The following is a 55,826-nucleotide window of genomic DNA, read 5'->3' on the forward strand; positions in this document are numbered from 1 at the left end:
GGCGCTGGGTCAGATCCGCGACGACATGGTGAACCGCCGCATCCAGACCGTCGGCGTCACCCCCGAACCGCCGGATTTCGAGGCCCTGGCCAAGGCGTTCCGCTGGTCCTATGCCAGACCCGACCGCGCGGAGAACATCGCCGACGCCCTGAAGGCCGGTTTCGCCGCCAACGGCCCGACATTGGTCGAGGTCCAGGACGGCATTCCAGGTCTTTAAGGGGGACCGAATCGGGATTCTCCTTGCAATCCCGGGTCCGCTGAAACATATAGCGCCGCAGGAAGGTCGGCGGTGGACGGGCGCCTCGCCAACCCGGTCAGGTCCGGAAGGAAGCAGCCGTAACGAGATTTTCGCTCGGGTCACTTAACGCCGACCTTCCGCCTTCCTAAAAATCCCTTGTATCAGGTCGGAACGGTTTCGATGAAACCGGGTCGGGCGCGCACACGCTCCATCAGGCTGCTCAGGGCCGGGCGTTGTTTCACCAGTCGCGCGCCGACGGGCAGCATTTGCAAATAATGCAGGATCGGCCACAGCGCGAAATCGGCGGGACAGGGCGTGTCCCCCAGGAAGAAATTCCGATCCTGCAACGCGGCGTCGATCACATCCAGACCCTTTGCGGTCCGTTCCGTCGCGGCGGTGACAGCGGTTTCTTCCGGCGGGGTGCCGGTCATTTTGCCGATGACGATGGGGAGGACGAGGGCGCGGATGGCCGCCGGATCGACATAGGCCATGATGACGCTCAACCACTGATCCGCCAGACCTTCCTCATAGGGCGTATCGGGCAGCAATCGCGGCCCGTCGAAGACCCGGTCGATATAGCGCATGATCGCCGTTACCTCGAACAGGCGTTTTCCATCGTGTTCGAGGATCGGGATTTTTCGCAACGGGTGCAGGTCCAGATCGGGCGATTTCGACATTTCGAACAATTCGGTGCAACCGGTCAGGCCGACGGTATGCGGCACCCCCTTTTCCGCCAGCAGCAGCCGGACGGACCAGACCATCGAACTTTGCGGCAGGCCGTATAGGTGCAGGGACATGGGTTAATCCTCCTTGTGTCGATGAAACTTGGCGGCAGGGTGGGTCGCCTATAAAATATGTTCAACAACATATTTTGGAGATATCGCCATGCCCTATCCCGCCGGCCACAAGGACAAGATCCGGGCGCAGATCGTCACTGCGGCCCGGCAGGAAATGAACCGAACCGGCTATCAGGCGGCCAGCATTGACGCGATCATGGCGGCGGCGGGACTGACGCGCGGCGGTTTCTACGCCCATTTTTCAAGCAAGGAAGACCTGCTGGTCGAAATCATGAAGAACATGCAGCAGGAACCGCTGCCGCTCTTCGCCGGCCGGATGAAGGCGGCGGCGGTGAGTCCGGATGATTCGTGCGGTGCGGAAACGTTTATCGACGCCTATCTGTCCCCCGAACATCGGGACCGCGTGGATCAGGGCTGTTCCGTGCCGCCGCTATCGCCGGAAATCGAACGGTCGGGCGACAAGGTGCGCGGTGCGTTTGACGACTATGCGCGGGATGTCGCCCGGAAACTGACGGACCTGAAAGGCACGCCGACCGGGGAGGACGGCATCGACGACGCCACGATTGGAATGCTGGCCTTGTGTATCGGCGGGATCATTCTATCCCGCGCGGTGAAGGATGAAGGCCTGTCGGACCGGATATTGGGGGCCTGTCGGGACGCGGCGAAAACGCTTTAGGTCGACGGCGGAGATTCGTTACCAACCCGAACGATTTTGACAGGAGGAACCGTCTTCCCTGTTGTGCCGGTCAGGTCGGCTTGCGATGATAGAACCATGAGCACAGAGAACGATCCGCCCTTCGATCTGGACGACGAGCCGCCGCCCGTGCAGGACGGCCCCGGCCTGGGATTCGACGAGCCCCCTCAACCGGCCGCCAAACCGGCGACGGCCCCTGTGACGGTGGCAGAAACTAAAGTCCCGGACGACAAGGCCTATCGTGTCCTGGCGCGGAAATACCGCCCGTCGGATTTCAGCAGCCTGATCGGTCAGGAAGCCCTGGTTCGCACCCTGTCGAACGCCATCGCGGCGGGTCGCATCGCGCAGGCCTTCATGCTGACCGGCGTGCGCGGGGTCGGGAAAACGACGACGGCGCGGATCGTGGCCAAGGCGCTGAACTGCGTCGGGCCGGACGGAAACGGCGGACCGACCGTGCATCCCTGCGGCGTTTGCGCCAATTGCACCGCCATCGCCGCCGACCGGCATGTCGATGTCATTGAAATGGACGCCGCCAGCCGAACCGGCGTCGACGATATCCGCGAACTGATCGACGGTGTGCGCTATCGCCCGGTATCGGCGCGGTACAAAGTCTACGTGCTCGACGAAGTGCACATGCTGTCCAAGAACGCCTTCAACGCGCTGTTGAAGACGCTGGAAGAGCCGCCGGAACATGTGAAATTCATCTTCGCGACGACGGAAATCCGCAAGGTGCCGGTTACCGTCCTGTCGCGGTGCCAGCGATTCGATCTGCGTCGGGTTCCGGTCGATCAATTGGCCGCGCATTTCAAATCCGTCGCCCAGCAGGAAGGCGTCGGGATCGACGAAGAAGCCGTGGGCATGATCGCCCGCGCCGCGGACGGGTCCGTGCGCGACGGTTTGTCGATCTTGGATCAGGCCATCGCGCTCAGCGCCGATACGGTCTCGGCGGAACAGGTCCGCGACATGTTGGGTCTCGCCGACCGCACGCGGGTCTATGACCTGTTCGACGCGGTGATGAAGGGCGACGCGGCCACGGCGCTGGACCTGTTGGACGACATGTACCGGACCGGGGCCGACCCGGCGGTGGTGTTGGAAGACCTTCTGGAAATCACCCATGTCCTGACCCGCGCCAATCTGGTGCCGGATGCGTTGGACCGGCCGACGACGGCCGAATTGGAACGCACGCGCGGCAAGGAAATGGCCGCCAATCTGTCCGTCCCGGTGTTGAGCCGCGTTTGGCAGATGCTGCTGAAAGGACTGGGCGAGGTCCGCGCCGCGCCGTCCCCGATTCAGGCGGCGGAAATGGCGATCATCCGCCTGTTGCATGTCGCCGATATGCCGACGCCGGGCGATCTGGTCGCGAAGTTGAAGGACTTGCAGCCGGGGGCCGCCGCTGGCGGGAATGCGCCCGGTGGTGGAAGTGGCGGTAGTGGCGGTGGCGGTAGTGGTGGCGGCGCACGGGCGTCCGGCATGCCCGGTCCGACGCTGATTCGCGGCGGGGCCGCCATGGCCGTGGCCGCGTCGCCGGATGTTTCGCCCATGGTGGCACAAGCGCGTGCCGACCTGCCGAAGACCATGGCCGAACTGGTGAAAATGTTCGAAGCCAAGCGCGAGGGAATCCTGGCCAGCGCCCTGAAACGTGACGTGCATCTGGTGCGGCTGGAGCCGGGCCGCCTGGAATTCCGGCCGGGCCGTCATGCGCCGCCGGACCTGACGGGCCGGGTCGGCAAGATGCTGGGCGATTGGACCGGCATGCGCTGGGTGGTCAGCGTGTCCCAGGAACCGGGCGAACCGACGGTCCTGGAACAGGAAACCCGTGCCGCCCAGGACCGCAAGAGCAAGGCCGAACAGGACCCGTTGGTCATGTCCGTCATGAAGGCCTTTCCCAATGCGCAGATCACGCGCGTGACCGGTGTCGAGCCGACCCTTCCCGAGGCCCCCGCGGGCATGCCGGAAGAGGCGTTGGATGACTATGCGGCACCCGAAGACTATATCGACCCAGAAGACGACCTATAAGGACCGATCCCGATGAAGAATCTCGCCGGTATGATGAAACAGGCGCAGGAAATGCAGTCGCGCATGCAGGAAATGCAGGCGCAGATGGAAACGCTGGAAATCGACGGCACGTCCGGCGGCGGCATGGTCAATGTGACCGTGACCGGCAAGGGCGAATTGCGCCGCCTGTCCATCGATCCCAGCCTGATCGACCCGAACGATAAGGAAGTCCTGGAAGACCTGATCGTCGCGGCGGTGAACGATGCGAAGGGCAAGGCGGACGACCGCATGCGGGAAAAGACCCAGGAATTGATGGGCGGACTGCAACTGCCGCCGGGCATGAAGCTGCCCTTCTAACCGACATGCAGGAAATCGAGCGATTGGTGCAGCTTTTGGCGCGGCTGCCGGGGCTCGGTCCCCGGTCGGCGCGGCGTGCCGTGCTGATGCTGATCAAGCGCAAGGAAAGCCTGATGCAGCCGCTGGCCATGGCCCTGGCGGAAGCGGCGGATAAAATCCGCACCTGCACGACCTGCGGCAATCTGGATACGTCGGATACCTGCGCGATTTGCCGCGATCCGACGCGCGACCAAACCGCGATTTGTGTCGTGGAACAGGTGGGCGACCTGTGGGCGTTGGAACGCACCGGGGTGTTTCGGGGCCGGTATCACGTCCTGGGCGGCGTCCTGTCCGCCATCGACGGGGTGGGGCCGGAAGACCTCAATATTGCCGCATTGCTGGCCCGGGTCGGCCCCGATCACCCGGTACAAGAAGTGATCCTCGCGACCAACCTGACGGTGGATGGGCAGACGACGGCCCATTACGTGACCGAAAGGCTGGAACCGTCGGGGGTGAAGGTCAGCCGTCTGGCGCATGGCGTGCCGGTCGGCGGCGAATTGGACTATCTGGACGACGGAACCTTGGCGACGGCCCTGAAATCGCGCCAATTGGTTTAGGAATTATTTCGGGGGTGTGGGGAATGGCCAAGAAGAAACTGATGTTCCTGGGACAGTTGGGCGCGCCGGGCAGATACGACCCGCAAGTTTTTGCGAACCAGCCGGGCGGCGATAATGAAGTCCATTGGTTCGAACTGATGTTGGACGGGTTGGGGCTGCTGGACGTCATCGACTACGAAGGCCGCCGCATCTGCCGCGGCGATCCCTTGCCGGACCCGGACGAGGCCGACGTCTTCGTCGTCGGCGGCAGTTGGCATTCCGTTTATGACGGGCTGGATTGGCAGCACGATCTGGAAAAATTCCTGGCGACCCTCTGGGCCGACCCAAACCCGAAGCCGGTTTTCGGTATCTGCGGCGGCCATCAGATGATTGCCAAGATGCGCGGCGTGCCGGTCGACTATCTGGACGAAGTCCATGCCGGGACGTTCCCCGTTTCCCTGACCGATGCGGGGCGGGAAAGCCCGCTCTTCGACGGGGTCGTGCCGCGTTTCAATTTCGGCAACGAACAGCATGTCGCCGCAGTGCCGGACGGCGCGACGGTGATTGCGACGACCGCTACCATGCCGAATTGCGGGTTGGATTACGGACGGGGCTGGATGTCCGTGCAATTCCATCCCGAAGCCACCGACCGATGCATGGCCGAATCTTGGGGGCCGAAGGCCGCGTCGGTATCGGACAACTATCACCCGACACCGGATGCACCGCGTCTTTTCGTCAATTTCCTCAAAGCGAACGGGATCCTGTAAGCAATGATGAAGAAGCCCCTCTACTCACTTCTCCTCTCCGCCGGGGTTTCCCTGGCGGCTATGGATGCTGCCGTCGCCGACTCTGTCGCCGCCGGACCGATGACGGAAAGCGCCATCGCCATCTACAATGACGGCATTTCCGTCGTCGGCGAGAAACGCACCGCGTCGCTGATTGAGGGCGGATCGGTTCTGCTGTCCGATCTGCCGGATGCGCTGGATACCGGCAGCCTGCTGGTCGATATCGCGGGCAAACCGGCCTACAGCCTGACCCTGCATCAGGACAACTTGTCCCAGGACAGTTTGCTGCAACGGTCTGTCGGCAAGGAAATCGTCTGGCTGGTACCGGCGGGCGACGGCGCGGAACGCGAAATCCGCGGCACCTTGATGGGGACTGTCGGCGGTATCCTGATCAAGACCGGCGGTCGTTATGAAATCCTGCCGCCGAATGGACGGCTGGCGCTCGACCGCCTGCCGGACGGCATGGTGGGCGGGTTGGAAATCCTGGCGGAAACCGATGCGCCGTCGGGCACGCAACCGGTTGCCGTGCGCTATCTGACAGCCGGACTGGGCTGGTCGGCGGATTATACCGCCGAATTGCTGCCCGACGGGTCGGGCCTGACCTTGAGCGGCCATTATCTTTTGGACAATCGCACCGGCACCAATTTCCGCAATGCCGCGATCCGTCTTGTCGCGGGCGATACGACCCGGATGATGAAGGGCGGCGGGCCGCAGGAAATGGCGGTACGCAGCTTGAACGCCATGCCGATGGCGGATTCCGCCGCCGTCGCCCCGCCGCAGGAAGCGACGCTGGGCGATGTGCATGTCTATGACCTGGGCGCGCGGATCGACCTGCCGTCGAACCGTCAGATTCGCCGCAGCCTGATCGACCCCGTCACGGTGCCGGTGGAAAAACTCTACCGCCTGACCGGCAGCGGCCTTGTGCGGCCCGGCCAGAGCATGGGGCCCGTGGACGGGTTGCGTCCGGCCGTCAGCCTGAAAATCGACAATGCCGAGGACGGCCCGCTGGGCATGCCCCTGCCGGCTGGAATCGTGCGGGTCTTCGGCGGGTTGGCCGCCGATGACGATGCATCCCCGGATGTTCTGCTGGGCGAGGACAGTCTGCAACACCTCCCGGTCGGGGGCGAGGCCGTGCTGTCCCTGGGGCGGGCGTTCGATATCACCGCGACGCGCCGTGTCACCGATTACGAAATCACCGGGACCGCGCCGAATCGCTGGCAGGCCCCGTATCGCGTGACGCACGAAATTGTGCTGAGAAACGGTCGGGAAGAGGCGGTCACGCTGGAGCTGACCGAAAGTCTGGGCGGCGCGGAATGGTCCCTGGTCGATACGTCGCACAAGGTCGCGTCGAAGGATGCGGGCGGCCTGACCTGGGAAATCGACATTCCGGCACGCGGCGAAACCACGCTGACCTATATTGCAAAAGTGCAGCCGTAAGGCGGCGTGGAAAACCGGGGAGGGGGCAACTCGCTCTTTCACTCTCCCACCGGCTTGGATAGTCTCGGCGCATGACGGAAATGGGGGAAAAGCAGGCGCAAGTGACGCCGATGATGGCTCAGTATTTGAGCATCAAGGAAGCGCATCCGGATTGCCTTCTTTTCTACCGCATGGGCGACTTCTACGAGCTGTTCTTCGACGATGCGAAGCAGGCCGCCGCCGCCCTGGACATCGCGCTGACAAAGCGCGGTCAGCATCTGGGGGAGGAAATCCCCATGTGCGGCGTCCCCGTCCATGCCGCCGAAACCTATCTGTCGCGCCTGATCCGCAAGGGCCACCGTGTCGCCGTTTGCGAACAGACGGAAGACCCGGCGGAAGCAAAGAAGCGCGGCGCGAAATCCGTCGTCCGGCGCGACGTCGTGCGCGTGGTGACGCCGGGAACCCTGACCGAAGACACCTTGCTGGACGCCCGGTCCGCGAATTATCTGGCGGCTTTGGCCCGCACCGGGGCGGACGGCTATGCGATCGCGTGGTGCGATATTTCGACGGGTCAATTGCTGTGCCAGCCCGTGGCGGAAGCGGGGCTTGCCAGCGCCCTGTCCCGCATCGCGCCGGGGGAATTGATCCTGGGTCAGAAATTGATCGAGGAAGGGTCGGCCCTTTACGAACTGTTCCGGGAATGGCGGGATCGTCTGACTCCGCTGCCGGAATCGCGGTTCGATTCGACCAATGCGGAACGGCGGCTCAAAGATGTCTTCGGTGTCGCGGCGCTGGATGCCTTCGGGGATTTCGACCGGGCGGAACTGGCGGCCTTGGGCGCGCTGGTCGACTATCTTGACCTGACGCAGGTCGGCAAGATGCCGCGGCTGGAAGCGCCGCAGCGTCTGGCGACCGGGGCCTTGATGGAAATCGATCCGGCGACGCGCCGCAATCTGGAAATCACCCGCACCCTGACCGGCGACCGTTCGGGCAGCCTGCTGGCCGCCGTCGATCGCACGGTGACGGGCCCCGGCGCGCGGCTGTTGGCGCAACGCCTGTCCGCGCCGCAGACCGATCCGGCGGTAATCGGGGCGCGGCACGACGCGGTGTCCTTCTATGCCGGGAATTCGGGGCTGCGCGGCGACCTGCGCGATATCCTGAAAGGCGCGCCGGATTTGGAACGCGCCCTGGGCCGCCTGACCGTCGGACGCGGCGGGCCGCGCGACCTGCTGGCCCTGCGCGACGGATTGGCGCTGGGCAATCGGATCAAGGCGCTGCACGGGGCGGCGGACGACGTGCCTGCCTTGCTGGTCGAGGCGCTGAGCGATCTGGGCAACCACGATATCCTGATCGATCGCTATCGCCGCGCCTTGAAGGATGAGGTGCCGATGCTGGCCCGCGACGGCGGGTTCGTCGCCAAGGGCTATGCCCCGCATCTGGACGAACAAGTGACCCTGCGCGAACAGGGGCGCCGCCTGATCCTGGAACTGGAATCCCGCTACAAGCAGGATACTGGCGTCGACGGGTTGAAGATCAAGCACAACAATGTGCTGGGCTGGTTCATCGAGGTGACGGCCAAACATTCGGAAAAGATCGGCGAACCCTTCATCCACCGGCAGAGCATGTCGAACGCCGTGCGCTATACGACGGTGGAACTGAACGAACTGGCCCGCAACATCGCCGAGGCCGGGGACCGCGCGCTCGCCATCGAACAGGAAATCTTTGACGATCTGGTGGGCGAGGCCCTGGCCCGCGCGCGCGAAATCGGTCTGGCCGCCCGCGCCCTGGCGGAACTGGATTTGCAGTCCGCGGCGGGCGACCTGGCCGTGGCGCGCGACTATTCCCGGCCGAAGGTCGATGCCTCCCTGTCCTTCGCCATTCAGGGCGGCCGCCATCCGGTGGTGGAGGCGGCGCTGGCGTCGCAAGGCGACGGGCAGGGCTTCGTTGCCAATGACTGCGACTTGGGCCGGGCGCAGCGTCTATGGCTGGTGACCGGGCCGAACATGGCCGGTAAATCGACGTTTTTGCGCCAAAACGCCCTGATCGCGATCCTGGCTCAGGCCGGTCTGTTCGTGCCCGCCGCGAACGCCCATATCGGCGCGGTGGATCGGTTGTTCAGCCGGGTCGGCGCGGCGGACGATCTGGCGCGGGGCCGGTCGACCTTCATGGTCGAAATGGTCGAAACCGCCACGATTCTGAATCAGGCGTCGGAACGATCCCTGGTCATTCTGGATGAAATCGGGCGCGGCACGGCGACCTTCGACGGATTGTCCATTGCCTGGGCTTGTGTCGAACATTTGCACGAGGCGGCGAAGGCCCGCGCCCTGTTCGCCACGCATTATCACGAACTGACCGCCCTGTCGGAACGGCTCGACGCGCTCAGCCCCCATTGCATGCGGGTGAAGGAATGGGATGGGGAGGTCGTCTTCCTGCATGAGGTCGGCCCCGGCGCCGCCGACCGGTCCTACGGCATCCATGTCGCGAAGCTGGCGGGTCTGCCCCCGGCCGTGGTGTCGCGCGCGGAAGAAGTCCTGCACGCGCTGGAAAAAGGCGAACAGTCCGGCGCGGTCACGCGGTTGGTAGACGACCTGCCGCTGTTCCGTGCGGCGTCGCAACCCGCACAGCCCGCTGTTGTCGATACCGGCCCCAGCGCGGCGGAAGAGGCACTGGCCGATCTGAATCCCGACGACCTGACCCCGCGCGAGGCATTGGACGCGCTGTATCGGTTGAAGGCGCTGCTGTGACCGACAATTCCGAAAAGCCCGATCCGAAGAAAGCGGCCTGGAAAGGCTACGCCGACTATCGCCGGGAAATGGAACAGCGCCGGACGGAAGCGTTCTCGAAACGCCTGACATTGGGGACGATGGTCCGGATCGCGGCGATCCTGCTCGCCCTCTTGCTCATCGCCGATGCGATGAAGCTGCTGGACTAGAACCAGTCCCGCCACGCAGTCCAGTCGGCAATGACTTCCGCCAGTCTTTGGTGGCCCGCCTGGGTCGGGTGGACGCCGTCGCCGGCCTCCATATCCGCATTCCAGCCCGCATCTTCCGCCAATGGGGCGTGCAGGTCCAGGAAGGGTACGCCGATGTCCGCCGCCGCCGCGCGGTAGGCGTCGTTCAAGGCCGCCGTACGGGCCCGGTCGAAGGTGAAGCGGATGCCCTCCCCAGGGGCGATCATCGGCGGTTGTTTGCGCACCGGGGTCGGGCCGATCCAGAGGGTCGGTTTCCAACCCGCCGCCTCTGCCACCATCGTCTTCGCCGTTTCCAGGGACAGGGCGGGATCGACCCGCGTGCCCGTCCCGTTGAAATCCGCGCAGTCGTTCAAGCCGACCATGAAGACCAGCTTGCCCGCGACATGGTCGGGCAGGCGCGGCGCCGCTTCGGCCCGCCATCGCTTTTCGAGGTCCAGGGAGGTTTCCGCCCGGACACCCAGATTGTAGCAACTGACATCGTGCCCGCGATCCATTTCCAGGGCGCTGAGGTAGGACGGCCATCCCCGGCAGGCCGCATCGCCTGTCCCAAGGGTGACGCTGTCGCCGATGAAGCAGATGCGCAGAACGGTCACGGTGCTTTTCCTTAACACATAGTCTTCAACCGGGCCAACAGCGTGTCGCGGTCGGCCAGAAAATCGCCGTCGATCCAATCGCGCTCGAGCCGCGTCAGGGCCGCTCCCAGCGCCGGTCCGGGGATCAGGCCCAGCGCAATCGCATCCTTCCCCGATATCGGAAACAACGGCGGTGTCCACCCCTGCGCGACGGAACTCAGCCGGGCCCAGCCGTCCCCGGCCCGACGCTCCCCGTCACGGGCGGTGCCGAGGATCGCCCGGTCCCGCGCGCGGTCGGCCCCCAGGTGATAGACGGTGGCGCGGGCGGCCTTTTCGTCGCCGGGCGGCGTGGCGTTGTCCGTCAGGAAGGACAGGCGCGCGGCGTCCTTGTTCGACAGGCGCAAGCGGGTCGCAACGGCCTGCCCGTCCGCGCCGGTCGGCAGCAAGGCCGCGAGCCGCAGGATCGGATCGGCGGTCCGGTCGATCAGCCGCTCCAGCACCGCGGTTTCTTTCGCTTCCGGCAGCCAGTGGTCCAGGAACCCGTCCGTGAGCATGACGGTCAGCGCCGCGATCGGGTCCGGCAGACCGATCAGGCGCAGCAGTTCCCCGGCGACCCGTTCGGCGGAGAGTTCGGGTAACAAATCCCGCCGTGCGCGGCAGGCATCCAACCCGACGCGGTCGAAGGCGGGGCAATTGATCTGCGCGTGAAACCGGAAGAATCGCAGGATGCGCAAAACGTCTTCTCGAATGCGCGTATCGGCATCGCCGATGAAGCGCAGATGCCGCATTTCCAAATCGGCCAGCCCGCCATGGAAGTCCGTGATCGTGCCGTCGGCATCGGCATAGAGCGCGTTGACGGTGAAATCCCGGCGCAGCGAATCTTCCCGCCAATCGGTGGTATAGGCGACAACCGCGCGGCGTCCGTCGGTTTCGACATCGCGGCGTAAACTGGTGACCTCAAAGGGGCGGTGATCGGGCAGGGCGGTGATCGTGCCGTGATCGATGCCGGTCGGAATGAACCGGATTCCCGCCTTGGTCAGGGCCTCTATCACCGCGGGCGGGGTCAGATCGGTGGCGAGGTCGATATCCTTCACCTTCCTCCCCAACAAGGCGTCGCGCACGCAGCCGCCGACGAAGCGCACCGTCCCTCTCGCGTCGGTCAGGGCGGCCTGAACGCGGATTGTATCGGATGCCAGCATCCAATCCGGGGGCGTCAAGCGGTTCACGCCCTTATTCCTGGCTGGGGGCGTCACTGGGGATGTCACCGGGAGCAACGGGTTCGAAATGGCCCGGTACCACGACCCCGTCGATGACGGTCGGCGCGACCCAGCGGCCTTGGGTCAACGGTTCGCGCGCGAAGAACAGATAGGTCAGGGACAGGATGACCAGAAAGCAGCCCGCAATGACCAGGCGCGTCCAGGGCCAGGTCTGCCAGCTTTCCAGCTTTTCCCCGTGTTCTTCCATTTCTCGCTTGCGGTTCGCGAACCAGATCCAAACCGCATAGGCGACGAAGGGCGTCAGGAAGGGCAGGATAATGCTTAAAATCGTCCGGATCATGTATGACTCGTCTTTGCTGTCGGGTCGGACCCGGCGGGGGCAGGCTGGGTGGGATGGGGCGGCAGGCTCGGCGACAATGCGTCACGCGGCATCAGGATGTCGACCAGATTGACGATCATGCCCGCTGTCGCGCCCCAGATGAAATACTCGCCATAGGGCATGGCATAGAAATGACGATCCGTCCCGTTGATAGTGTGCGAATGCCGCTGATGGTTCGCGCGATCCAGTAGGAAAGCGAAGGGAACTTCGAAAATTTCGTCCACTTCGAACGGGTCTGGTCGGGGCGCGATATCCGGATCGACCGCGCCGACGAACGGGGTCACGGCATAACCGGTACGCGTCACATAGGGCGCGATGCTGCCCAGGATACGGATGCTGCCCGCGCCGATTCCGACCTCTTCCTGGGTTTCGCGCAGGGCCGTCGCGATGTCGTCGGTATCTTCCGGGTCGCGGCGTCCGCCGGGGAAGGCGATCTGTCCGGCGTGGTCCTTCATATGCGGCGTGCGCTTGGTCAGCAGCATCGTCGTCCCTTCAGGGCGCTGCACCAAGGGAATCAACACGGAGGCCGGGATCAGGTCGTCGCGCATCGGACGCATGCCGGGGTTCAGATCGTCGTCCCCCCTGCGTGTCGGCACCGCTGCGCCCAGAATCCGCCGTTCGATTTCCGCAAAATCCATCATCTACCCGTTATCCACGTGTCCGAGGGTAAACCGCTGTCCGGCGCTGTCCAGTACCAGTGTCGATCCTGTCGCGGTTTCAACGGTTTCCGCCCGTTCCACCATGTCATAGAAGATCGGGCGCGCGATCAGGGCGTCCAGCCCGTCCCGTATATGAATATAGGGTGACGGTTCGCCGGTTTCAGGGTCTTCGGTTACCCGGATCGGATGATCCGCATCGGCGGTCACCCAATGGTCCAGATTGGTGCGGAAACGCAGGACCGGGTTTCCGTCCGCATCTTTTTCTTCCGTCATCGCGACCGCGACGAAGGGGGCGTCGTCGACCTGGATGCGGCCCCGTTCCACCGGCGTGACCAGCCAATAGTCGCCGTTTTCGTCGCGTTGCAGGACGGTCGCGAACAGTTGGCACAGCTTCATCCGCCGGATCGGTCCGCCGCGATAGGTCCAGGTTCCGTCACGCAAAATGCGCATGTCGAAATCGGTGTAAGTCTTCGGCCAGGCGAAGCCGGAAAGGCCTTCGCCTCGTTCCATCAAGTCCTTGAGGCTTTTGCGCTCACGGTCACTTTTTGGATAGGGGGGTTGTTTCGCCATTGCGGTGCACTCATCCTCAATTACGATAGTATGCGGGGAATTCGACGGTACGGGCAACGCCTGCGTCCGAATTCCGACCGGGACCGATGCTCAGAGACTCACCTGACAGGAGGGACGCGCGTGACCCAATCGACAGCAGCACAGGAAGACGCCGCGATGCTGATCGGCGAGATGGAGAAGGTCGGCGAGACGCTGGGCGCTGTGCGCGAGCAGATTCGGCAGGTCTTCTTCGGTCAGGACCGTGTGGTGGACGAGGTTCTGACGGTGCTTCTGGCCGGTGGCCACGTCCTTCTGGTCGGGGTGCCGGGTTTGGGCAAGACGTTGTTGGTCGAAACCTTGAGCCGCGTCTTGGGGCTCGACTCTCGCCGCGTGCAGTTCACGCCGGACCTGATGCCCGCCGATATCCTGGGGTCCGAAGTGCTGGAGGAAGGCGAGGACGGCCGCCGCGGTTTCCGGTTCCTGCCCGGTCCGATCTTCACCCAGCTTCTGATGGGCGACGAAATCAATCGCGCCAGCCCGCGCACGCAATCCGCGTTGTTGCAGGCGATGCAGGAAGGCACCGTAACGATTGCCGGTCACGGCCATGCCTTGCCGAAACCGTTTCATGTCCTGGCGACGCAAAACCCGATCGAACAGGAAGGCACCTATCCCCTGCCGGAGGCGCAGTTGGACCGTTTCCTGTGTCAGATCGACATTCATTATCCCGATCTGGAATCCGAACGGGAAATCGTCCTGAAGACGACCGGCCTGTCGAAATCGGAAGTAAAGGCCCGGATGAACGGCGAGTCGCTGTTGCAGGCGCAATCGCTGACCCGCCAGGTGCCGGTCGGGGAAAGCGTCGTTGAATCGATCCTGCGCATGGTGCGCAACGGGCGGCCGGAAACAAGCGATCTGGACGTTATCCGGGACCGCGTGTCCTGGGGTCCGGGACCGCGCGCCAGTCAGGCGCTCATGCTGGCCTGTCGTGCGCGGGCGCTGCTGCAGGGCCGACTGGCCCCGTCCGGCGACGATGTCGCGGCCATGGCGAAACCCGTCCTGCGGCATCGCATGGCGCTCAGCTTCGCGGCGCGGGCGGAAGGATACGATATGGACGGCACGATCGACGCATTGGTTGAGGCGAGCCTGTAAGACACCCATGAGCATGATGCCCCGTCCCCCGCAGACCCCCCCGGAAACGACCGACAACGGTCTGGCGCCGGGCGATGTCGCGCGGGCGGAGGCGATGGGGGAGGGCCTGCCCGCCCTTCTGGTCGCCGCCGAACAGGTCGCCGCCACGGTCGCGCAAGGCGTCCATGGCCGTCGTCGTGTCGGCACGGGGGAGGCCTTCTGGCAATACCGCCCCCATGGCAGCCACGATTCCGCAACCGCCGTGGATTGGCGGCGGTCGGCCCGATCCGACGACTTGTTCGTCCGCGAAACGGAATGGGAAGCCTCGCAATCCGTCTGGGTCTGGTCGGACCGGAGTCCCTCCATGGCCTATACCGGCGGCAAGGACCGCCCGGCGAAGGCGGATCGCGCGATGCTGTTGATGCTCGCCGCCTGTTCGGCCCTGCTGCGCGGGGGGGAACGGGTCGGCTTGATCGGCATGGACCGGCGGGCCAGCGGGGGCCGCGCGGGCCTGAAGCATATCGTCGAACGCCTGATCACCCATGCGTCGGCGGATTTGCCGGAAAGTGCGGCGGGTCTGCCCCCGTCGGTCGATCTTCCGCGCCATTGTCAGGGCCTGATCTTCAGCGATTTTCTGGGGCCGGTGGAAGACTGGGAACGGCGCTTCGCCGAATTTTCCGAACAGCGCGTCGGCGGACTTGCGGTTCAGGTTCTGGACCCGGCGGAAGAAACCCTGCCCTTCCGGGGCCGCGCCCGATTCGAGGGCCTGGAGGGCGAAGGCGATTATGTCGCCGAAAAGGTCGAAACCCTGCGCCCTGGTTATCGGTCGCGGTTGGCGGCGCATCGCGACGCCCTGCGCCATGCCGCGCGGTCGGCGGGTTGGGAATTGCTGGTGCATCATACGGACCGGCCCGCGGAACAGGCGCTGATGTCGATTTACGTCGCCCTAGCGCGGTGGGGAGGATAGGGCGATGCTGACGATCGGGTCCTTCGCCTTCACCGCGCCCTGGTTGTTGCTGGGGCTCGCCGCCCTGCCGGTTTTATGGATGTTGCTGCGGCTGATGCCGCCCGCGCCGCGTCGGGTGAAGTTCCCGGCCATCCGCCTGCTGTTCGGCCTGACGGGGGAGGAAACGACACCCCAGGCCGTGCCCTGGTGGATCCTGCTGCTGCGCCTGTTGCTCGCTGCCTTGATCGTCTTGGTCGCCGCGCGGCCCGTCTTGAACCCGGAAGCGCCCTTGCAGGGCACCGGCCCGCTGGTCATCGCCATCGATGACGGCTGGGCCGCCGCGCCGCGCTGGCAGGACCGTATGGACCGCGCCCGCGGGCTGGTCGATCTGGCGGACCGTGAAGGCCGGGAAATCCATCTGGTGCTGGGCGCCGCCCCACCGTCGGGCGAATTGCTGGAACCCCGTCGCCTGCTGTCGCCGCAGGCAGCGAGGGAGGCGATCGGCGCGCTGGAACCGAAGCCCTGGCCGGTCAACCGGACGGCGATGACCCGGTCAGTCAAGGCGTTGACCGCAGAAGGCGGTCTGTCGGGCGCGGATGTGTTCTGGCTGACCGATGGGTTGGACGGCGACACGGTGACGGAATTTTCGGAAGCGTTGGGCGATTTGGGCGCGTTGAATGTGATCGTGCCGGATCGCGATCAGGGGCCGTTCCTGCTGACGCCGCCGGAACCGGGCGAACCGGTCCTGACGGTGACGGTTCGCCGCGCGACGGCAGCGACGCCCGCCGATGTCGCGGTCATCGCCTATTCCGATGACGGCAGGCCGCTGGCCCGGCGGGACGCGAAACTCGCCGCCGGTGAAACCGAAACGGCGCTGACCTTCGACATGCCCATGGAACTGCGCAATGCGACGGCCCGGCTGGGGATCGAAAACCAGGTCGGTGCGGGGGCCAGTGTCCTGTTGGATGAACGCTGGCGGCGGCGACCGGTCGGGATCATCGCCGATATCGGCAACCGCGAGGCCCTGCCGTTGCTGTCGGAAATCTATTTCCTGGACCGGGCGCTGGCCCCGTTGGGCGAGGTGGATAGAGGCCCCGCCGGAATATTGTTGAAAGTGCCGCAGTCAATCCTGCTGCTGCCTGACGAAACCGTGTTGGAAAGCGAGGATAGCGCGCGTCTGACGGACTGGGTCGAGGGCGGCGGGATGCTGATCCGCTTCGCCGGTCCGCGCTTGGCGGCGGCGGTGGACGACCCGTTGATCCCGGTCGCCCTGCGCAGCGGTGGGCGGCAATTGTCCGGCGCGATGTTGTGGTCCGAACCGGCGCGGATCGGCGCGGTTTCGGACGACGGGCCTTTCGCCGGTCTGGTGCCGCCGGGCGATGTGACCGTGACCCGGCAAGTGTTGGCCGAACCGTCGCTGGACCTGGACCGCAAGACCTGGATGCGGCTTGCCGACGATACGCCGTTGGTGACGGCGGACCGGCGCGGCGACGGTTGGCTGGTTCTGGTGCATACGACCGCGAACACCGAATGGTCCAGCCTCGCCCTGTCCGGCCTGTTCGTCGATATGCTGGAACGGTTGACCGCGATGGGCCGCAGCGTCGGCGAGTCCGCCGATATGCTGACCGCCCCGATGCCGCCCTATCGCCTGCTGGACGGATTCGGGCGGTTGGGCGATCCGCAGAATTCCGCCCGCGCCATTCAGGCCGATAGTCTAGCCGAAACCGATATCACCGCCGCGTCGCCACCGGGATTTTACGGCGACCGGGCTCGGCGCGTGTCGCTCAACCTCGGTGATCGGCTGCCGGACTTTGCGGCGCGGTACGATTATCCGGGGGCAAGGACGGAAAGCGGTTACGACTTGCGGGAGGAAACGCCGCTGGCCCCGTATCTGTTGATCGCGGCACTGGTTCTGCTGGCGCTGGATACCCTGATTACCGCGTCGATCCGGGGCTTTGGGGTGCTCCGTGTCGGTCTGCCCGTGCTGGCCGTCGTGATGGTCCTGTCTTCCGCGCCGCCGCCCGCGCTGGCGCAGCAGGCGGAGATACCGGAAGGCGCGCGGTTCACGGTGCTGGCCTATATTCTGACCGGCGACCGGGATGTGGATGCGACCAGCGCGGCGGGTCTGCGGGGATTGAGCGAAATTCTGCGCCAGCGCACGGCGGTGGAGGCGGGGGACCCCGTCGGCGTCGATCCGCGCCGGGATGAACTGGCTTTCTATCCCTTGCTTTACTGGCCGGTTCTGGATGGGTCCGCACCGATCGATGCGGCGACGGCGGATCGCCTGAACCGCTATATGGCCAGCGGCGGGATGATCCTGTTCGATACCCGCGACGGGCATCTGGCGGGCAGCCGGATCGGCACCACGTCGGATGTCTTGCGCCGTCTGGCGCGATCCTTGGATATTCCGCGTATCGGGGCGGTGCCCGCCGACCATGTTTTGACCCGCAGTTTCTACCTGATGCAGGACTTCCCCGGTCGCTGGTCCGGCGGCACCTTGTGGGTTGAAATCGGCGGGACCAGCAATAATGACGGGGTGTCCCCCATCGTCGTCGGGGATGCTGACTGGGCCGCGGCCTGGGCCGTGGACGATTATGGACGTCCCCTGTATCCGGTCGGCGGCGATGACGAACGGCAGCGCGAAATGGCCTATCGGTTCGGCGTCAATCTGGTGATGTATACGCTGACCGGGAATTACAAATCCGATCAGGTGCATATCCCGTCGATCCTGGAGCGGTTGGGGCAATGACGGGCTATTCCATCGCCTTTTCCCCCTATTTGCCGGTCTGGTTGCTGGTTCTACTGGCGGTTCTGTCCGTCGGTGTGTTCGGCTGGCTGACCTATCGCCGCATTCCGGGAATGATCGTGCGGGCCGTTTTCGCGACGGCGATCCTGCTGGCGCTCGCCAATCCGGCCCTGTTGGAAGAACGGCGCAATCCGAACCCGGATGTGGCCCTGCTGATCCTGGACGAAACGCCGTCCCAGGGCATGGTTAACCGGATCGCCGCGACGCGGGAAGCCGCGACGACGCTGGAAACCCGCATGCGCCGGGCCGACCCGACCCTGGACATCCGGCGGGTGGTCCTGAAACACGACAGTTTGAGCGACGGTGCGAAAGGTACGCAGGTCCTGCCGGCGGTGCGCGAGGCGCTGGCCGACGTGCCCGACCGTCGCTTCGCCGGGGCGGTGTTGATCACAGACGGGCAGGTGCATGACGCCGCGGCGCTGGGCGGCCTACCGCCGGGGCCGCTGCATGCACTGATCGTCGGCGACCCCAGTGTGCGCGACCGGCGCCTGACCATTGTGGAAGCCCCCAGTTTCGGCCTGATCGACGAACCGATGGAACTAAAAGTCCGGATCGACGATCCCCAAGCGGAAGCGGGCGAAACCGTGCGGCCCAGCCTGTCCGTCGACGGATCGCCGCGCCGGATCGACAGGCTGCCCCTGAACCGAACCGTCTCCATCCCCCTGACGCTGGACCATCGCGGCGCGTCCGTCGTGGAACTGTCGGTGCCGGAAGTGCCGGGCGAACTGGCCGTTTCGAACAACCGCGCGGTCGTATCCATCAACGGCGTGCGCGACCGGTTGCGGGTGCTTTTGGTCAGCGGCGAACCCCATCCGGGGGAACGGACATGGCGCAACCTGCTGAAATCCGATCCGTCGGTCGATCTGGTGCATTTCACCATCCTGCGCCCACCGGAAAAGCAGGACGGCACGCCGATCGACGAGTTGTCGCTGATCGCCTTCCCGACGCGGGAATTGTTCGAGGTCCGCCTGCATGATTTCGACCTGATCGTGTTCGACAATTATCGGCGGCGCGGCGTTCTGCCGACGATCTATCTGTCGAATATCGTCGATTTCGTGCGCGAGGGCGGGGCGCTGCTGGATGCGACGGGGCCGGGATATGCCGGACCGTTCAGCCTGTACCGCACGCCGTTGGGCGATATCCTGCCGATGGAACCGACCGGAACGGTATCGGAAGCGCCGTTCCGGCCGACCCTGTCCGAATTGGGCCGCCGTCATCCGGTCACCGCCGGATTGCCGATGGGACCGGATCGCCTGCCGGGCATGAACGATGCCGCCTGGGGTCAATGGCTGCGCCAGATCGATGCCGTGACCAAATCCGGCGAAGTCCTGATGACGGGGTTCGAAAATGAACCGCTGGTAACCTTGGAACGCGTCGGCGACGGCCGCGTCGCGCAGGTGGCCAGCGACCATATCTGGCTGTGGGCACGGGGCTATGATGGCGGCGGGCCGCATGCGGAACTGCTGCGCCGTCTCGCCCATTGGCTGATGAAGGAACCGGAACTGGAAGAAGAAGACCTGCGCGCCCGCGTGCAGGGCGATCGCCTGTCCGTGCGCCTGCGCAGCATGCAGGATCGTGCCGACGCTCCGACCGCCCGCATCGAGGCGCCGGACGGCAAGACAACGAACCTGACGCTTCAGGAAACGGCGGATGGGCAATATGCGGGCGAATTGCCGCTGACCCAGACGGGTCTTTACACGATTACGGAGGGCGGGCGCACGACGCGGGTCGCGGCGGGATCGCTGAATGCCGTCGAATTCGCGGACCTGCTGCCGACGGATCGCTTGCTGTCCGATCCGGTGACGGCAAGCGGTGGGGCACTGCATTGGCTGCGCAGCGATGACGTGCCAGCCGTTCGCCGCGTTTCCGGCGACCGGGCGACGGCGGGCTCGGATTGGATCGGGTTCGTCGCGAACGGCGATTACAGCGTTGTCGGGTTGGATTCCGTTCCTATCCTCCCTGGATGGTTGCTGTTGCTGGTCAGTCTTTTCTGCCTGGCGGTAGGCTGGTACCGGGAAGCGCGCTGACGCCGGGAAAATCAGGCTTCGGTGCTTGACGCGACCGATTCGCAAGCAGACACTTTGCCCCCCGATTTCGTGCGCCATTTTGGGGAACCGGACGCCGACTAGAATGAGTTAACTTCCTTGGATACGAATACGCTCGCCACCGCAAAAAAACTCGACAGCGACGATGTCGCCGAAGCCTGTTTCGGCGCGGCCGCGCGGTCTCATTTCCTGCTCGAAGACGGGCTGACCTATCTGAATCACGGATCCTATGGCGCGGTGTCGAAGCCGGTGATGGCGGCGGCGCAGCGTTGCCGCGAACGGATCGAACGGCAGCCCTGCCGGTTCATGGCCGAGGACCTGCCCGTTGCCCTGCGAAAGACGGCGGATCGGGTCGGCGACTATGTCGGTGCGAAAGGCGACGATATCGTTTTCCTGGACAATGCGACGACGGCGATCAACGCGGTGCTGCGGTCGCTGGTCCTGTTTCCCGGCGTCGACGTTTTGACGACCACGCTGACCTATGGCGCGGTGATGCGGACGCTGGAATTCGTCTGTGACCGGGCGGAGGCGCGTCTGATCCCCGTGCATATCGACTATCCGGTGCCGGATGCGGAAACGGTGGTGGACCGGTTGGTCTCCGCCATTACCTCGCGCACCCGGCTGTTGGTCATCGACCACATCACGTCGCGCGGATCGGCGGTACTGCCGCTGGCAGAAATCGCGGCGGAATTCGCGGATCGCGGCATTCAGGTACTGGTGGACGGCGCGCATGGGCCGGGGATGCTGGACCTCGACGTCGAATCCCTGGGCGTCACCTGGTATACGGGGAATTGCCATAAATGGCTGGGCGCGCCCAGGGGCTCCGCCTTCCTGTGGACCGCGCCGGACCGTCAGGCCTTCATGCGTCCGACCACGATCAGCCATCATGTCGCCAATGGCTATATTCCGGCGTTCGATTGGCCGGGCACCAAGGACTTCACTCCCTATTTGACCATTCCAGACGCGCTCGATTTCCGGGCGCGTTTTGGTGAGGACGCGATCCGCGACTATTGCCACGATCTGGCCTGCCGGGCGGGCGACTATCTGGCCCGCGAGCTGGGGACGGTCGTCGGAACGCGCGAGTCGATGACACCCTTCATGGTGTCGGTCGCCCTGCCGAAACGCTTCGGTGCCGCGAAACAGGATGTGGCCGACGCATTGATCCGTAAAATCCGGGACGAATACCATTTGGAAGTCGCGATCCACGCCTTCGAGGGGCGGCTTTGGGCGCGTCTGTCCTTCTATGTCTACAACGATATGGAAGACGTCGACCGCCTGCTCCACGCGCTGAAATCGGTGGAATAGGCCTTACCAGGAAAATCCGCGCTGATAATAGGTCGGGATCGCGCCGTGGGACCGGCCCAGATCGGCGACGCTTTCCGCATCCGCGTTTTCCTGAAGGTCGTCGCGGTGAATACCACCGGTGATGAACAAGCCGTCCATACCGGCGCCTACCGCGCCCGCGATATCGTGGGACAGGGAATCCCCGATTCCAAGACCGGGGCCGGAGACGCCGGTTTCCTGTCGGATCGCGCGATAGGCGTCTTGACCCGGCTTGCCGTGCCATTTCACCGTGCCGCCCATGCCTTCATACAATTCCGCGATCGCGCCGGGGCAGATTTTCAAACTGCCGTCGGGTTGAACGCTGACCCGGTCCGGATTGGCGCAGGTCAGCGGCAGGCCGCGTTCCAAGGCGCGGGTCAGGATCGGACGGTAGGCGTCCAGCGACGGCCGGTCGGTTCCCGCGCATAGGATGAAGTCGGCCTGTTCGATATCGTCGGTCTCATCGAAACCGGTGCCGTCGACAATGGCGCGGTCGTCGTCCCAGGCGAACATGAGGAAGCGCGGCCCCAACGTGGCATAGAACGGGTCGTCGCGGCGCATCAGCCCCTGATGCACCTGTTCGCCCGACGTGATCGCCAGATCGTATAAATCCCGACTGAAACCCAGGGCGGACAGACGCTTATAGCTTTCCGAGACGCGCTTGCCGGAATTGGACAGCAGCGTCACCGCCGCGCCGGTTTCCTTCAACTTACGCAAAGCCTCAATGGCGCCCGGATGCGGTTTCGCCCCGTCATGCAGGACGCCCCATTGGTCGACCACGAACAGGTCGTAGCCATCGGCGATGTCGCGAAGTCCGGATATCGGTTTGGGAAGAAGTATCGTCATGCAGGCGCTATGCCCGGTCAATCCTTTGGGGTCAAGTTAAGCCTTCATGCCGCCCCGCCCGGCGGTTCCTTGCTGAGGCGCGGTTCGCCGAACAGATAGCCCTGGCCGAAATCGATGTTGAAATCCAGCAATTCGACCAGCGTGCCTTCGGTTTCGATCCCGTCGATGATCAGGTCGATGCCGCGACCGTCGAGGTCCTGCTTCAAATCGCGCATTTCCACCGCATCTTGCCCGCCGCGTTGCAGGTATTTCAGGACCAGAGACGCGTCGATCTTCAAATAGGTGAAATGCCGCGCCTGCAAACCGTCCAGGTCCAGGTGCAGGTCGGTAATCCCGTCCATGGAGAAGCGATAGCCGAGCGAGCCGAGCCGGTCCAGATCCGCCGCCATGCCCTTCAAATCGTCGCCGATATCCGCCTGACTGAATTCCAGAACCAGATTAGGGGCGAGTTCCGCATGGGATTCCATATATTCGATGAAATCGCGGAAAAATTCCCGGTCGCGCAGCGTGTGGGTGGCAATGTTGCAGAAGAAGGCCGCGGCGAAATCCTTGCGTCGCAGCCGCCGCAACAGTTGAACACACCGGAACAGAAGCATGTTGTCGATGGCCGATTGCAGACCGGCGGCACGGGCGGCGGCGCCATATTCCGATTCCGTCAGGATATCGCCGGAGGATGAGCGGATGCGGCTGAAGCACTCGTAGAATCGCCGTTTGCGCTGCGGTAGGCTGACGATCGGCTGCAGATACAGATCGACGCGGTCGTCCCGCAGGGCCTCGCGGATCGTGGCCAGTAGTTTGCGGTCCTCGACACTGGCGATCGGTTCTTCAGCGGCCTTCGGCTGACGGGCGCCGCCGACGACACGCAGTCCGCCGCGCAACGCGCGGCCCAGACCGCCGCCGGCAGAGCTTCCGCCATTGGCAACCGATCTCTCCTCATAGTCTTCGTCGTCGGTCAGGTCGTCCGCTCTGCCCCGACTGCCGAAGCGGGGTTCCCGGCGGTTGTTGGCGCGCAGGGATACGGAATCCTCCGACAAGGACATGGGCGGCTTTTCCCGCCCCGCATAAAGCTGTTCGACGAGATTGTGCAGCACGCGGACTTCGGCATTCGCCTCCCGCATGGTGCGGTCCGAATCCGCCGCCGCGTCGCGCGATTTTCGGCGCGTTTCCGGCGGGGCGGCGGTGTTTTCCTCATTCTCCCGCGCGGCCATGCGCTCCAGGAGGGAGCGGGCCTCATATTCCGCTTCGGCGCGGGACGGTTCCTCGCGCATGCGTTCGGCCTCGACCCGCGCTTCGGCGGTCAGGCCTTCCAGCGCCGACATCAGCGTGTCGTGATCGCCGCCCTCGACCGCTTCGAACAGGCGACGGATTTCGTTGCGCGCGACGGACAGTTCCTCGCGGTTTCGGTCGAAGGCGCGTTTCAGTAACAGCAGCCGTCTATATTCCCGTTCCGATTCCGCGCGACGGATAAAGGCTTCCTGCAGAATCGCGCAGGACAGGAAAACCACCATGCCCAGAAGGATCGAGACAACGGCATCGATACCGGGCACGACGCGATGGGCCAGCACCCCGATGGCGGATGCCAGGGTGACGTAGCAGAAGAAGATCGCAAAGTGCCACAGTCGGCTCATGCAGGGGTCCCGGACCGGAAGGAGCCGCAATCACGGCTTAATAGCCTGATATGTTACCAAAATTCGCGGAGAGGGACAGCCGCTTTGACCTATTCGGCCTCTACGCGGGTAAGCTGTTGTTATTATTGTTAATTGCGGTGATCCGCGCCGACCGCTTCGGACAGATGGTTGAACCCGTCGGCATCCAGCAGCGCGGGCAGACCGTCCAGGATACGCTGCACCAGTCCCGGTCCTTGGAAGACGAGCGCGGTATAAAGCTGGACCAGCGACGCGCCCGCCCGGATTTTGGCATAGGCGCTTTCCGCGTCCGACACGCCGCCGACCCCGATCAAGGGCACTGCGCCCTCGCACAATTCATAAACGCGTCGCAATGTCTGCGTGGACGGTTCGAACAGCGGTGCGCCGCTCAATCCGCCGGTCTGGCCCTTATTGTCAGAGCGCAGGCTGTCCGGTCGCGCTATCGTGGTGTTGGACACGATCAGTCCGGAGACGCCGGGGTCGCGCGCGACGGTGGCAATGGCCTGCAGGTCCGCATCGGTCAGGTCCGGTGCAATCTTGATCAGCACGGGCAAGGGGCGGTTCGCGGCCTCCACCACGGCGGCGAGCAATTCGCGCAGATGTTCCGGCGATTGCAGCGCGCGCAGGCCCGGCGTGTTGGGGGAGGACACGTTGATCGTCAGATAGTCGGCAAAGGGCGACAGATGCGCGGCGCAGGCCGCATAGTCCGCCGCCGCGTCCTCGCTGTCCTTGTTCTTGCCGATATTCGCGCCGACCGGACCCGGGCGCTGTCCGTCGCCGACCGTCAGGGCCAATTGATGCGCTGCGGCTTCCATACCGTCATTGTTGAACCCCATGCGGTTGATCACGGCGCGGTCTTCGACCAGCCGGAACAGGCGCGGTCGGGGATTTCCCGATTGTGGTCGGGGCGTCACGGTGCCGATTTCAATGAAGCCGAAGCCGACATCGAAACTGGGCAAGATCGCTTCGGCGTTCTTATCGAATCCGGCGGCCAGACCGATCGGGGACGGGAAGTTCAGGTTGAAAAGCTGCATGGCCAAGCGCGGATTCACGGCCGCCGCGAGCTTCGGTCCGAATCCATGTTTCATCGACCAAACTGTCAATCGGTGCGCGGTTTCGGCATCGAGCCGACGCAGCATCGGCAGGGCGAGGTCGGCAAGGCTCATGGAAATCCTTATTCGAGATCCGGGAATACGTGCTCACCGGTCGGCCCGAGCGGTAAGGGTGTTGCCGATACCACGGAGTCGACGGCCACGTCTCCATAAATATGCGGGAAGAGTTTACCGCCGCGCGATTCCTCCCAAACCAGTTCGTCGCCAAGGGCCGCTTCGTCCACGGCAAGCAGGATCAGGTCGGTTTCTCCCGCTCGATGCTTTCGGGCGCTTTCAGCGATCTGGGACGCGGTCGAGAAATGCAGGAATCCGTCTACGCGATCCGCATCCGTTCCCCGGTACGAGGCGTTCTTCTGGGCAGCCTCCCAAGCCGCAATTTTCGCAAGATGATAGATCATGATTCCAAAAATGTATGGCCCGGGTTGGATTTGGGCAAGCTGTAATTATACATGTTTTGTTCTCATAATATCGCAGGATAGTAAATTTAATCTTGACATGTTCTTTTAAATCCGTATTATCACATGGGTGAAGCGGAACAGGCATCGGTCGTTCCGGCAGGACCCGCCCCTTCGGCGCGGACAATCCCTTCCTAGAGACTTTTGACGGGTCAACCGACGCGGGAGCGAAACGGTACGATGCGGATGTGCGGCGGTGAAAGCCTGAACATCCCATATGTTTCCGACACCGCTTCGCGTCGGCCCCCAATATCTCTCCGGTAGAGCGGCCGGGGCGCGATTTCGACTTTCGCGCCGCCGAGAACCTCTTCCCGCCGGTTTCCAAAATCGACATTGCGCGGTCTTCGCCCCGACGGCGGGGACCGGCCAACAGAAGGAGCATGATATGACCCCCACAGTGGATCGGTCATTCAGCCGCCAATTCGAAGTCGACGTCCATCTCGCCTATCAGCGCATGGGGTCGAAACTTCGCAACACGGTGCGCGGAAAGAACAATATCAAGGGGACGTCGACGACGTTCCAGAAAATCGGCAAAGGCACGGCTTCCACGAAGGCGCGTCACGGCAAGGTGCCGGTGATGAACCTGGACCACGAACCGGTCGAAATCACGCTGCAGGACTATTACGCCGGTGATTGGGTCGATGCCCTGGACGAATTGAAGACCAGCCATGACGAATTCGGCGTCGTCACCAATGCGGGCGCCTATGCGCTGGGCCGCAAAACGGATGAGTTGATCGTCGATGCGATGGAAACCACCCCGTCGGGCCAGGACGCTCAGGACGGTACGACCGGCCTGACCAAGGCGAAGGTGTTGGAAGCCTTCGAAATGCTGGGCGCCATGGATGTGCCGGACGACGGGCAGCGTTATGCCGTGATCGGCTGGAAACAATGGAGCCAGCTTCTCGACATCGAGGAATTCGCCAATGCGGATTATGTCGGTCAGGACGACCTGCCCTGGAAGGGGACGCAGGCGAAGCGCTGGCTGGGCACGTTGTGGATGCCGCATTCGGGCCTGGTCCTGGAAGACGGTGTGCGCAACGGCTACTGGTATCACAAGACCGCCATCGGTCATGCCATCGGCAAGGATGTGACATCCGACATCTCCTGGCACGGGGACCGGGCGGCGCATTTTATCAACAACATGATGAGTCAGGGCGCCGGCGTGGTCGATGACAGCGGCATCGTCCGCCTGCCCTGCCTCGAATCCTGATCGGGGGGCGTCATGGCTTTCGCATCAAAGGACCTCAGCGTTATCGCCTATGCCAACGGTTTCACGCTTTGGCATTACACCACGCCGGACGCCGCAGCGGTCGTCGATACGTCCGGTTACTTCAACGCGGCGTCGGACATGCTGCGGATCGGGGACATGATCCTCGCGAATACGGACACGGAAGGCGGTTTCGCCTCCGGTATCCTGCATGTCTCTTCCAATGCGGGCGGCGTGGTCGACGTCGATGATCTGACCTCGGTCGGCACGGTGAATACCGACTGATCGGCATCGCACACGCTTTGTACGCGAAGGGCCGCCTGATCCGTTGGGCGGCCCTTTTTGCCTCGCCTTGTGGGAGACATGAGAATGGCACTGAACAGTATCCAATTGGCCAGCCGCGCCTTGATCAAGATCGGCGCGACGCCGATCGCCGGTTTCGATGAAGGAACGGCGGAAAGCCTGGTCGCGGCGACGCTGTATCCGTCAATCCGCGACGCGCTGATTTCGGCGTATCCGTGGAGCTTTGCGACCGCGCAACGTGCCCTGTCGCGCCTTGTCGGCAATCCGGCGGCGGATTTCGATTATGCCTATCAACTGCCGTCGGATTTCCTGCGCGCGCTGTCCGCCGGGCAGTCGGGATATGGGCGCGGTCTTGATTATCGCATCGTCGAACGGCGAGTGCATACGAACGCCGTGTCGGTGACGCTGACCTATATCTTCCGGCCGAATGAATCAGCCTTCCCGCCATTCTTCGACCAGGCACTGATCGCCAAACTGGCGGCGGAATTCTGCTTGCCGATCACGGAAAGCACCAGCCGGGCGGAAGCCCTGCACAAACTGGCCGACGATGCGTTCCGGCAGGCGCGTCTGATCGATGCACAGCAGGACGTTCCGTCCCGGTTCGAAGACTATACCTTGGTGGGAGTGCGCGGCTGATGGCACGGATCAAGACGATCAAGACCAACTTCACCGCGGGCGAAATATCAACGGAACTGATCGGCCGGGGCGATCTGTCGGCCTATGACAATGGGGCGGCGAAGCTACGCAATGTACGCGTCATCCCGACTGGTGGCGTCACGCGCCGCGCAGGGTTGCGTCATGTCGCCGAGTTGCCGGGTGGCGGACGCCTCGTCGCCTTCGAATTCAATACCGAACAGGTCTATCTGCTGGCCTTCACGGACGCGCGGATCGCGGTCTATGCCGACGAAACGCTGGTGGCGTCGCTGGAAGCGCCCTGGACCGGTGCGCAACTGGCCCAGCTCGCCTGGACGCAAAGCGCCGACACGTTGCTGCTGGTGCACCCCGATGTCGCACCGAAGAAGCTGACGCGGAAAGGGCCGGGTGATTGGGTGCTGACCGACTGGAAGTTCTATGAAAAGGACGGTCGCGTCTTCCAGCCCTTTTTCAAATTCGTCGATGATGAGGTGACCCTGACGCCCAGCGGGACGAGCGGAACCGTAACGCTGACCGCGTCCGCCGACGTGTTCGATGCCGCCCATGTCGGCACGCGGTTCCGGCTGGCCGATAAGGAAGTCGAAATCACGGGGGTTTCGTCAGCATTGGTGGCGAGCGCAACGGTGACGGAAACCTTGGCCGGTACCGGTGCGACAAAGGATTGGGAGGAACAGAGTTTTTCACCCGTGCGCGGGTATCCCGTATCCGTCTGCTTTCACCAAGACCGACTGGTGATCGGTGGCAGCCGCGACCTGACGAACCGGCTCTGGCTATCGAAATCGGCGGATCTGTTCAATTTCGATCTGGGTGATGCGGAAGACGATGAAGCGATCGAATTCGCCATCCTGTCGGATCAGGTGAACGCCATCCGGGCGGTATTCTCCGGGCGGCATCTGCAAATTTTCACGTCCGGCGCGGAATGGATGGTAACCGGCGATCCGCTGACGCCGTCCGCGATTCAGTTGAAACGGCAGACGCGGATCGGGTCCCCCGTCGATCGATCCATTCTGCCCCGGGATGTGGATGGTGCGACCCTGTTTGTGTCGCGCAGCGGCTATGAACTGCGTGAATTCCTGTTCGCGGATGTGGAACAGGCGTACCAGTCCAATGATCTGGCTGTGCTGTCCAATCGGATGATGCGTCAACCGGTCGACCAGGATTTCAACAAGTCGGAACGTATCCTCTACATCGTGAACGGTGATGGAACGCTGGCCTGCGTCACGGTGTTTCGAATGGAAAAGGTGACGGCCTGGTCCTTGATGGAAACCCAGGGCGCGTTTCAGTCCGTCGCCGTGGTCGGGGAACGCGTCTATGTCCTGACCCTCCGTGAGGGTACCCACCGTCTGGAACGGTTCGATACGGCGGTTTTGACGGATGCCGCCGTGACGGCTGCGGCGGAAGATGACCGCACCCTTTGGGACGGTTTCGGCCATTTGGAAGGCCGCCTTGTCGATGTCGTGGCCGACGGTGTTCTGCGCGATCCGGTCGAGGTCGTTGACGGGGCCATCACGCTGGAACAGCCGGCTCGATCCATTCAGGCCGGGCTTGCCTACACCCATGTCGTGGAACCGTTGCCGGTCTTTCAAACCGGGGCGGGCGGGCTGACCCAGGGCAGCGCGGTGCGGCTGGTGCGGGCGACGTTTCGGCTGTTCGAAACGGCGGCTTTGGTCGTGGATACCGGGCAGGGCTTACGTCCCTTGCCGTTTAAGAGTTTCGGTCCGGCAGCCCTCGATTCCCCGATCCAGCCGGTGACGGCGGATAAAAGCGTCCGGGCCCTGGGCTGGACGCGCGGCGAACCGGTGCCCCTGTGGCGGATCCAGCAGACGGATCCGCTGCCCTCTACCGTGTTGTCGGTGCTAACGGAAATTTCAACCAACGGATAGGAAAGGACGATCGAGATATGGGAGAGGTATCAGCAGCCCTGGCGGTCGCGAATACCGTGCTGGGCATGCAACAGGCGTCGCAGCAGCGTAAGGCCCAGGCCGCACAAATCGCCCATCGGCAGCAACAAGCCGCGCTTCAGCAGCGGATCGAAGAACGCAAACTGGCCCGCGAACGGCGGCAGCAGGAAGCGACCGCACGGGCGCGATTTGGAGCGTCGGGCATCAGCGCGAACGGCGGGTCCGCCGCCGCCGTGCTGCGCGGTCTCAACAAGGACTATGACGACGCCTTGGCGGACAGCCGTGCGATTTATTCGAGTCGCATGGGCGTGCCCAATCTACTCGATGACGGTCCCGGATTGGGTCAGATCATCGGTTTGGGGCAAGACATTATCGGCCTTGGGCAGACCTTGTCGGACTCGTTTTCCCAAAAGACGGGCGGTCAGGCGAGCAAGGTGGGCACCCCGATAAGTTACTCTCGAGGATAGGAGAACGAAGATGAGCGATATCAAGATCAATGACGTACGCCCGCGCGTACAGTATGTGCAGGGTGTCGGCGATGCGGCGGTCTCCGTATTCGATTTTCCCTTCCCGGTCCTGGATGCCGCCGATTTGCGGGTGGCCGTCGACACGACTGTGCTGGGGGCGGCGGATTTCTCCATATCCGGCATCGGTGCCGAGAACGGCGGTAGCGTTACTCTCGCACTCCAACCGGCGGGTGGGTCCCGGGTCACCTTGTGGCGGGATATGCCGTTCCAACGGACGACCGATTTTACGCCGGGCGCCGATCTGCGTGCCGCGGTCCTGAACGACGAATTGGACCGAACGGCTCTGCTTTTGCAGCAGGCGGAGGCGCTGGTCGGCGATTCCATACACCGCCGCCCCTATGACGAAGACGTGGAACTGGTGTTGCCCAGTATCGAGGAGCGGGCCGGACGGCTTCTAAGCTTTGACTCCCAGGGGCGGCCCGAAGCCACGGTGGCCCGCATTAACACGGATATTGCGAATTTTGCACTCATCTATCTGGGTGCTCGCAATACCGTGAACGAACCTGTGGTGCGCTTGGACGGATTGCCTCTCCAAGCTGGAGATCTGTATTTCAATACGGACAGCCGGACGATGCGGGCATTTTCCGGCGATAGCTGGGTGGATGCCTATTTACCGGACACGGCTTATCTAAGGGCGGACGGTGATGTCAGCTTGACGGCGGATCTGGATTTCGGCGGCCACAATCTGGTGAATATCGGAACGGTCAACGGCCGCGATATGGACGGCGTTTTCACATTGTTGGACACGCTGGTGGAAGGGCCGGAGGCTCCGGTAGACCAAGTCGCCCGCGACATGACCATTTTGAACGCCTTCGAGATCGCGCGTATGGACGGCCTGACCGCCCATGCGATGGCGAATACCTACCTGGATACTTTCGCGGACAATAGCGGGGTCGCCGATGGCGGTTTTTCGGCCAATGCAAATTACGATTCGGAGGAAGGTTTTTATTCCGGCGTCCAGTCGACCGTCGACAGATTTGGCGGAAGCTGGGTTCAGGATGGCAGTTATCCTGCTCTCTCCAGCATTTCGGCGGGGTTTATCGACGGAAATGGCGGGAATGCCGCCTGCTATTACGCGAAAGCATTTTCCGGCGACTTCCGGATGTCCTTCACGATGGGCGGCAGTGGTACCGGAGGCTCGGAACTGGCCCTAGTTCCTGTCGGTCAGGAAGCGAGTATGGCGACAATCATGGCCTACGGGTCCGGCGGGGTCCGGATCAATGGCTTGAGCTACTATTGGTCGACATTCAACGTTTCGACCGTTGCGGTCGTTACCAATAACAGCGCGTGGGGTGGTTTCTGGTATAACGGGTCGAATATTTCACCCGTCCCCGCGGATTGGGGTGTCGGGACAGTGCTGACGTTCGAGCGGGTCGGGCCGCGGCTGAAAGTTTGGCGGGGCGGCATCGTGCATTTCGATCATCCGTCTTGGGGGGGGGAGGATGTCTATTTGTGGTTCTCGCATGCCGACGGCCACAATCCGGACTGGACCGGCGCCTCTGCAACCGAATTCGGGTTGGATGCGATGACGGTAACGTCGGTACCGATCGCGGCTGCCGCGGAACCGGGCACGGCACGCGTTATTTTGGCGGCGGAGGCAGTCGATTCGCCGTCCTTTACCCTTAATACGGATTTGATCGCGGAGGTCAGCCGGGACGATGGCTCGACCTGGGTTCAGGCGGTTCTGGATATCATCGCCGTGCCGTCCGGAACCGTCGGTGTTTATGCCGGAACGGCGGATCTTAACACCGCAGCATCCGGCAATACGTTGCGGCTTCGGGTGCGGGTACCATCGGCGATGAATATCCGAATTCACAAATGGGCGGTTCAAACCGATCAGCTGCTGACGGCGTAGTCGCGGCGCAAATGGGACCGGATTAGGAAGGAGAACATGATGAGAGGTATTGTCGAAATTGCCCGACCCGAAAGCCGTGCGACAGGTGTTAAAGCCGAAGCAGAACGCCGCATCGCAGCGGGGATCACGGTCAACGGAGATCACTTCCGTTGTGACGAAATGTCTGTTCAACGGTTGGGCGACATGGTGGAGGCCTTCGCGGATGGCGACGTTGCGCCTGACGGCATTCGGTTCCGAACGGCGGCGGGCCGAACCGTCGTGTTGTGCGACCGGGACGCGGCACGGACCTTGCGCGATGCGGTGCGGCGGTTCCGGCTGGCGTGCCTAGCCCATTCCGACACGCTTCAAGGCGATGTCGATGTGGATTTCAGACTGGATTCCAACTGGCCGTCTCCGCCGTCCATTTCGATCTAACCGCCGCGCTTTCGGGAGCATTGAGAGGCCCTTGCCGTGAGGTAAGGCTCTACAAAAAGAACAAAAGGAGTATTTAATGGCTGAGAAACCCACGACGAGTTCCCGGAAACGCGCCGCCGACCGTCCGTTACGGGACAAGCTGGCCCGAAAGCTGCCGGCCATGTTGGACGCCGCGATCGCTGCCTATCAACAGATCGCGTCCAGCGCCGACGGCGCAGATCCCAAGACCTTCGCCGCCGCCCATACCGGGGCGAAGGCGGCGCTGGCCCATATCGAACAGATCATCAAACTGGCGGAAGCGGCGATTGAGCGGGAAGCCACATCGCCCGGCACCTTGCCGTCCCAGGATCGGATCGAGGCGCTGATCCGGACGGCACGTGGCGCCCTGTTGTCGGGCGAGGAGTAAGGCGATGGGCACTGCCTGCACTTTCCCGGAATTCGTTTGGATCTGGACGCGGATGCAGGGCATGGATTTGCCGGACCTGCATCGTCAGATCGGGACATGGCTGGACATGCGGTGGCGGGCGGGGGACCGGAAGCTGGTCCTCCTTGCCTTCCGTGCGGCGGGCAAGTCGACCCTGGTCGGCCTGTTTTGCGCCTGGTTGCTGTATCGCGATCCCAGCTTACGCATCCTGGTCCTGGCGGCGGAACAGGATTTGGCGGCCCGCATGGTGCGGAACGTCAAACGCATCATTGAGCGGCACCCCCTGACGGAAGGGTTGAAGCCCGACCGCTTGGATCAGTGGGCGGCGGACCGATTCACCGTCAATCGACCGGCGGAGTTGCGGGATCCGTCAATGCTGGCGCGCGGGATCGCCGCCAATGTGACCGGTAGCCGTGCCGACGTGATCGTCTGTGACGATGTGGAAGTCCCCAATACCTGCGACACCGCGCCGAAACGGGCGGATCTGCGCGCGCGCCTGGGGGAGGCGGATTACATCCTCGTGCCCGGCGGGATGCAGCTCTATGTCGGGACGCCGCACAGCTACTATTCGATTTATGCCGATACGCCCCGGAAGGAGGTGGGGGAAGACCGCCCCTTCCTGGATGGGTTCAACCGCATGGAAGTGCCGATCCTTACAGAGACGGGGAAATCCGCCTGGGAGGGACGTTACAGCTTGGAGGATATCGCCCAACTGCGCCGCCGCCATGGGGAGGCGAAGTTCCAAAGCCAGATGATGCTGAGGCCCGTCAATATCGCGGGCTGCCGCCTCGATCCCGACCGTATGAAACTCTATGACGCGCGGTTGGAATTGCAGGAACGCAATGGCGAGGCGGTGCTGCTGCTCGACGGGGTGCGGATGCTCTCCGCCTCTGCCTGGTGGGATCCGGCCTATGGTGCGGCATCGGGCGGCGGTACCACGGGGGGTGACGGGTCCGTCGTCGCCTGTGTCTTCACCGGCGAGGACGGTCTCTACCGCCTGCACCGGGTTCAATATCTGATCAGCGATCCGAATGGTGACGTGGACGAGGCACGCCAGCAATGTCGCGCCGTCGCCCGTTTCGCGCGGCGGAATCTGCTGCCCAGCGTCACCGTGGAAACGAACGGGATCGGTAAGTTTCTGCCTAGCCTGTTGCGCCGGGAAATGGCGGCGATGAAGACGGGTTGTGCGGTGCAGGAACGGCATTCGTCGAAGCCGAAGGATATCCGCATTCTGGAAGCCTTCGACGCCGCGCTCGCCGCGGGGCAGATCGCCTGCCACCGCAGCGTCTGGGGCACGCCCTTTCCGATGGAGATGCGGGAATGGCGGCCGGGCGGCCTGTCCAAGGGGCATGACGACGGGTTGGATGCGGTGGCCGGATGCCTGTCGATGGAACCGGTGCGACTACCCCGCATCACGGATCACTACAACCGGCAATCTTGGCACGGGGGCCGTACGCATACGGTTGCCGCGACGGATTTCGATGTTTGAGGAAGGAGGAAGAGGATGACCGATCACCCCATCGATTTGATCTGGTGGATCACGGTTGTGGAAATACCGGCCCTGACCGGCCTGTGGTGGCTGGTTTGGCGGTCACGCCGCGACACGGACACCGCCCTGGACCGGCACCGGCAGCGTCTGGACACCGCCGTCGCCCAGGCACGAGAGGCGCTTGCCGCCTACAAGCTGGAGGTCGCGAAAAGCTATGCCTCCACCAGCCAATTGAAGGATTTGGAAGGCCGCCTGACGGGGCACCTTCTGCGTATCGAAGCGAAATTGGACAGTCCAAGTAGCCGACAGGAAAGGAGCCCGCGATGACCCATATCGACCTGCCCATCCGTCCCTTCTTCCCGCGTATCGCGGATCAGGAAACATCCATCGACACACTGGCCCGCACCTTATGGGGGGAGGCCTATGGTGACAGCGTGCGTGGCAAGGAAGCCGTCGCTGCCGTCGTGATGAACCGGTTGCGTGCCGCGCAGGACCGCTTCGGCGGCGACTGGTGGGGCACGACGGTGGTGGAGGCCTGTCTGGCATCCGATCTGTTCGAATGCTGGCGGCGATCGCCCCAGTCGCGGCGCGATCTGATGCTGATCCGGGAAACGGATCCGGTCTTCGCAACCTGCCGCCGGATCGCCGCCCGGGCCGTGCGCGGCGCCTTGGTCGATCCGACCTATGGTGCGACCTATTACCACCGGCTGGGGGACAGCCCGGTCTGGTCCCGCGACTTGACGCCCAGCGCCGTGATCGGCCGCCGCAAATTCTATCGCATCGCCCCCTGAGAGGGTCGGAAAGGAGACACATCATGTTGCCAGCCCTTTTGGCCCAGATCGGCCTGCCGCTTCTGGTGAAGGCCGTCGGCGGCGCCCTGTCCGGGTCTGACAACGCGGTGGCGAAGGCCGCGGGCTCCGCCCTGTCGAAGCTGGATGCCGAAATCGAAACCGGCCGCCTGACCGGCACTGACCTCGCGGAGGCGAACCGCCACCTTGAAGCCATGGCCGCCCAGGCCGCCGAAACCGACCGAGCCTGGTTGGATCAAGTCAACCGGACCATACGGGCGGAGGTCGCCAGCGACGACGCCTATGTCCGGCGTATGCGTCCGACCTTCGGCTATATCATGGCAATCACTTGGGCCGCCCAGATGGGGGCCGTCGCCTATATCGTCGCGGTCGAACCGGACAAGGCAGGCACGGTCCTGAACGGTCTGTCCGCCCTGGGCACGATCTGGACCGTCGGTCTGTCCGTCCTCGGCATCTACGTCTATCGCCGCTCCAGCGAAAAGCAGGCGGCCCCAATTAATGGCCCCAACCCGCTATCGGCCCTTATCGACAAAATCACGAAGCGCTGAATTGGTAGGAAACCTCTATGGCTACCCCCTATAGGCTAAAGAAAGCGATTGGTAGTTCCTACGTCGTTGATCCCGACGATGTATGGTCATTGAAATCGAGGCTTAAAACATCTGGTCATTATGTAGTTCCTGGATACGGAATGACGCCGTATCCCGACAACGAACTGTTCCGTTCAATTGCCAATTTTCAGCGTCAAACCGGCCTTAAGGCCGACGGAGTGATTAAACCTGATGGCGAAACGGAGCGAGCTCTTTTAGCGCAAGACATATCGACGCCGACATTCTGGTGTAAAATATGTGGCGGCCCACACGCAGGAATCAACTCATTGGAAGTATGTCATTGGTGTTGGGAAAAGGGATATCGCTGAGATTAGTCTGGAGCGATGAGGCGTATGTCATCGCTCCATTCTCTTTCTCTCGCTCCATTCCAGAAAAACAGCGATCTCATGATCGCTATATCCAAGGAGTTTCCCCATTTCAGCGCATATTTTTGGCACCGCTTCTGACCAATGATCGAAGTGCAGGTTCGAAAGTTCATGGGCTCGTTCGATACGCCAAACCTCGTTAGGCAGGGCATAGTAGAGTTCTCGAAACGTGTATTTTCCGTCGAGAGTTTCCTTTAGATATTCTCGTTTGATGATTCTCCCTGATCGGACATGCGGTTCGAACTTTGCATCCGGCCAATGAAACGATGGAGACACAACATCCGCGAACATTGCGAGCGGTTTGATGCCTTTGAGCATCAGTTCCAACTCGCGGCGTTCATGCGGGCCAATTTCCGGCGGCACGTATGGGCGATTGTTCATTGAACGACCATCCCGGCAACGAAAAAAGCGGTGGCGGTCTTAAAGTAACCCAAATCTCTCATTAACGTTCATATGGTTTGTGTTTGGGCGACGTGAAATGCGGAAGGCTCCTTTTAAATGTTAAGGTCAAATCGCAGGTGAGGTCGAGCAGGTATGATAGCCCGTTTTCCATTAAGTATATTTGTCGCGGGCTTGATCCTGTCGGTTCTCCTCACCGCTTGCATCGGCTATGGGGTTTCCGGGCAGTATCCGCGTTGGGCGTTTGCGGGAGATGTGGTCGCATTGATACCCTTTCTGACAGTTATTTTTGCGGCTGGATTTATCCCGTCGGTCTTATTGGCGTTGGCCGTGTCGATGCGTTTGGCGAGGGCGTCCAAGATAGTCTTTTCGACCGGTGTGATCCTGTCGGCATTCGTGGCTGCATTTCTAGGATATGCGGCGATGATGCACGATCCGCAGTGGGAATATTCCGGCGATCTCGCCCACTTTGCCGGGTTTCTCGGGCTTAACTTCGGAATCGCACTGTGCCCGTTCGTAATTTTGACAACCATTGTAGAGCTTTTTTGCCGATATCGATCTCCCAATCCACCTGTTAAAGAGCCGATGGATGCGCACTAAGCGACCCGCCCGTTACCGTCGGGCGACGAGTGTGTAGCTCATCGGGATTTGCGCAGCGCGGCCTTCGTAGATGTCGTATTCCGGTTCGCGGATCGAATAGGGGTGTTCGGTCAGGCGTTCCAGGGTCATGCCAGACCCGATACAGGCGCTGACGATGTCGCCCAGCGTATGGATAAACCAGTGACTGGGTGCGCCTTCGCCGTGGTCGATCCCGTCATAGGTGATGGTTTCGGAGGAAATATGCGGGCCGCGGTCGAAATAGCTGAAGGCCGGTTCGAACGGTGTGTCGGATGCCGGATCGAAAACCTCCATGAACGGATGGGTTTCATAGACTACCAGGACTGCGCCCGGCGCCATCAGCCCCGCGACGATGCGGAAGAACCGATCCAGATCCGGCATCCAGCTCAGGACACCGATGGTAATCAGCGCCAGATCGTATGTTCCCAATCCGTCCGGCAGGTCGTAGATGTCGGCTTCCAATAGCGTCGGGGTCAATTTGGCGGCCTCCGCCAATTGCCGTCCCTGGGCCAGGAACCCGGCGGCCTGATCGATGCCCAGGGCGGGCACGGCCCCCAGCGATGCCAGCGACAGCAGTTCGCGGGCATTGTTGCAGCCGATCTGAACCGCTCGGCGACCCTCGACCCCGATGGCGCGCAGGGTGTCGGTCAGGCTGTCGTCCAGCACGGAAAAGCCCGGCTTGCCCGCCGCGGCAAGCAAACGCTCCCAGTCTTCCCCCGTCGCATGCAGCGGGGCGGAGGCTTCCCAAGCGGCCTTGTTCGCCTGGGTGGCGGTCTTGATACTGCTGTCTGTCATGGTCGTTACGCCGCGAGGGTGAAGTTGTTCTTGCCGGATTTCTTGACCGTATACATGGCCTTGTCGGCGGCGGAAAGCAGCGCATCCATGTTCGTGCCGTCCTTGGGATAGACGGCAACACCGATGCTGGCGCCGATATGGGCGACGTCGCCGCCGCCGATATCGATCGGCTTCGCGATTTCCCGTAACAGTTTCTTGGCCAGCGGTTCGATATCCGCTTCCGTCTTGATGCCGGTTTGCAACATCACGAATTCGTCCCCGCCGATTCGGGCGACGAGATCGGAATCGCGCTTCACCCGGTCCATGCGTTGTGCGGCCTCTTTCAAGACGGCATCGCCCGCATCGTGGCCGAAGGTGTCGTTCACGGATTTGAATCCGTCCAGGTCGATAAACATGACGGCCAGACTTTCCCCATCGCGTCGGGCGAGGTTCATCAAGGTGCCGCTGATATCCTGAAACAGGTTCAGGCTGGGGAGGCCGGTCAGCGTGTCGTAGAAGGCGAGCATACGCATCTCCTCCTTCAACTCCTCCTCCGATTTCAGGGCGACCAGCAGTTCCGTGACGTCGTATTCCGCGACCAGCAACAGGAAATCGCCGGTCAGCGGATGCCGCGTCATGCGGATATCCAGCGTATGGTCGCGCAGCCCCTCGCCGGTCCGCATGCGGTAGGTCCAGCGTCCGCCTTTTTCGTCTTTCGCGCGCGTCAGGCAGGCGGCCCCTTCCTCCGGGTCTTCAAAGCGCGCGGCGAATTCGGTGATCGGCTTGGGCAGGTCCTGGGCGTGGATATGTTTATACGCCTCCGTCGCCGCCGGGTTTTCGATCACCGGCGTGCCGTTCAGGGTGAAGCTGGTGACCAGGACATGGGTGTAGCGCGCGGCTTCCACCAGCAGCAGGTTTTCCGGCGTGTCGCCCAGATTCACGTCTTCGTTGATATAGGCGATGATCGCGCGGTGACGGTCCGGTCCCACGGTCACGGCCCGGTGCTTCATATGCAGCGTCTTCGGTTTGCCGTTCGGATAGGTCGTCCAGGGATCGATCGTCAGGCCCTGTTTCACGGCCAGATCGAAGGTCTGCTGCGTGCGGTCTCGCGCGCCCTGGGTATCGCCCGACAGATCCTTGTTGATCAACTGGTCCAGCGTGTCCAGGCCCCAGAAATCCAAGGCGGGTTTATTGCCCCACCACCAGCCGTGCTTATCCAGATCGAAAATCCAGACGACATCGGGAATCAATTCGTAAAGCCGCAATTCGTCGTGGCTTTCGATGTGGACCAAGTGGCTGTAGTCGGCGTCCATGGGTCTTCGCCCGGCTATCCGTTCCGCTTTCCTGTAGCGACTATAACCTAATTTCGGGAAGCACAATCCAGTCTCTTTCCCTTTTCCGATCCCTGCGGCAGAGTTCCGGACAACGATCAAAAGTTCGGGAGACGCCGCCATGACCGCACATCCGTTCGAAACCGGATTGGACGCCAATGCCGCCAATTATACGGCGCTGTCACCCTTGAGCTTCCTGAAGCGCGCGGCGGCGGTATTCCCGGACGGCGATGCCGTGGTGCATGGCGACACCGTCTATTCCTGGTCCGAAACCGAGGCGCGTTGCCGCCGGCTGGCATCCGCGCTGGCCAAACGCGGAATCGGTAAGGGGGACACGGTGTCCGTCATGGCGCCGAACATCCCCGCGCTGTATGAGGCGCATTTCGGTGTCCTGATGCTGGGCGCGGTGCTGAACGCGTTGAATACGCGCCTGGATGCGGCGGCGATCGCCTTCATGCTGGGCCATGGCGATGCAAAGGTGCTGATCACCGACCGGGAGTTTTCCGCCACGATTTCCGAGGCACTGGCGATCCTGAAAAGCCAGACGGGTCGGGATTTGGTCGTCATCGATATCGACGACCCGCTGGCCGCCGCGCCTGGACAATTGCTGGGGGAAATGGACTACGAGGCCTTCCTGGATACCGGCGATGCGGATTTTGCGTATGGCCCGCCCGCCGACGAATGGCAGGCAGTGTCCCTGAATTATACCAGCGGCACGACCGGCAATCCGAAAGGCGTCGTTTATCACAGCCGGGGAGCCTATTTGCTGGCCATGGGGAATATCGTCACCTGGGGCATCGGCAAGGGCGCGCGTTATCTGTGGACCCTGCCGATGTTCCACTGCAACGGTTGGTGCTTCCCCTGGACCCTGGCCGCCATCGCGGGCACCAGCGTTTGCCTGCGTCAGGTCACGGCGAAGGGGATTTTCGACGCCATCGCGGATAAGGGCGTCACCCATTTCTGCGGCGCACCCATCGTCTTGGGCATGGTCATCAACGCGAAACCGGAAGACCGCCGCGACTTGCCGCGTCAGGTGGAGGCGATGACCGCGGCCGCACCGCCCCCTGCCGCCGTCCTGCAACGGATGGAGGAGGAAGGCTTCCGCATCACCCATGTCTATGGCCTGACGGAAGTCTACGGGCCCGCCGTCGTCTGCGATTGGCACACCGAATGGGATGCATTGGAGCCGGAGGCCCGCGCCCGCAAGAAAGCGCGTCAGGGTGTGAACTATCACGTGTTGGAAAGCCTGATCGTCGCCGACCCGACGACGCTGGAACCGGTGCCGCAGGACGGCAAGACGCTGGGCGAGGTCATGTTCCGCGGCAATGTGGTGATGCGCGGCTATCTGAAAAACGAGAAGGCGACCAAGGAAGCCTTCGAGGGTGGCTGGTTCCATTCCGGCGATTTGGGGGTCTGGCATCCCGACGGCTATATCGAACTGAAGGACCGGTCGAAGGACATCATCATTTCCGGCGGGGAGAATATCTCCACCATCGAGGTGGAGGACGTCCTGTATCGCCATCCCAAGATCCTGGAAGCCGCCGTGGTCGCGAAGCCGAACGAAAAATGGGGCGAAACGCCCTGTGCCTTCGTCACCCTGCGCGATGGGGCGGAGGCGACGGCGGAGGAGATCATCGCCTTCACCCGCGATCACCTGGCCCATTTCAAATGCCCGCGTCACGTCGTCTTCGGGCCGCTGCCCAAGACGTCGACGGGGAAGGTCCAGAAATTCGTCCTGCGCGAACAGGCCGTCGCGGCGACGTAATCGGTCAATCAGGAGACACCCCATATGACCACCCAAGAACGGCTGACCTATCTGAACGGCAGCTTCGTCCCGGAGAGCCGGGCGCTCCTTTCCTTCCGCGATGCGGGCTTCGTCTACGGCGATTCCGTTTTCGACACGGCCCGGACCTTCAACGGCAAGATTTTCAAGTTGAAGGAACATGTCGATCGGCTGTTCGAAAGCCTGGACTATATCCGCTTGGATATCGGCATGGATCGGCAGGAAGTGTTCGACGCGACGGAAGAGCTGGTCGCGCGGAACCGGCATCTGCTCGGCCCGGACGAGGATTATTGGGTGTCGCAACGCGTATCGCGCGGGGCGAATGCCATCGACGGGGAACCGCCGATCCAGGACGGCCCGACCGTAGTGATCGAATGCACGCCCCTGCCGCTGCGCGCACGCGCAACCATGTTCCGGGACGGGATCGACGCGGTCATCGCGCCCTTGAAACGCATCCCGCCGGAAGCTTTGAGCCCGAATGCGAAGACCAACAACTATCTGAATTCCAAATTGGCGCAGATGGAAGTCACGGCGATCCGGCCGGGAGCCTGGGCGCTGCAACTGGACATCCGCGGCTATATCGCGGAAGGCATCGGCTGCAACGCGTTCTTCGTGAAGGACGGCACCGTCTATACGCCGCGCACGGATTATGTCTTGCCGGGCATTAGCCGCGCCGTGGTGTTGGACCTGTGTCGGGACCACAATATCCCGGCAGTGGAGATGGATATCTCCTACCAATTCGCGGCCAATGCGCAGGAAGCGTTCTTCACGTCGACCAGCCTATGCCTATGTCCGCTGCGCAGCCTGAACGGCCGCAATTATCTGGGTATGGCCGGGCCCGTGGCAAAACGCTTGCTGGGTCTGTATTCCGACCTGGCCGGGCTGGATATCGCCGGGCAATATCTGGCGCATCTGCGCGCCGGTGCCGGAGGCACGGGATTCTGAAAGCTGCCGGAGGCACGGGATTCTAAGCGCATCCGGAAATGCCGACAGGGTCATTCTTCCGAGACCGGCGGTGGGCGCCGTCCCGGAAGAAATCCGTTTAAAATCCGTCTGGGATCAATCCCGGGCGAGGGCGCGCATCATCTCCGCGACCTTGCTTTGCAGGCGTTCGTCGCCGATCCGCTGCCAGTCGCGCGCCACCTTGGATGCCTTCACGTTCAGCGGGCCGCCCGTTTCGATTTCCTTGCCCGCGGCCTTGCCCAATCCGTCGAAGAAAGACGCGACCGGCACGTCGAGGACGTCGGCGATCTGAACCAGACGCGAGGACCCCATGCGGTTGGTGCCGCGTTCGTATTTCTGAATCTGTTGGAAACTTACGCCGACCTTCTCTCCCAACGCTTGTTGGGAAAGGCCCCGTCGGATGCGGAGTTCTCGGACGCGATTGCCTACTGTTACATCGACTGGATGCGGCATTGTATCTGTACCCACCGTTTTATGATTTTGAGGGCCGGGGACTAGGCGCCACGGCTGCACGTGAGATCGAGTGCTTCAAACCTAAAGCATACGGCGCGTGCCGCAGAATTCAGACAGCGATTCCAAGTGATTGCAATTCAAATAAGTAAATTATTCGGCATTTTCGCTAATGTTCAATCAATGCCACATGATGAATCAAAAAATACTACCTAAAAAAGCCGAAAAAACTATCCATTGTTTCAGTTTTGAAAGTAAAACAATTATTTCGAGTAGTGTATGCATGATCGTATATTATACCACTGGCTGTGCCGGGTATATTACGTGCGTCCACTATTTGACAGGTTCTGTGCCGCCTCCCCACCCCACAGGTTCCGGTTGCGGAGCGGGAATGGGGAGGCGAGCAGAAAGGGTTCAGGTCCCGCGTCAGCGTTCCTGAAGTGTGTGTAGCTCATCTTTGATTTGGAGTTTTTGCTTCTTGAGAGCGTGTAACACCGCCTCGTCCGGCATCGGGCGCGTGGCCTCGGAATGCAGACGCTGATCGATTTGGGCATGTTTGAATTTCAAACTTTCGATACGTTCAACGGTGCTCATCAGAACATTCTCCCATGGTTTGATTCATCCATTAACGGCCCGGCATTCCGGCACCGTTTCGGCCCGACCCCAATGGCGTGATCCCAGCCGGGGCGATCCTCAAGGGAGCGAACGGCCAAACCTGAAATCGCACGGCTGAACACCGTCGATACAGCGTCCGATGATGCCGTTTCGATCTGAAGAGCGTCCTCCTTTCCGTATGCTCAATCGGGTTGCCGGCCAGAACGGCCCGGACCAACCCGAACGTCGTCGGATGCGGTCCGTATGCTCCCAATCGGCGGAGCCGACCCTGCTTTCGCGCCGGATCGGTCCGGTTCTCCCGACACGTCGAAGGCTTGGTGCGATCCCGCCAGGAAGCGCCCGCGCCGACGCGCGTCGAACCGTCCCGACCGTTGAATAGCCGCGATTGGACTATCCACGCGGAAGAGGTATGTTCCACGATACTACAGTGGCAACGGATGTGAAGGGTGAATCGGATGAGCGCGCGGAGATTGATCGTCGGCATCAGCGGCGCTTCGGGCGCGGTTTATGGAATCCGCATGCTGGAAGCCTTGCGCGACGCCGGTGTGGAAACCCACCTTATCCTGTCGAAAGCCGCCGAAATGACCTTGGCCTACGAAACGGATTTGAAGCCGCGCGACCTGCGCGCTCTTGCCGCGGCGTCCTATGCCATCGGCGATGTCGGCGCACCGTGTTCCAGCGGCTCCTTCCCCAGTGACGGGATGGTGATCGCGCCCTGTTCGATGAAGACCGTGGCCGAAATCGCCACCGGCGTGACCGGCAATTTGTTGAGCCGCGCCGCGGATGTGGTGTTGAAGGAACGGCGGCGCCTCGTCCTCATGGCGCGGGAAACGCCGCTGACGGCGGTGCATCTGCGCAACATGCTGACCGTGACGGAAATGGGCGGAATCGTCGCGCCGCCGGTCCCCGCTTTCTATGCCCGGCCGGACAGTCTGGACGATATGGTCGACCATTCCGTCGGGCGGGTGCTGGACCTTTTCGGCATCGACAGCGACCTCGTCCGGCGCTGGAAGACGGCGCCGGACGGTCGGGCGGCGGGCGATCAGGCGGCGGGCGATCAGGCGGCGGGATAATCGCGCGGCGGCTTGCCGCCGATCGCCGTCGTTACCCCGGCGGCTTGGCGGCGAATAAGCGTGCCGATTTCCGGCAGGCGTTCGTCGGGAATGCGGGCGCGCGGTCCCGAAATGGATATTGCCGCCACCGGTTCCCCATATTCGTTGAAGATCGGCGCGGCGACACAGCGCAGACCGACCGCGTGTTCCTCGTCATCGATGGCGTAACCGCGTGTCCGTGCCCGCGCCACATCGTCCAACAGCGTTACGCCGTTTCGGATCGTGCGGTCGGTATATTGCCGGAAGCCCAGCAGTTTCGCCCGGTCGCCCGCCGCATCCGGCGACAATCCGGCCAACAAGGCCTTTCCGACGCCGGATGCGTGCAGCGGCGCCCGGCCGCCCGGCGGGGCGAGGGCGCGCATCATCTGACGGCTTTCGACCTGGGACAGATAGATCGTCTCCTCCCCGTCCAGGATGGCGAGGTTTACGGATTCCCCGCTTTCCTCCATCGCGCGATACATGAACGGGCGCGCGATCCCGACCACATCCCGGTTGCGCAGGAAACCCGCCCCGACAATGAAGGCCTGAACCCCGGCGAACCACAGGCCGCGTTCGGGATCCTGCGTCACATAGCGGCGGCTTTCCAGGCTTTTCAACAGCCGATGGGCGGTCGACGGCGCCAAATCGGCGGCTTGCGCCAAATCGCCCAGCGTTGTGCCTTCGGCATGGGCGGCGACCGCTTCCAACAGCGACAGGGCGCGGTTCAGCGACCGGACGCCGCCTTCACTGTTGCCCGCGCCTGCCCCTGCCGTTTCAGAAGGATCGAATTTTCCGTTTCCCTGTTTGTCTGCGCCCAGCTTTGCGCCAAGACCCGTCCCGGCCGGACGGCCCCGCCGCCTCGGTTTGGCTGCCATATCTGGTTTATCCGTTTGGTCCGACATAAAAATCCAATCGCAAGGTTTCGTTCAGTGCATTTTTCCATAGAATGGAATTGTCCGACCGGTCAATTCCAACAAGGCGAGATTTGGCACGTATATTGTGTTGCACTGCACAGGGAAGCGTCATTTTATAGGTACGTACCTCACACTCATCGGGTGTTCGGTGCCGGATCGGCGTGCTTTCTGTTTGAACCGAACGGATGTGGACGACAGAAAACGGCAACAGTTTGCTGCCAATAAAAAGAACTCGAATGGAATTTAGGGGAGCGCGACCATGCGTCGACAGCATCGCACGAAAATCGTAGCCACTTTGGGACCGGGAACCGCGACGGCGGAGGCGATCGAATCGCTGTTCGATGCCGGGGTCGATGTCTTCCGGCTGAATTTCAGCCACGGCGCCCATGAAGAACACAAGGCGCGCCTGGATGCGATCCGCGACTTGGAACGCCGCTCCGCCCGCCCGATCGCCGTGATGCTCGACCTGCAAGGGCCGAAGCTGCGTATCGGGGTCTTCAAGGACGGTCCGATCGAACTGGCCGAGGGGGACAAGTTCCGCCTCGATCTCGACAAGGCGCCGGGCGATCAGCATCGCGTGACCCTGCCGCATCCGGAAATCTTTCAGGCGCTGGATGCGGGATCGGACCTGTTGCTGGACGACGGGCGCATCAAGCTGACGGTGGAAGGCTGCGGTTCCGATCACGCGAATTGCGTGGTTGCGGTCGGCGGACCCCTGTCGGAACGCAAGGGTGTGAACGTGCCGGGCGTGCTGCTGCCGCTGTCGCCCCTGACCGAAAAGGACCGCGCGGATCTGGAATACGGTTTGACCCTTGGCGTCGACTGGGTCGCGCTCAGCTTCGTGCAGCGGCCGGAAGATATTGTGGAGGCCCGCGCCCTGATCCAGGGCAAGGCCGGGATCATGGCGAAACTCGAAAAGCCGTCGGCCATCGCCGCGCTGGAAGAAATTGTCCAGGAAGCCGATGCCGTCATGGTGGCGCGCGGGGATTTGGGCGTGGAAATGCCGCCGGAAGACGTGCCGGTTCTGCAACGCCGCATCATTCATTGCTGCCGAACGGCGGGCAAGCCCGTGGTGGTTGCGACGCAGATGCTGGATTCCATGGTCGAACGGCCTGTGCCGACCAGGGCGGAGGCCTCCGACGTCGCCACGGCGGTCTATTCCGGCGCGGACGCTGTGATGTTGTCGGCGGAAACAGCCGTCGGCGACTATCCGGTGGAAGCGGTCGACATGATGAACCGGATCATCGAACGCGTGGAACGCGACCCCGTCTATCGCGAAGGGATCGAGGCGCAGAAGCAACGTCCGGAACCCACCACCGCCGACGCGGTCGCCATGGCCGCGGCGCAGGTGGCGTCCACATTGAACGTCAATGCGATCGCGACCTATACGACGTCGGGCTCCACGACGTTACGCATCGCCCGCGAACGACCCGTCGCGCCGATACTGGGCCTGACCCCGCGCGATGATACGGCGCGGCGTCTGGCGGTCGTGTGGGGCGTGCATCCCGCCCGCGTACCGGATGCCAAGGACCTGGATGATATGTCCAGCACCGCGACGCATCAGGCGAAGATCGACGGATTCGGCAAGGACGGGGATCGCATCGTGATCACCGCCGGGGTCCCGTTCTCGACACCGGGCAAAACCAACCTGTTGCGAATCGCGCGGATCGGCGGGGCCACGGAAACCGGGTGACCGGTTTTCGCCCGTTCGTCACCAAGTTAATTGCCGACGATCTCTGCTTCTACGGTTGGAGGCTGGGCCCCGAAGTCGATTGAGCCGATTTCGAGTGATCCGGCTTCGGCAGTGATGGCCAACGTGCTCAAGAATCCCAGCAGCACCAGCAAGCTGAAAAAAGCGCGCATCAACATGCCGTCATTCCCTTCGGATCGGTCCATCGGATGCGTCGGGGGCGGTCCGCCGACCGGGTGTCGCGGAATGCCGCCCAACTGACTGGCGTTTAGGTGGGGGTATGGGGCGGCCACGGCAAGACCGCTCGCGAAAGCGTTACCGCCGTCGCATGCTAAAATGCCGGTTGTCGGAGTGACGCCGGTTTAGCGAACGAAGAGGTGAACCTCGTTATTCGCAACGGCGCGGCTGTCGGCCATCAGGTTGATGCGGCCCGGCTGCACGCCCATGTCGGTCAACGTGCGCAGCACGTCTTCGGCATTGCGGCGGGCGGCGGCCCCGTTCAGGGCGACCTGCGCGGCGTTTCCGCGATCCGGGCTGACGGCGACAAGATCGAACACGGCGTTCGGTTTCGCGGTCAGCGCCTGACTGACGGCGTTGTAGAGCGCCTGTTGATACTGGACGTTTTCACGGTCGAACCGGATGATGACCAGCGGTTCCGATCCCGCGCTCGGCATTGGGCCGGAGGCGGCGGCGCTGGCGGCGGCGGCTTCGACCAGCGCGAAGGAGCGGCTGGCGATGTTGGTGCCGTACAGTTCGCCGTTCTTGATGCCCAGCGCCAGGGTCGTCATGTTCTGACGTTCGTTGGAAACGTACAGATTGTGACGGTTGATCTCCTGCGTGACGTTGGTCAGCATCCGGTCGAGGTCGACCAGCGACTGGTGCACGGCGTCTTCCAGCACGCGCAGTCGGCGGTGATCCTCGTCGACCGCGCCGCTCAGGCCATAGGTCGCCTGAACCGTGCTCAACAGGAACTTGCCGAAGGCCGCCTGATCGGCGCAATCGTTATGCAGGGAGGTCAGCGCGGGGATCGCCTGCTCGACATTGGCGAGCGCACCCTGCGCACTGTTCCATTGTTCCACCAGGACCGGGTTGCCCGGCGTGGTGCCCAGCTGCAGGCGCGAGGTGATTTCCGCCTTATAGCTGTGATAGGCGGTGGCGCTGGCCGCGCCGCTGCCGCGAATTTCGTCCAGACGGCGCTTCAGGTCCGTGACCTGGCCGCTCAATTGCGACAGATCGCTTTCCATCTGCGCGACGCGTTCGCCGACGGCGGTCGTGCTGGAATAGAGCGTGGTCGAGCTGGTCGGCATCGGCGCGGTGCTCGTCGCTTCCGGGGTTGCCGTCGCGGTCGATTGCACCGCTGCCGACGTGGACGCCGCGGTCGGTGCGGATCCACCGGCCGGGTCCGACGCGTCCAGGGACGGCCACATGGAGTCGCATCCGACAAGGAACAGGCAGGTCGTGCCGATCAAGCCGATCTTCTTGAAGGAGCCCCCGATCATCGAAGGAGTATTCAGAAATGAGGTCGTTACGCCCTTGGTCGCCATGCCCTGTATCGCCCTATCTTGCCCCGGACTTCATCGCCTGATCCACCGCCTTGCGCGGCGGGACCGGCTCGAAATCCCCTACTCCGAAACCTCTCGGCCCGATACCGACGATCCATCGCCGCACACACCGCCGAGCCGGGAGACTCCCCCCATCCGGCATGTGCGACACCGTCCGAAAGCCCGGAAAACAGGGCTTTTCGCCGTCGCGGGCCCGCCGCAAGCCCCATCCGATACGCCAAGACTGACATCCGGCGGAAGGCCGGAAAGGCAGCCGGATCACGGCGTCGGACCAAAAAGCGTGCGGCAGCATGCCGGTCGAACTTAGGCGCGATACTACTTGACCCTTGAAGCCGCGACAACCCGCATTCTGGTCAAAGGCTTCCGGGAATCCCATTGGACTAACGCGGTTTTTCGGAATTCGCGTCGAACGGTGCCCGGACTGTGACATGCAGGGCACACCCGCAGGGAAATCGCGGCCCCTTTCGCGGCGGGGTTTCATCGCGGCGGTACGGAAATTGGCCGGGGCGGAATTTCGTCATCAACTTGTAAATTGTCGCTTGCCATCCCCTGTCAGATCGCCTATCAACCCGCCGCGCAGCCGATACGACACAGGCTCGCATGCGCGCCCCTAGCTCAGCTGGATAGAGCGTCTGACTACGGATCAGAAGGTCGGGGGTTCGAATCCTCCGGGGCGCGCCATTCTCCTTTCAGTCGAATATTTCCTGCCGTCCGATGAATGGAAATCGGACTGTCTCGTCTTTTCATGAGGCTCCCGGTCATTGAAGTAGTTATTTCCGGAACCCTTTCCCGGCGATCCGCCTCCTAAATCGCTGAACTGCTCGCGCTGCCATTTACCGAACTGTCCCCGCCTCTCTGCGCTCTGCGTCAAGAGGCTTTTCGCGCAGCTTCAAGCCGCGTGTGCCGGAGCCCGATACAGTCGGATATCGGAAACGGGGTCTTGTTCCTCCGTTTCCGGATATCGAACGCGCGGCGAACCAACGCGCGGACAAATCAATCGGAAGCTAGGGAGGATATAATGTCCGGTTCATACGTTTCGAAAACTTGCATTCCCGAGGAATACGTCCAAATCGACGAGCAGCCTTGGGCGCCGTTTCCGGATGCCCTGTCGGAAGGCGGTATCCGGTGGAAGTTCCTGCATGCGTCTCCCGAAATGGGGGCCTGGACAGCCATTTTCGACTGTCCCGCGGGGTCTTCTTTCGCGGCACATATCCATATCGGTCCCGGCGAATATTTCCTGACCAAGGGGAAAATGGACGTCCGGGGCGGCAAGGATGCCGGCGGTGACACAGCCTTTGCGCCCGGCTATGGATACGAATCCGCCAATGCCCGCCATGACAAGACATATTTCCCGGTCGCCAGCGAATTCTACATGACCTTCCTGGGGCCGCTCGTCTTCATCAAGCCGGATGCGACGCCGGTCGCCGTGGTCGGCTGGGAGGAAGCCCAGGGCGCTTGGAACGCCTTCCTGGAATCGCAAAAAAGCGCCGCCGAGTGAGGCTGCGATGAGCGATATCAAGAACGGAAGCGACCGGTCCGTGGGTCGGCGCACTTTATTGGGAGGGGCGGCCATGGTGGCGGCAGCGGCAAGCATGGCGGGCGGCGGCCCCGCCATGGCATCGGCGGCGGATACGCGGGTGGTGTTCGACCATCATCTGGGGGCTTTCGCCCAGGGAATAGACGCCTTGATGGCCGATTATACCGAGACTTCGGTTATCTTCACGCCCGACGCGGAGATTCGCGGGCTGGAGGCCATTCGGAGCTTTTTCCAAGCTTTCCTGGACTCGGCGACGCCTGAATTCTGGGCCAGTTTCAAAGTTTTGAATCAGAGCGTCGACGGTGCCGTCGCCTATCTGGTCTGGTCGGCAATGCCGACAATACCAATGGCAACCGACACGCTTTATGTTCAGAACGGTAAGATCGAGGTTCAAACGTTCACGCCGTTCAGCGCGTAAACCACAGCGCGATCCCATCGGTTGTTCCGGCAGGCCGCTTCCGCGACGGCCCTGCCGGAACGCCCGTTTCGTCGTCGCGGATATCGAGAGGTGCTGTCTTGACCGGAAAACCGAACACGTCGCCGGAAACGGCGGATTACGTCTTCAATCAAACGATGCTGCGTATCCGCGATCCGAAGGTCTCGATTCCCTTCTATACCGACATTCTCGGAATGACGCTGATGGATCGTTACGACTTTCCGGATATGAAATTCACGCTCTATTTCCTGGGCTATGCGGCGCCGAGTGACAGCGATGCGCGGAAAGATCAGATCGCGCATGTTTTCCGGCAACCGGCATTGCTTGAACTGACGCACAATTGGGGCAGCGAGTCCGATCCGATGTTTCCGGGTTACCACAACGGTAACCAGGATCCTCGCGGGTTCGGTCATATCGGCATTACCGTGCCGGACGTCTATGCCGCCTGCACGCGGTTTGAGGAATTGGGCGTTTCCTTCGTCAAACGTCCGGACGACGGCAGTATGAAGGGCCTCGCCTTCATACGGGACCCGGATGGATATTGGATCGAAATCCTGTCCGCCACGGGTTTGGCCGATATCATCGGTGGGCATACCGCCGCCAACGCTTAAGGCGCGGCGGGTTCGTTAAGGATGGACGCGGCAGAGCGCCTTCAGATACGATAGAGGAAAGTAAGGAACAGACCCTATTCCGGAGAAAAACAAATAACGGGTAGGGGGAAACATGGTCCCGGGAGGATCATAGCCATGGGATGGGTTCAAACGCTTAAAGCGAACGGCTGGTCATCCGACACGGTACCGGTTTCCGAGCGAACGGATGTGTGGGAACACCAGCTTTGTGCCAGCTATCGCGACTGGGAAGTCGAACGACGGGTGCCGGCCGAATTTTCCGCGTCAATGCGACGATACGATCTGGCAGGCGCGAGTCTGATCGAATGTGTCTGCTCCCCCTGTTCCGGGGTGCGCAGATCCCACCATTTGCGTCGTGACGACGAACCCTATTTGGGCGTCCAGATCGTGCTGTCGGGCCGTGAACGGTTTCGCAGCGGCGAGGAAACGGCCACCGTGTCCGCCGGTGATGTGATGATCTGGACCAGCGACCGGGAGATGGAATTCGAAGTAACCCAGCGGCTGCATAAGATTACGCTGATGGCGCCGCTTGAGCCGTTGCGCGCGCGCCTGCCCCGGGGGACGAAACTTCAGGGCGGTGTGCTGCATGGCGGCGGGCTCGGGACCGTTCTGTTCTCTCATCTCGAAGTATTGGGCCGGGAGTTGGAGGGTATGGACCAGACCGGCGCGATGGCCGCGAAGCGTGCCGCCCTGGAACTAACCGCGACATTGCTGTCGGATCGGACCGAGGCCCGTGCAACCGGACAATCGGAACAATATCTGCGAATGATCCAATCCTATATTCTGGAGCACTTGCACGAGGAAGAATTGAGCCTGTCGGACGTCGCCGAGGCCAATCGTATTTCCGTGCGATATCTGCACATGCTCTTCGCCCCGACCGGCAACAGCGCGTCCAGTTGGATTCAGACACAGAGGCTGGAACGCTGCCGCGATATGCTGCGCGATCCCAATTACGGAGACTGCAGCGTCTCGGAGGTCGGTTGGCGTTGCGGCTTCAAGGACGCGTCCCAGTTCAGCCGCGCCTTCAAACAGCGCTACGGTGTCAGCCCCAGCGTGTATCGGGCCACGGGTATTCCGTCCTGCTTCGTCCGTCGCTGAAGCCGATTATCGGGTTTCCGCCGAGGGCGGCCCTTATCCCCGTTCCACGATCACCGAGATGCCCTGGCCGCCGCCGATGCACATGGTGGCGAGGCCGTAGCGGCCGCCGGTGCGGTGGAGTTCGGCGATCAGTTTGACCAGGATGATGGCGCCGGAGGCACCGACCGGGTGGCCGAGGGCGACCGCGCCGCCGTTCGGGTTTACCTTGGCCGGGTCGAGGCCCAGCTCCTTGGTGACCGTGCAGGCCTGGGCCGCGAAAGCTTCGTTGGATTCCACGACGTCGAGGTCGGCGACGCTCAACCCCGCGCGTTTCAGAGCCTGCTGTGTCGCCGGGACGGGGCCGTAGCCCATTTCCGACGGGTCGACCCCGGCATGGCCATAGGCGACGATGCGCGCCTGGGCCGTCTTGCCCTGACGGGCGGCGGCCTCCGCCGACATCAGGACCAGCGCGCCCGCGCCGTCGTTGATGCCGGACGCGTTGCCTGCCGTCACCGTGCCGTCCTTCTTAAAGGCCGGGCGCAGTTTCGACATATCCTCAAGCTTTGCATTCGGGCGGACATGTTCGTCCGTGTCGAAGATCGTGGTTTCCTTGCGCGAGACAAGCTCGACCGGGACGATCTGGTCCTTGAAGCGGCCTTCGGCGATGGCTTTTGCCGCGCGTTTATGGCTTTCCAGGGCGAATTCGTCCTGTTCGCCGCGGGTGATGTTGAACTTTTCCGCCAGGTTTTCGGCGGTGATCCCCATATGGCCGTGGCCGAACGGGTCGTGCAGCGCCTGCAGCATCATATCCGTGGCGCCCGCATCGCCCATACGCTGACCCCAGCGCAGGTTCGGCATCAAATAGCCCGCGTTGGACATGCTTTCCGCGCCGCCGGCCAGGGCGACATCGGTGTCGCCCAGCATGACATGCTGCGCGGCCGACACCACGGCCTGCAGGCCGGACCCGCACAGGCGGTTCAGCGTCAGGGCGGGGGTTTCCTTGGGAATACCGGCCTCGATCGCCGCGACGCGGGACAGATACATATCTTTCGGACCGGTATGGATGACGTTGCCGAAGACGACATGACCGATGGCGGCGGGGTCGATATCCGCCCGCGCCATGGCTTCCCGCGCGACGATGGCGCCCAGTTCGGTCGGCATTTTCGATTTCAGCGACCCGCCATACCCGCCGATGGCGGTGCGGCAGCCGGATACGATGACGGTTTCCTTGGTCATGGAACGTTTCCCCGCAATGCTTGTTTCTGTGTTGCGGGGAGGTTGGCGCAATCCTGTCGATTTCGCAAATGCGAAATGGAGGCCGCGGCCTAGCTGCGGTGCAGCCACCAGCGGTCGGCGTTGATCGAAAAGATCGGCTTGTAATGCTTGATGCGGCTTGAATCGATGACCTGGGGAATCTGGTTGTCGAGAACCAGGGCCTGTCCGTCCAGATAGACGACGAGGATCGCATGCGGCGTGTTCAGGTTCAGATCCTGCAGCACGACGATGCGCATTTGTTCCTGCGGCCAACCGAGATGCAGCAGGGACACATATTTGCTGATCGCGTAATCCTCGCAATCGCCTGTCCGGTACATGAACTGCTTCGGTGTCGCCCAATAGTCCTTCTTCCCGTAATTCACCGGGTCGATCGTATAGGCGTATTGGTTCAGGTATTTATTGACGTAGTCGAGCTGTTCCAGCTTCGGATGGTTCTGAAGCTTGTTCAGGAAAATCCGCCATTTCGCGGTGTGGCAGGCTTCGGTCGGGGTGATCGCGCATTTCGCAAGTTCGTTCGGCTCCTCCTTCGCATAGCGTGCGAGGGCGTCCGTCCATTTCTCGAACTTCTCCAGCTTGGTGGAGCTGATTTCCTTCGTGCCGAACAGCTGAATCCCGGCGGCCTGCACGGGCGCGGCGGACAGTGTCGCCACGAGCGCAACCGCCGCGGCGAGGGCCATGGAAATCCGCGATACGAAGAAGGGCACGGGATATCACCTCAATCCAGTCGCCGGTCCGCTGCCTAGACACAAGATCGGACCACCAAGGCGCGGATGATAGGGGACAACGGGAATGTCTGCCAAGACATCGCGGAAAAATTCGCTAGAATATGGGGCATATTTGAAGAATTCGACCGTTGACGGTTGAGAGGGGTATACCGAGCCAAGAATTTTAGGCATTATCCCGCCAACTTCCGGGTTTCGGTCCGGGGGGCTATCGTCTTGAAAAACGGGACGAAGCCGATTTGACGGAAGGTATGGCCGGACGGCAGGGGCCGAACCGGCATCGGGGTAACGGGGTGGCAATCGACCCCGGACGATACAGAAGGGGACGTTTCGTGAGCAGCACGACGCAGGACGGTGGCAAATCCGACGGTAAATCGGATGGGGGCACCAAAAAATCGGCATTGAGCCCGCGCCTCAAGATGATCCTGACGGCGGTGGGCGTCGTGATCTTCGCGGCGGTCGGCATTGCGCTGATGCTGCAATTCGCGGCGTCCGAGCGCGACCGCGAGATGCGCCAGTGGCAGAGCCGCATGTCCATCGTCATCGACAGCCGCTACACCGATATCGACCGCTGGCTGACGCGTCAGATCGACGATCTGCGCGGCATCGCGGACAATGCTTCCGTTCAACTGTATCTGACCGTCTTCCATGAAGCGGGCACGGATCCGAATGCGGAAGACGCCCCGGCGGAGCTCGGCTATCTCGGCAATCTTCTGGAAGTCGTCGCCGACCGCGCGGGTTTCAAGAGCGAGACCACCGGTCCTCAGGTTTCGGCGAATGTGCAGAAGGTCGGCGTCGCCGGTCTGGCCCTGGTCGATATGGACCATTTCGTCATCGTCTCGTCCTCCGGCTTCCCGCCGTTGCAGGGCAAGCTGCGCGCCTTCCTGGATCAGGCGGAACGCGGCGTCACGTCGATTTCGGATATCTTCCTGAATGAAAGCGGTCAGCCCTCCATGGCTTTCGTCGTGCCGGTCTATGCCGTGCAGGCGGACGAAACGCCGGATTCGCAGCTGGGTTATGTTGTCGGCGTCAAGGAAGTCGCCGGGGAACTGTTCCCGCTGCTGGAACAGCCGGGGGCGACCGAACAGACCGCCGAAACCATGATCGTGCGTCAGTCCGGCAATACGATCGACTATCTGACGCCGCGCCGCGACGGCACCGGGCCGCTGAAGAAAGGGCTGGCGGCGGATACGCCGAATCTCGCTTCCGCCTGGGCGGTGCGCACGGTCGGCGGTTTCGCGACGGTCACGGATTACGCCGGGAACGAGGTTTTGGCGATCTCCCGCGCCTTTGGGCAGGTGCCGTGGACGCTGGTTTATAAGGTGGATACGTCGGAAGCCTTGGCCGAATCCGAACAGCGCCTGCAATTGCTGATGGTCGTCTTCGGGGTGATCATCGTGCTGGTCCTGATCGGGATGCTGGCGCTGTGGTACTACGGCACGTCGCAACGCGCGACCGAGGCTGCGAACAAGTTCGAGGAACTGGCGAACCGGTTCCAGGGCCAGCGCAACTTCATGCATCTGGTAACCGACAGTCAGCCGAACAGCATCGTCATCCTGGACGAGGACGGTCATTACCGTTGGTTCAACAAAACGGCGCTGGACCTGTCGCGCATGGACCGCAAGGACATGTTCGACAAGCATGTCTCCGCCATTCTGGGCCCGATCGAAGGCAAGCGGATCGCCGCCTGGGTCAAGGAAGCCCTGGCCAAGGGCGAACGCCTGACGGTCACGCATGAAATGGAACTGGGGAACGACGGGCCGAAGGTCTATCGCTCCGACTTCCAGCCGCTTCCCGCGCGGGAAGACTTCCCGCCGGGCGTGCTGATGGTCAGTCAGGACATCACCGAAAGCGTGCTGGAACGCGAAAAGCGCGAAGCGGCGATGCGTCAAT

The 55,826-nt window shown here is 62.6% G+C and carries 57 protein-coding genes, 1 tRNA gene and 1 other RNA gene (2 of these 59 cut by a window edge); 39 read left to right on the plus strand and 20 right to left on the minus strand.

Annotated elements, in window-relative coordinates:
* Both HH303_RS11895 and ffs read left to right on the plus strand, forming a co-directional pair.
* Window positions 1-217, plus strand: partial view of a 5-guanidino-2-oxopentanoate decarboxylase gene (locus HH303_RS11895; RefSeq protein ID WP_169625546.1) — the 3' portion only. It extends 1,382 nt beyond the left edge of the window; only the last 217 of its 1,599 coding nucleotides appear in the window; its start codon lies off the left edge, out of view; the stop codon is at window positions 215-217.
* 63 nt (window positions 218-280) lie between these two features.
* Window positions 281-377: signal recognition particle sRNA small type (ffs, locus tag HH303_RS11900), an RNA gene on the plus strand.
* A gap of 22 nt (window positions 378-399) precedes the next feature.
* Here the strand turns inward: ffs and HH303_RS11905 are convergent.
* The gene (locus HH303_RS11905) at window positions 400-1,035 is read right to left on the minus strand and encodes a glutathione S-transferase family protein (RefSeq protein ID WP_169625547.1); all 636 of its coding nucleotides are present in this window, start codon (window positions 1,033-1,035) and stop codon (window positions 400-402) included.
* An 88-nt stretch (window positions 1,036-1,123) separates the two neighbouring features.
* On the opposite strand from HH303_RS11905, the gene HH303_RS11910 reads away from it, so the two are divergent.
* From HH303_RS11910 to HH303_RS11945, 8 genes are all read left to right on the plus strand, one after another.
* Window positions 1,124-1,711 (plus strand): TetR/AcrR family transcriptional regulator, encoded by a 588-nt coding sequence (locus HH303_RS11910; protein ID WP_169625548.1) that lies wholly within the window; start codon window positions 1,124-1,126, stop codon window positions 1,709-1,711.
* Between the two features lie 96 nt (window positions 1,712-1,807).
* Entirely contained in the window at window positions 1,808-3,745 is a 1,938-nt protein-coding gene (locus tag HH303_RS11915; RefSeq protein ID WP_169625549.1) for a DNA polymerase III subunit gamma/tau, read from the plus strand.
* A 12-nt stretch (window positions 3,746-3,757) separates the two neighbouring features.
* Complete coding sequence (locus HH303_RS11920) at window positions 3,758-4,081, plus strand: YbaB/EbfC family nucleoid-associated protein (RefSeq protein WP_169625550.1); 324 nt, start codon at window positions 3,758-3,760, stop codon at window positions 4,079-4,081.
* Window positions 4,082-4,086: 5 nt separating this feature from the next.
* A complete protein-coding gene (recR, locus tag HH303_RS11925) occupies window positions 4,087-4,677 on the plus strand; it encodes a recombination mediator RecR (protein WP_169625551.1) in 591 nt (196 codons plus the stop codon).
* A gap of 23 nt (window positions 4,678-4,700) precedes the next feature.
* Window positions 4,701-5,423, plus strand: coding sequence for a type 1 glutamine amidotransferase (locus HH303_RS11930; protein ID WP_169625552.1), 723 nt, complete (start codon window positions 4,701-4,703; stop codon window positions 5,421-5,423).
* A gap of 3 nt (window positions 5,424-5,426) precedes the next feature.
* Complete coding sequence (locus HH303_RS11935) at window positions 5,427-6,878, plus strand: DUF4139 domain-containing protein (RefSeq protein ID WP_169625553.1); 1,452 nt, start codon at window positions 5,427-5,429, stop codon at window positions 6,876-6,878.
* A 71-nt stretch (window positions 6,879-6,949) separates the two neighbouring features.
* Complete coding sequence (gene mutS / locus HH303_RS11940; RefSeq protein WP_169625554.1) at window positions 6,950-9,601, plus strand: DNA mismatch repair protein MutS; 2,652 nt, start codon at window positions 6,950-6,952, stop codon at window positions 9,599-9,601.
* Window positions 9,598-9,789, plus strand: coding sequence for a hypothetical protein (locus HH303_RS11945; protein WP_169625555.1), 192 nt, complete (start codon window positions 9,598-9,600; stop codon window positions 9,787-9,789). Before mutS ends, HH303_RS11945 begins: the two co-directional genes overlap by 4 nt.
* Here the strand turns inward: HH303_RS11945 and HH303_RS11950 are convergent.
* Genes HH303_RS11950 through HH303_RS11970 form a run of 5 tightly spaced genes read right to left on the minus strand, consistent with a single transcriptional unit; the run spans window position 9,786 to window position 13,225 of the window.
* Window positions 9,786-10,421, minus strand: coding sequence for a GDSL-type esterase/lipase family protein (locus tag HH303_RS11950; RefSeq protein WP_169625556.1), 636 nt, complete (start codon window positions 10,419-10,421; stop codon window positions 9,786-9,788). The genes HH303_RS11945 and HH303_RS11950 overlap by 4 nt on opposite strands.
* Window positions 10,422-10,432: 11 nt before the next feature.
* Complete coding sequence (locus HH303_RS11955) at window positions 10,433-11,626, minus strand: CCA tRNA nucleotidyltransferase (RefSeq protein WP_319637395.1); 1,194 nt, start codon at window positions 11,624-11,626, stop codon at window positions 10,433-10,435.
* Window positions 11,627-11,630: 4 nt separating this feature from the next.
* Entirely contained in the window at window positions 11,631-11,957 is a 327-nt protein-coding gene (locus tag HH303_RS11960; RefSeq protein WP_169625557.1) for a DUF6111 family protein, read from the minus strand.
* Window positions 11,954-12,637, minus strand: coding sequence for a CoA pyrophosphatase (locus HH303_RS11965; protein WP_169625558.1), 684 nt, complete (start codon window positions 12,635-12,637; stop codon window positions 11,954-11,956). Before HH303_RS11965 ends, HH303_RS11960 begins: the two co-directional genes overlap by 4 nt.
* Entirely contained in the window at window positions 12,638-13,225 is a 588-nt protein-coding gene (locus tag HH303_RS11970; protein ID WP_227421735.1) for a DUF1285 domain-containing protein, read from the minus strand.
* A gap of 156 nt (window positions 13,226-13,381) precedes the next feature.
* On the opposite strand from HH303_RS11970, the gene HH303_RS11975 reads away from it, so the two are divergent.
* From HH303_RS11975 to HH303_RS11995, 5 genes are all read left to right on the plus strand, one after another.
* On the plus strand, window positions 13,382-14,353 hold the full coding sequence (locus tag HH303_RS11975) for an AAA family ATPase (protein ID WP_169625803.1): 972 nt from the start codon (window positions 13,382-13,384) through the stop codon (window positions 14,351-14,353).
* A 13-nt stretch (window positions 14,354-14,366) separates the two neighbouring features.
* On the plus strand, window positions 14,367-15,299 hold the full coding sequence (locus tag HH303_RS11980) for a DUF58 domain-containing protein (RefSeq protein WP_227421736.1): 933 nt from the start codon (window positions 14,367-14,369) through the stop codon (window positions 15,297-15,299).
* A gap of 4 nt (window positions 15,300-15,303) precedes the next feature.
* On the plus strand, window positions 15,304-18,027 hold the full coding sequence (locus HH303_RS11985) for a DUF4159 domain-containing protein (protein ID WP_169625559.1): 2,724 nt from the start codon (window positions 15,304-15,306) through the stop codon (window positions 18,025-18,027).
* Window positions 18,024-20,111 carry a hypothetical protein gene (locus HH303_RS11990; protein ID WP_169625560.1) on the plus strand — a complete coding sequence of 696 codons (2,088 nt, stop codon included), beginning with the start codon at window positions 18,024-18,026 and terminating at the stop codon, window positions 20,109-20,111. The genes HH303_RS11985 and HH303_RS11990 overlap by 4 nt, the downstream gene beginning before the upstream one ends.
* A 117-nt stretch (window positions 20,112-20,228) precedes the next feature.
* Window positions 20,229-21,434 carry an aminotransferase class V-fold PLP-dependent enzyme gene (locus HH303_RS11995; protein WP_169625561.1) on the plus strand — a complete coding sequence of 402 codons (1,206 nt, stop codon included), beginning with the start codon at window positions 20,229-20,231 and terminating at the stop codon, window positions 21,432-21,434.
* A gap of 3 nt (window positions 21,435-21,437) precedes the next feature.
* Here HH303_RS11995 and HH303_RS12000 read toward each other — a convergent pair whose 3' ends face one another.
* From HH303_RS12000 to HH303_RS12015, 4 genes are all read right to left on the minus strand, one after another.
* Window positions 21,438-22,298, minus strand: a complete 861-nt coding sequence (locus tag HH303_RS12000; RefSeq protein ID WP_169625562.1) for a TIGR01459 family HAD-type hydrolase — start codon at window positions 22,296-22,298, stop codon at window positions 21,438-21,440.
* A gap of 44 nt (window positions 22,299-22,342) precedes the next feature.
* Entirely contained in the window at window positions 22,343-23,926 is a 1,584-nt protein-coding gene (locus tag HH303_RS12005) for an EAL domain-containing protein (RefSeq protein WP_169625563.1), read from the minus strand.
* A gap of 128 nt (window positions 23,927-24,054) precedes the next feature.
* Window positions 24,055-25,110, minus strand: coding sequence for a quinone-dependent dihydroorotate dehydrogenase (locus HH303_RS12010; RefSeq protein ID WP_169625564.1), 1,056 nt, complete (start codon window positions 25,108-25,110; stop codon window positions 24,055-24,057).
* A gap of 8 nt (window positions 25,111-25,118) precedes the next feature.
* Complete coding sequence (locus HH303_RS12015) at window positions 25,119-25,454, minus strand: DUF952 domain-containing protein (protein WP_227421737.1); 336 nt, start codon at window positions 25,452-25,454, stop codon at window positions 25,119-25,121.
* A 442-nt stretch (window positions 25,455-25,896) separates the two neighbouring features.
* Here HH303_RS12015 and HH303_RS12020 point away from each other — a divergent pair, with 442 nt between their 5' ends.
* The 13 genes from HH303_RS12020 to HH303_RS12080 all read left to right on the plus strand — a co-directional run bounded on the left by HH303_RS12020 (window position 25,897) and on the right by HH303_RS12080 (window position 36,010).
* Window positions 25,897-26,721 carry a phage capsid protein gene (locus HH303_RS12020; protein WP_169625565.1) on the plus strand — a complete coding sequence of 275 codons (825 nt, stop codon included), beginning with the start codon at window positions 25,897-25,899 and terminating at the stop codon, window positions 26,719-26,721.
* A gap of 12 nt (window positions 26,722-26,733) precedes the next feature.
* On the plus strand, window positions 26,734-27,003 hold the full coding sequence (locus HH303_RS12025; protein ID WP_169625566.1) for a hypothetical protein: 270 nt from the start codon (window positions 26,734-26,736) through the stop codon (window positions 27,001-27,003).
* A gap of 84 nt (window positions 27,004-27,087) precedes the next feature.
* On the plus strand, window positions 27,088-27,657 hold the full coding sequence (locus HH303_RS12030) for a hypothetical protein (RefSeq protein ID WP_169625567.1): 570 nt from the start codon (window positions 27,088-27,090) through the stop codon (window positions 27,655-27,657).
* Window positions 27,657-29,558 carry a hypothetical protein gene (locus HH303_RS12035; protein ID WP_169625568.1) on the plus strand — a complete coding sequence of 634 codons (1,902 nt, stop codon included), beginning with the start codon at window positions 27,657-27,659 and terminating at the stop codon, window positions 29,556-29,558. Before HH303_RS12030 ends, HH303_RS12035 begins: the two co-directional genes overlap by 1 nt.
* Window positions 29,559-29,575: 17 nt before the next feature.
* Window positions 29,576-30,043, plus strand: coding sequence for a hypothetical protein (locus tag HH303_RS12040; protein WP_169625569.1), 468 nt, complete (start codon window positions 29,576-29,578; stop codon window positions 30,041-30,043).
* Between the two features lie 10 nt (window positions 30,044-30,053).
* Window positions 30,054-31,958 carry a hypothetical protein gene (locus HH303_RS12045; protein ID WP_169625570.1) on the plus strand — a complete coding sequence of 635 codons (1,905 nt, stop codon included), beginning with the start codon at window positions 30,054-30,056 and terminating at the stop codon, window positions 31,956-31,958.
* Window positions 31,959-31,994: 36 nt separating this feature from the next.
* On the plus strand, window positions 31,995-32,372 hold the full coding sequence (locus tag HH303_RS12050; protein ID WP_169625571.1) for a DUF4376 domain-containing protein: 378 nt from the start codon (window positions 31,995-31,997) through the stop codon (window positions 32,370-32,372).
* Window positions 32,373-32,448: 76 nt separating this feature from the next.
* On the plus strand, window positions 32,449-32,778 hold the full coding sequence (locus tag HH303_RS12055; protein ID WP_169625572.1) for a hypothetical protein: 330 nt from the start codon (window positions 32,449-32,451) through the stop codon (window positions 32,776-32,778).
* 4 nt (window positions 32,779-32,782) lie between these two features.
* Window positions 32,783-34,285, plus strand: coding sequence for a phage terminase large subunit (gene terL, locus HH303_RS12060; protein ID WP_169625573.1), 1,503 nt, complete (start codon window positions 32,783-32,785; stop codon window positions 34,283-34,285).
* Between the two features lie 15 nt (window positions 34,286-34,300).
* Entirely contained in the window at window positions 34,301-34,612 is a 312-nt protein-coding gene (locus HH303_RS12065; protein WP_169625574.1) for a hypothetical protein, read from the plus strand.
* Window positions 34,609-35,076: a cell wall hydrolase gene (locus HH303_RS12070; RefSeq protein ID WP_169625575.1), complete on the plus strand. Its 468-nt coding sequence runs from the start codon at window positions 34,609-34,611 to the stop codon at window positions 35,074-35,076. Before HH303_RS12065 ends, HH303_RS12070 begins: the two co-directional genes overlap by 4 nt.
* Window positions 35,077-35,099: 23 nt before the next feature.
* Entirely contained in the window at window positions 35,100-35,642 is a 543-nt protein-coding gene (locus HH303_RS12075; RefSeq protein WP_169625576.1) for a 3TM-type holin, read from the plus strand.
* A gap of 17 nt (window positions 35,643-35,659) precedes the next feature.
* Window positions 35,660-36,010 (plus strand): peptidoglycan-binding protein, encoded by a 351-nt coding sequence (locus HH303_RS12080; protein WP_169625577.1) that lies wholly within the window; start codon window positions 35,660-35,662, stop codon window positions 36,008-36,010.
* Between the two features lie 27 nt (window positions 36,011-36,037).
* On the opposite strand, the gene HH303_RS12085 is transcribed toward HH303_RS12080, so the two are convergent.
* Complete coding sequence (locus HH303_RS12085; protein ID WP_169625578.1) at window positions 36,038-36,448, minus strand: hypothetical protein; 411 nt, start codon at window positions 36,446-36,448, stop codon at window positions 36,038-36,040.
* Between the two features lie 153 nt (window positions 36,449-36,601).
* Between HH303_RS12085 and HH303_RS12090 the strand changes: the two genes are divergently transcribed.
* Window positions 36,602-37,066, plus strand: coding sequence for a hypothetical protein (locus tag HH303_RS12090; RefSeq protein ID WP_169625579.1), 465 nt, complete (start codon window positions 36,602-36,604; stop codon window positions 37,064-37,066).
* Window positions 37,067-37,078: 12 nt separating this feature from the next.
* Here HH303_RS12090 and HH303_RS12095 read toward each other — a convergent pair whose 3' ends face one another.
* A complete protein-coding gene (locus tag HH303_RS12095; protein WP_169625580.1) occupies window positions 37,079-37,879 on the minus strand; it encodes a class I SAM-dependent methyltransferase in 801 nt (266 codons plus the stop codon).
* Window positions 37,880-37,884: 5 nt separating this feature from the next.
* Entirely contained in the window at window positions 37,885-39,171 is a 1,287-nt protein-coding gene (locus HH303_RS12100) for a GGDEF domain-containing protein (RefSeq protein WP_169625581.1), read from the minus strand.
* Between the two features lie 139 nt (window positions 39,172-39,310).
* On the opposite strand from HH303_RS12100, the gene HH303_RS12105 reads away from it, so the two are divergent.
* Both HH303_RS12105 and HH303_RS12110 read left to right on the plus strand, forming a co-directional pair.
* The gene (locus tag HH303_RS12105; RefSeq protein ID WP_169625582.1) at window positions 39,311-40,954 is read left to right on the plus strand and encodes an acyl-CoA synthetase; all 1,644 of its coding nucleotides are present in this window, start codon (window positions 39,311-39,313) and stop codon (window positions 40,952-40,954) included.
* Between the two features lie 24 nt (window positions 40,955-40,978).
* Window positions 40,979-41,917: an aminotransferase class IV gene (locus tag HH303_RS12110; protein ID WP_169625583.1), complete on the plus strand. Its 939-nt coding sequence runs from the start codon at window positions 40,979-40,981 to the stop codon at window positions 41,915-41,917.
* Window positions 41,918-42,031: 114 nt separating this feature from the next.
* Here HH303_RS12110 and HH303_RS12115 read toward each other — a convergent pair whose 3' ends face one another.
* Window positions 42,032-42,388 (minus strand): helix-turn-helix domain-containing protein, encoded by a 357-nt coding sequence (locus HH303_RS12115; protein WP_169625584.1) that lies wholly within the window; start codon window positions 42,386-42,388, stop codon window positions 42,032-42,034.
* 423 nt (window positions 42,389-42,811) lie between these two features.
* On the minus strand, window positions 42,812-42,979 hold the full coding sequence (locus tag HH303_RS12120; RefSeq protein WP_169625585.1) for a YdcH family protein: 168 nt from the start codon (window positions 42,977-42,979) through the stop codon (window positions 42,812-42,814).
* 476 nt (window positions 42,980-43,455) lie between these two features.
* Between HH303_RS12120 and HH303_RS12125 the strand changes: the two genes are divergently transcribed.
* The gene (locus tag HH303_RS12125) at window positions 43,456-44,073 is read left to right on the plus strand and encodes a UbiX family flavin prenyltransferase (protein ID WP_169625586.1); all 618 of its coding nucleotides are present in this window, start codon (window positions 43,456-43,458) and stop codon (window positions 44,071-44,073) included.
* On the opposite strand, the gene HH303_RS12130 is transcribed toward HH303_RS12125, so the two are convergent.
* Window positions 44,058-44,966, minus strand: a complete 909-nt coding sequence (locus tag HH303_RS12130; RefSeq protein WP_169625587.1) for an IclR family transcriptional regulator — start codon at window positions 44,964-44,966, stop codon at window positions 44,058-44,060. The two genes, HH303_RS12125 and HH303_RS12130, sit on opposite strands and share 16 nt — an antisense overlap.
* Window positions 44,967-45,264: 298 nt before the next feature.
* On the opposite strand from HH303_RS12130, the gene pyk reads away from it, so the two are divergent.
* On the plus strand, window positions 45,265-46,698 hold the full coding sequence (gene pyk / locus HH303_RS12135) for a pyruvate kinase (protein ID WP_169625588.1): 1,434 nt from the start codon (window positions 45,265-45,267) through the stop codon (window positions 46,696-46,698).
* Window positions 46,699-46,724: 26 nt separating this feature from the next.
* On the opposite strand, the gene HH303_RS12140 is transcribed toward pyk, so the two are convergent.
* The gene (locus HH303_RS12140) at window positions 46,725-46,874 is read right to left on the minus strand and encodes a hypothetical protein (protein WP_169625589.1); all 150 of its coding nucleotides are present in this window, start codon (window positions 46,872-46,874) and stop codon (window positions 46,725-46,727) included.
* A 183-nt stretch (window positions 46,875-47,057) separates the two neighbouring features.
* On the minus strand, window positions 47,058-48,239 hold the full coding sequence (locus HH303_RS12145) for a hypothetical protein (RefSeq protein ID WP_169625590.1): 1,182 nt from the start codon (window positions 48,237-48,239) through the stop codon (window positions 47,058-47,060).
* A gap of 622 nt (window positions 48,240-48,861) precedes the next feature.
* Between HH303_RS12145 and HH303_RS12150 the strand changes: the two genes are divergently transcribed.
* From HH303_RS12150 to HH303_RS12170, 5 genes are all read left to right on the plus strand, one after another.
* Window positions 48,862-48,938, plus strand: a tRNA-Arg gene (locus HH303_RS12150).
* A 337-nt stretch (window positions 48,939-49,275) separates the two neighbouring features.
* Window positions 49,276-49,755 (plus strand): cupin domain-containing protein, encoded by a 480-nt coding sequence (locus tag HH303_RS12155; protein ID WP_169625591.1) that lies wholly within the window; start codon window positions 49,276-49,278, stop codon window positions 49,753-49,755.
* 7 nt (window positions 49,756-49,762) lie between these two features.
* Window positions 49,763-50,212 (plus strand): Cif family virulence factor, encoded by a 450-nt coding sequence (locus HH303_RS12160; RefSeq protein WP_227421738.1) that lies wholly within the window; start codon window positions 49,763-49,765, stop codon window positions 50,210-50,212.
* A 98-nt stretch (window positions 50,213-50,310) separates the two neighbouring features.
* Entirely contained in the window at window positions 50,311-50,841 is a 531-nt protein-coding gene (gloA, locus tag HH303_RS12165; protein ID WP_227421739.1) for a lactoylglutathione lyase, read from the plus strand.
* A gap of 135 nt (window positions 50,842-50,976) precedes the next feature.
* Window positions 50,977-51,957, plus strand: coding sequence for a helix-turn-helix domain-containing protein (locus tag HH303_RS12170; protein WP_169625592.1), 981 nt, complete (start codon window positions 50,977-50,979; stop codon window positions 51,955-51,957).
* A 33-nt stretch (window positions 51,958-51,990) separates the two neighbouring features.
* Here the strand turns inward: HH303_RS12170 and HH303_RS12175 are convergent, their stop codons facing one another.
* Together HH303_RS12175 and HH303_RS12180 are read right to left on the minus strand one after the other, a co-directional pair.
* Window positions 51,991-53,172 (minus strand): acetyl-CoA C-acyltransferase family protein, encoded by a 1,182-nt coding sequence (locus HH303_RS12175; protein WP_169625593.1) that lies wholly within the window; start codon window positions 53,170-53,172, stop codon window positions 51,991-51,993.
* Window positions 53,173-53,261: 89 nt separating this feature from the next.
* The gene (locus HH303_RS12180; RefSeq protein WP_169625594.1) at window positions 53,262-53,915 is read right to left on the minus strand and encodes a transglutaminase-like cysteine peptidase; all 654 of its coding nucleotides are present in this window, start codon (window positions 53,913-53,915) and stop codon (window positions 53,262-53,264) included.
* Between the two features lie 350 nt (window positions 53,916-54,265).
* Between HH303_RS12180 and HH303_RS20295 the strand changes: the two genes are divergently transcribed.
* A protein-coding gene (locus HH303_RS20295; protein ID WP_169625595.1) for an HD domain-containing phosphohydrolase crosses the window boundary here: on the plus strand, window positions 54,266-55,826 show its 5' portion. The gene runs 605 nt beyond the window's last position; the window shows 1,561 of its 2,166 coding nt (coding positions 1-1,561); its start codon is at window positions 54,266-54,268; its stop codon lies beyond the right edge, outside the window.

The organism is Pacificispira spongiicola (assembly GCF_012926505.1).
Lineage (GTDB): Bacteria > Pseudomonadota > Alphaproteobacteria > UBA8366 > Aestuariispiraceae > Pacificispira > Pacificispira spongiicola.

Excerpts from the sequence above, each read along its gene's own strand:
- HH303_RS12005 (WP_169625563.1), bottom strand. The coding sequence starts at position 23,926 with ATGAGCCGACTGTGGCACTTTGCGATCTTCTTCTGCTACGTCACCCTG.
- HH303_RS12145 (WP_169625590.1), bottom strand. The coding sequence starts at position 48,239 with ATGGCGACCAAGGGCGTAACGACCTCATTTCTGAATACTCCTTCGATG.
- HH303_RS12035 (WP_169625568.1), top strand. The coding sequence starts at position 27,657 with ATGGCACGGATCAAGACGATCAAGACCAACTTCACCGCGGGCGAAATA.
- HH303_RS11935 (WP_169625553.1), top strand. The coding sequence starts at position 5,427 with ATGATGAAGAAGCCCCTCTACTCACTTCTCCTCTCCGCCGGGGTTTCC.
- HH303_RS12070 (WP_169625575.1), top strand. The coding sequence starts at position 34,609 with ATGACCCATATCGACCTGCCCATCCGTCCCTTCTTCCCGCGTATCGCG.
- HH303_RS11910 (WP_169625548.1), top strand. The coding sequence starts at position 1,124 with ATGCCCTATCCCGCCGGCCACAAGGACAAGATCCGGGCGCAGATCGTC.
- HH303_RS11980 (WP_227421736.1), top strand. The coding sequence starts at position 14,367 with ATGATGCCCCGTCCCCCGCAGACCCCCCCGGAAACGACCGACAACGGT.
- HH303_RS12120 (WP_169625585.1), bottom strand. The coding sequence starts at position 42,979 with ATGAGCACCGTTGAACGTATCGAAAGTTTGAAATTCAAACATGCCCAA.
- HH303_RS12045 (WP_169625570.1), top strand. The coding sequence starts at position 30,054 with ATGAGCGATATCAAGATCAATGACGTACGCCCGCGCGTACAGTATGTG.
- HH303_RS12175 (WP_169625593.1), bottom strand. The coding sequence starts at position 53,172 with ATGACCAAGGAAACCGTCATCGTATCCGGCTGCCGCACCGCCATCGGC.
- HH303_RS12105 (WP_169625582.1), top strand. The coding sequence starts at position 39,311 with ATGACCGCACATCCGTTCGAAACCGGATTGGACGCCAATGCCGCCAAT.
- terL (WP_169625573.1), top strand. The coding sequence starts at position 32,783 with ATGGGCACTGCCTGCACTTTCCCGGAATTCGTTTGGATCTGGACGCGG.
- HH303_RS11990 (WP_169625560.1), top strand. The coding sequence starts at position 18,024 with ATGACGGGCTATTCCATCGCCTTTTCCCCCTATTTGCCGGTCTGGTTG.
- HH303_RS12010 (WP_169625564.1), bottom strand. The coding sequence starts at position 25,110 with ATGAGCCTTGCCGACCTCGCCCTGCCGATGCTGCGTCGGCTCGATGCC.
- HH303_RS12080 (WP_169625577.1), top strand. The coding sequence starts at position 35,660 with ATGGCTACCCCCTATAGGCTAAAGAAAGCGATTGGTAGTTCCTACGTC.
- HH303_RS12160 (WP_227421738.1), top strand. The coding sequence starts at position 49,763 with ATGAGCGATATCAAGAACGGAAGCGACCGGTCCGTGGGTCGGCGCACT.
- HH303_RS12140 (WP_169625589.1), bottom strand. The coding sequence starts at position 46,874 with ATGTTGATGCGCGCTTTTTTCAGCTTGCTGGTGCTGCTGGGATTCTTG.
- HH303_RS12020 (WP_169625565.1), top strand. The coding sequence starts at position 25,897 with ATGACCCCCACAGTGGATCGGTCATTCAGCCGCCAATTCGAAGTCGAC.
- HH303_RS12065 (WP_169625574.1), top strand. The coding sequence starts at position 34,301 with ATGACCGATCACCCCATCGATTTGATCTGGTGGATCACGGTTGTGGAA.
- HH303_RS11975 (WP_169625803.1), top strand. The coding sequence starts at position 13,382 with ATGCTGATCGGCGAGATGGAGAAGGTCGGCGAGACGCTGGGCGCTGTG.
- HH303_RS12110 (WP_169625583.1), top strand. The coding sequence starts at position 40,979 with ATGACCACCCAAGAACGGCTGACCTATCTGAACGGCAGCTTCGTCCCG.
- HH303_RS12055 (WP_169625572.1), top strand. The coding sequence starts at position 32,449 with ATGGCTGAGAAACCCACGACGAGTTCCCGGAAACGCGCCGCCGACCGT.
- HH303_RS12115 (WP_169625584.1), bottom strand. The coding sequence starts at position 42,388 with ATGCCGCATCCAGTCGATGTAACAGTAGGCAATCGCGTCCGAGAACTC.
- HH303_RS12015 (WP_227421737.1), bottom strand. The coding sequence starts at position 25,454 with ATGATCTATCATCTTGCGAAAATTGCGGCTTGGGAGGCTGCCCAGAAG.
- HH303_RS11915 (WP_169625549.1), top strand. The coding sequence starts at position 1,808 with ATGAGCACAGAGAACGATCCGCCCTTCGATCTGGACGACGAGCCGCCG.
- HH303_RS11905 (WP_169625547.1), bottom strand. The coding sequence starts at position 1,035 with ATGTCCCTGCACCTATACGGCCTGCCGCAAAGTTCGATGGTCTGGTCC.
- HH303_RS12075 (WP_169625576.1), top strand. The coding sequence starts at position 35,100 with ATGTTGCCAGCCCTTTTGGCCCAGATCGGCCTGCCGCTTCTGGTGAAG.
- HH303_RS11920 (WP_169625550.1), top strand. The coding sequence starts at position 3,758 with ATGAAGAATCTCGCCGGTATGATGAAACAGGCGCAGGAAATGCAGTCG.
- HH303_RS11930 (WP_169625552.1), top strand. The coding sequence starts at position 4,701 with ATGGCCAAGAAGAAACTGATGTTCCTGGGACAGTTGGGCGCGCCGGGC.
- HH303_RS12090 (WP_169625579.1), top strand. The coding sequence starts at position 36,602 with ATGATAGCCCGTTTTCCATTAAGTATATTTGTCGCGGGCTTGATCCTG.
- HH303_RS12155 (WP_169625591.1), top strand. The coding sequence starts at position 49,276 with ATGTCCGGTTCATACGTTTCGAAAACTTGCATTCCCGAGGAATACGTC.
- HH303_RS11985 (WP_169625559.1), top strand. The coding sequence starts at position 15,304 with ATGCTGACGATCGGGTCCTTCGCCTTCACCGCGCCCTGGTTGTTGCTG.
- HH303_RS12000 (WP_169625562.1), bottom strand. The coding sequence starts at position 22,298 with ATGACGATACTTCTTCCCAAACCGATATCCGGACTTCGCGACATCGCC.
- HH303_RS12170 (WP_169625592.1), top strand. The coding sequence starts at position 50,977 with ATGGGATGGGTTCAAACGCTTAAAGCGAACGGCTGGTCATCCGACACG.
- HH303_RS12050 (WP_169625571.1), top strand. The coding sequence starts at position 31,995 with ATGATGAGAGGTATTGTCGAAATTGCCCGACCCGAAAGCCGTGCGACA.
- mutS (WP_169625554.1), top strand. The coding sequence starts at position 6,950 with ATGACGGAAATGGGGGAAAAGCAGGCGCAAGTGACGCCGATGATGGCT.
- recR (WP_169625551.1), top strand. The coding sequence starts at position 4,087 with ATGCAGGAAATCGAGCGATTGGTGCAGCTTTTGGCGCGGCTGCCGGGG.
- HH303_RS12125 (WP_169625586.1), top strand. The coding sequence starts at position 43,456 with ATGAGCGCGCGGAGATTGATCGTCGGCATCAGCGGCGCTTCGGGCGCG.
- HH303_RS12095 (WP_169625580.1), bottom strand. The coding sequence starts at position 37,879 with ATGACAGACAGCAGTATCAAGACCGCCACCCAGGCGAACAAGGCCGCT.
- pyk (WP_169625588.1), top strand. The coding sequence starts at position 45,265 with ATGCGTCGACAGCATCGCACGAAAATCGTAGCCACTTTGGGACCGGGA.
- HH303_RS11960 (WP_169625557.1), bottom strand. The coding sequence starts at position 11,957 with ATGATCCGGACGATTTTAAGCATTATCCTGCCCTTCCTGACGCCCTTC.
- HH303_RS12030 (WP_169625567.1), top strand. The coding sequence starts at position 27,088 with ATGGCACTGAACAGTATCCAATTGGCCAGCCGCGCCTTGATCAAGATC.
- HH303_RS12100 (WP_169625581.1), bottom strand. The coding sequence starts at position 39,171 with ATGGACGCCGACTACAGCCACTTGGTCCACATCGAAAGCCACGACGAA.
- HH303_RS12025 (WP_169625566.1), top strand. The coding sequence starts at position 26,734 with ATGGCTTTCGCATCAAAGGACCTCAGCGTTATCGCCTATGCCAACGGT.
- HH303_RS11965 (WP_169625558.1), bottom strand. The coding sequence starts at position 12,637 with ATGATGGATTTTGCGGAAATCGAACGGCGGATTCTGGGCGCAGCGGTG.
- HH303_RS12040 (WP_169625569.1), top strand. The coding sequence starts at position 29,576 with ATGGGAGAGGTATCAGCAGCCCTGGCGGTCGCGAATACCGTGCTGGGC.
- HH303_RS12130 (WP_169625587.1), bottom strand. The coding sequence starts at position 44,966 with ATGGCAGCCAAACCGAGGCGGCGGGGCCGTCCGGCCGGGACGGGTCTT.
- HH303_RS12085 (WP_169625578.1), bottom strand. The coding sequence starts at position 36,448 with ATGAACAATCGCCCATACGTGCCGCCGGAAATTGGCCCGCATGAACGC.
- HH303_RS11970 (WP_227421735.1), bottom strand. The coding sequence starts at position 13,225 with ATGGCGAAACAACCCCCCTATCCAAAAAGTGACCGTGAGCGCAAAAGC.